This is a genomic window from Streptomyces sp. GD-15H (assembly GCF_045291515.1).
In the GTDB taxonomy this organism is placed as follows: Bacteria; Actinomycetota; Actinomycetes; order Streptomycetales; family Streptomycetaceae; genus Streptomyces.
Window position 1 is genome coordinate 3,040,123 of record NZ_CP149447.1, and the last position, 56,330, is coordinate 3,096,452.

The window sequence follows — 56,330 nt, forward strand, 5'->3', positions numbered from 1 at the left end:
CAGCGCGATCTGCGCCGACTCCTTCATCACGTCGCCCAGCTGTCCGGTCAGGGTCAGTCCGGCGGCGCCCGTCTCCGGGTCGGCCAGGGACGCCTCCACATAGAGGACGTCACCGCCGGCGCCGGTCACCGCGAGCCCGGTGGCGACACCGGGGACGGAGGTACGGCGTTCGGCCGGGTCCTGGGCGGACTCGGGCACGTGGTGCGGCCGGCCGATCAGTCCTCGCAGATCCCCTTCCGTGACGGTGAACGGCAGCTCCCGCTCGCCCCGTTCGTGCTGGGCCGCGACCTTGCGCAGCAGCCGCGCGATGGACCGCTCCAGGGTGCGTACGCCCGCCTCTCGGGTGTACTCGCCGGCCAGCCTGCGCAGCGCGCCGTCGCCGAGGTCGACCTCGTCCGCGGCGAGCCCGGCCCGCTCCAGCTGACGCGGGAGCAGGTGGTCGCGCGCGATGACGACCTTCTCGTCCTCCGTGTAGCCGTCCAGGCGGACGATCTCCATCCGGTCCGCCAGCGCCTCCGGAATGGCCTCCAGGACGTTGGCGGTGGCGAGGAAGACGACGTCCGAGAGGTCCAGCTCGACCTCCAGGTAGTGGTCCCGGAAGGTGTGGTTCTGCGCCGGGTCCAGCACTTCGAGGAGGGCGGCGGACGGGTCCCCCCGGAAGTCCGACCCCACCTTGTCGATCTCGTCGAGCAGCACCACCGGGTTCATCGACCCGGCCTCCTTGACGGCCCGCACGATCCGGCCGGGCAGCGCGCCGACGTACGTACGCCGGTGGCCGCGGATCTCGGCCTCGTCGCGGACACCGCCGAGGGCGACCCGGACGAACTTCCGGCCCATCGCGTGGGCGACGGACTCGCCGAGGCTCGTCTTGCCGACACCGGGCGGCCCCACCAGGGCGAGCACGGCACCGCCGCGGCGGCCCCCGACCACACCGAGCCCGCGCTCGGCGCGCCGCTTGCGCACCGCCAGGTACTCGGTGATGCGTTCCTTCACGTCCTCCAGGCCCGCGTGCTCGGCGTCGAGCACGGCCTGGGCGCCCTGGATGTCGTACGAATCCTCGGTGCGCTCGTTCCACGGCATCTCCAGGACCGTGTCGAGCCAGGTGCGGATCCACGATCCCTCGGGCGACTGGTCGGAGGAGCGCTCCAGCTTGTCGACCTCCTTGAGCGCGGCCTCGCGCACCTTCTCCGGCAGGTCGGCGGCCTCGACGCGGGTCCGGTAGTCGTCGGACTCCTCGGCGGAGTCCTTGCCGTGCTCTCCGTTCAGCTCGCGCAGTTCCTTGCGTACGGCCTCCAGCTGGCGCCGCAGCAGGAACTCGCGCTGCTGCTTGTCGACGCCGTCCTGGACGTCCTTGGCGATGGACTCGGCGACTTCCTGCTCGGCGAGGTGGTCGCGGAGCTGCTGGGTGGCGAGCTTCAGCCGGGCCACCGGGTCGACGGTCTCCAGCAGCGCCACCTTCTGTTCGGTGGTCAGGAAGGGCGAGTAACCGGAGTTGTCGGCGAGGGCGGCGACGTCGTCGATGGCCTGGACCCGGTCGACGACCTGCCAGGCACCGCGCTTGCGCAGCCAGGCGGTGGCGAGCGCCTTGTACTCCGTGACCAGTTCGCTCACCTGTCCGGGCAGGGGCTCCGGCACGGCCTCGTCGATCCGGGTGCCCTCCACCCACAGCGCCGCACCCGGCCCCGTGGTCCCGGCGCCGATCCGTACGCGGCTCCGACCGCGGATCAGGGCGCCCGGGTCGCCGTCGGCCAGCCTGCCGACCTGCTCGATCGTGCCCAGGACACCGGTACCGGCGTAGGTCCCGTCGACACGGGGCACCAGCAGGACCCGGGGCTTCCCCGGCGCGGACGCGGCGGCGGCCTGGGCGGCCTCCACCGCGGCGCGCACCTCGGAGTCGCTCAGGTCCAGCGGAACCACCATCCCGGGCAGCACGACCTCGTCGTCGAGCGGCAGTACAGGCAGGGCGAGCGGTGCGGACTCATCAGCCATGATCTCCCCTTCGGCAGTCAAGTTGAGCTATGCCGACTCAATGTTCGGGAGTCACGGAATGTTCCCCGGGTCGCGTTCGCTCTCAGCGATCACTCGCGAGGGCGGCGGAAGGAACTCCCGCACGGCACCGGTCCGCCGAGCAGGAAGTGCTGCCAGGATGAACGCATGACCACCCCGTACGACATTCCCGAAGTCCTGGACCGCCGCGAGGGCCCGTACGGGGAGGTGGCGCTCCGCCGGCACGGCAGCCTGCTGCAGATCATCGCGAACGGCTGCTTCCTGATGGACACCTCCGACGGCCGTTCGGAGCGGCGGCTGATCGACGCCGCCCTGGCCGCACTCGACGCCGCCGACGCCCGCGCGGGACGCGGCCCGCGGCCGGGCCCGCACGTCCTCATCGGCGGGCTCGGCGTCGGTTTCTCGCTCGCTCACGCCGCCGCCCAGCCCCGCTGGGGGCGCATCACCGTGGTGGAGCGCGAACCCGCCGTCATCGACTGGCACCGCGCGGGCCCGCTGTCCGAGTTCTCCGCACGCGCCCTCGACGATCCCCGCGCGGCGATCGTCGAGACCGACCTGGTGGCGTACGTCAATGAGACTTCCGACACGTTCGACGCGCTCTGCCTCGACATCGACAACGGGCCCGACTGGACCGTCACCGAGGGCAATGAAGGGCTCTACTCCCCCACCGGACTCCTGGACTGCGCGAGGGTGTTGAGACCTGGCGGGGTGCTCGCGGTGTGGTCCGCCAAGCCATCTCCGGATTTCGAGGGAACCTTGCGGAATGCCGGGTTCCAACAGGTGCGTACCGAAGAGGTCCCGGTTGCCCGGGGCGTTCCGGACGTCGTACACCTCGGCGTCCGCCCTGGATAGCAAAGGCGTGGTGACTCCCCGTACGCTGCTGCCCTGACGCCGATCATTCAAGCGTCAACCGCAGTCATGCGCAGAGACGGATCACCCCACGGATTCCGGAAAGCACACTTCAGGGGCGGGCGATGGAGCAGACACACACCTCCCACAACGGCACGGCGGCGACCACCCCGGGCGCACAGCGCCGGGTCCTGGTGGTCGAGGACGATGCGACGATCGTGGACGCCGTCGCGACCCGCCTCCGTGCCGAGGGATTCCTGGTGCAGACGGCGGGCGACGGTCCGTCCGCCGTCGACACGGCGGAGGCATGGCAGCCCGACCTGCTGATCCTCGACATCATGCTGCCGGGCTTCGACGGCCTGGAGGTCTGCCGGCGCGTGCAGGCCCAGCGGCCGGTGCCGGTCATGATGCTGACCGCGCGCGACGACGAGACCGACATGCTGGTCGGACTGGGCGTCGGCGCCGACGACTACATGACCAAGCCGTTCTCCATGCGGGAACTGGCGGCACGCGTGCACGTACTGCTGCGCCGCATGGAGCGGGCGGCCCTGGCGGCCACCACACCGCGCAGCGGCATCCTGCGCCTGGGCGAGCTGGAGATCGACCACGCACAGCGCAGGGTGCGGGTGCGCGGTGAGGACGTCCACCTGACACCCACCGAGTTCGACCTCCTGGTGTGCCTGGCGAACACGCCCCGCGCGGTGCTCTCCCGGGAACAGCTGCTGGCCGAGGTGTGGGACTGGGCGGACGCCTCCGGCACCCGGACCGTCGACAGCCACATCAAGGCGCTGCGCCGGAAGATCGGCGCCGAGCGCATCCGCACCGTGCACGGCGTGGGCTACGCCCTGGAGACGCCGACGCCATGAGCGACGGGCCGGCCGCACGGAGAGGCCCCGGGGGCCCCGGCCCCCGGGGCGGTGTCCGCCCGTTCTCGATCAAGACCAAGCTGGGTGCGCTGGTCGTCATCTCGGTGCTGATCACCACCGGTCTTTCGGTGGTCGCGGTGCACACCAAGACCGAGCTGCGCTTCATCACGGTCTTCTCGATGATCGCCACGCTGCTCATCACGCAGTTCGTGGCGCACTCGCTCACCGCTCCACTGGACGACATGAACGCCGTGGCCCGGTCCATCTCGCACGGCGACTACACCCGCCGGGTGCGGGAGAACCGCCGGGACGAGCTGGGCGACCTGGCCCAGACCATCAATGTCATGGCCGACGAGCTGGAGGCCCAGGACCATCAGCGCAAGGAGCTGGTGGCCAACGTCTCGCACGAGCTGCGCACCCCGATCGCGGGGCTGCGCGCGGTGCTGGAGAACATCGTCGACGGTGTCACCGAGGCCGACCCCGAGACGATGCGCACCGCGCTGAAGCAGACCGAGCGGCTCGGCCGGCTGGTGGAGACGCTGCTCGACCTGTCCCGCCTGGACAACGGTGTCGTCCCGCTGAAGCGGCAGCGGTTCGAGGTGTGGCCGTACCTGTCCGGCGTGCTCAAGGAGGCCAACATGGTCGCCTCGGCGCGCGCGGGCATGGCCACCGGCTCCGGCAGCCACACCCGTACGGACGTCTATCTGCGCCTCGACGTCTCGCCGCCGGAGCTGACCGCGCACGTCGACCCGGAGCGCATCCACCAGGTGGTCGCCAACCTCATCGACAACGCGGTCAAGCACAGTCCGCCGCACGGCCACGTGACGGTCAGGGCGCGGCCCGGAACGCAGCCGGATTCACTGCGGCTGGAAATTCTGGACGAGGGGCCCGGCATTCCGCGGACCGAATGGCACCGCGTCTTCGAGCGGTTCAACCGCGGCAGCGTCAATCTGCCGCACGGACCGGGCAGCGACGGCGGCACCGGTCTCGGTCTGGCGATTGCCCGCTGGGCCGTCGATCTCCACGGCGGACGGATCGGGGTGGCCGAATCCGAGCGGGGTTGCCGGATTCTTATCACTCTTCCGGGAGCGTCTCCCTCGTCAGGTTGACGTAGGGTGCGAAGCGGAGTCACAAGATCCACCTGTGTTCGTCCTGACGGACACGTGTGATCAGGCAAAGGCCCGTGTCGCGAGTGCGCCGGGTCGTGGCCGCTCCATGCCCGACGCGGCCCGAAGAAGCGGAACCACGTTTGTTTCCCGCCATTTCCCGCGCCGAAACGCCCTCTGAGATGTGACTTACGCGACGTTGAACGGGCCCGGCCTGACCTTCTCGGTCTTGGAGGCGTAGCCTTAATTTCCGCTGTCCATCATCTTGTGAAGCGGAAGAGGGCGGTTGACGCCGTGTCGCCACAGTCCCCCAGTAACTCGAGCATCTCGACCGACACCGACCAAGCGGGCAAGAACCCCGCTGCGGTCTTCGGTGCCAACGAATGGCTCGTCGACGAGATCTACCAGCAGTACCTCCAGGACCCGAACTCGGTCGACCGGGCCTGGTGGGACTTTTTCGCCGACTACAAGCCGGGGGCGCCCCAGTCCTCTGCTCCGGTGAGCAACGCGGCGACGGGGACCGCGGGCACGACGACGGCTCCGCCGGCCACTCCGGCCCAGCCCGCCGCCACACCCGCGCCCGCCCCCGCGCCGCCCGCTGCCCCGCCGCCCGCCGCCGCGGCACCGGCAGCCCAGCCGGCCGCCAAGGCCCCGGCGCAGGCGCCCGCTCCGGCGAAGGCCGCCCCGGCCCCCGCCAAGCCCGCCGCCGCGAAGGCCCCGGCAGCCAAGGCCCCGGCAGCCAAGGCGCAGCCCGCCGACGAGGCCAAGCAGGGCCCCGAGCAGGTGACGCTGCGCGGCCCGTCCGCGGCCGTCGCGAAGAACATGGACGCCTCGCTGGAGCTGCCCACGGCCACGTCCGTGCGCGCGCTCCCGGTGAAGCTCCTGTTCGACAACCGCATCGTCATCAACAACCACCTCAAGCGTGCCCGCGGCGGGAAGATCTCCTTCACGCACCTCATCGGCTACGCGATGGTCCAGGCCATCAAGGCGATGCCGGCGATGAACTGGCACTACGCGAAGGTGGACGGCAAGCCCACTCTCGTCAAGCCGGAGCACGTCAACCTCGGTCTCGCCATCGACCTGGTCAAGCCGAACGGCGACCGCCAGCTGGTCGTCGCGGCGATCAAGAAGGCCGAGACGCTGAACTTCTTCGAGTTCTGGCAGGCCTACGAGGACATCGTCCGTCGCGCCCGCGACAACAAGCTGACGATGGACGACTTCACCGGCGTCACCGCCTCCCTGACCAACCCCGGCGGCCTCGGCACCGTCCACTCCGTGCCGCGCCTGATGCCCAACCAGTTGGTCATCCTGGGCGTCGGCTCCATGGACTACCCGGCCGAGTTCCAGGGCACCAGCCAGGACACCCTCAACAAGCTCGGCATCTCGAAGGTCATGACGCTCACGTCGACCTACGACCACCGGGTGATCCAGGGTGCCGCCTCCGGTGAGTTCCTGCGTGCCGTGGCGAACCTGCTGCTCGGCGAGAACGGCTTCTACGACGACATCTTCGAGGCGCTGCGCATCCCCTACGAGCCGGTCCGCTGGCTCAAGGACATCGACGCGTCCCACGACGACGACGTCACGAAGGCCGCCCGCGTCTTCGAGCTGATCCACTCCTACCGGGTCCGCGGCCACGTCATGGCCGACACCGACCCGCTGGAGTACCGCCAGCGCAAGCACCCCGACCTGGACATCACCGAGCACGGGCTCACCCTCTGGGACCTGGAGCGCGAGTTCGCGGTCGGCGGTTTCTCGGGCAAGACCCTGATGAAGCTGCGCGACATCCTGGGTGTGCTGCGCGACTCGTACTGCCGCACCACCGGCATCGAGTTCATGCACATCCAGGACCCGAAGCAGCGCAAGTGGATCCAGGACCGCGTGGAGCGCACGCACTCCAACCTGGAGCGCGAGGAGCAGCTGCGCATCCTGCGCCGGCTGAACGCCGCGGAAGCGTTCGAGACCTTCCTGCAGACCAAGTACGTCGGCCAGAAGCGCTTCTCCCTGGAGGGCGGCGAGTCCGTCATCCCGCTGCTGGACGCCGTCCTGGACTCGGCCGCCGAGTCCCGTCTCGACGAGGTCGTCATCGGCATGGCCCACCGCGGCCGGCTGAACGTGCTGGCCAACGTCGTGGGCAAGTCGTACGCGCAGATCTTCCGCGAGTTCGAGGGCAACCTCGACCCGAAGTCGATGCACGGCTCCGGTGACGTGAAGTACCACCTGGGCGCCGAGGGCACCTTCACCGGTCTCGACGGCGATCAGATCAGGGTCTCCCTGGTCGCCAACCCGTCCCACCTGGAGGCGGTGGACCCGGTCCTGGAGGGCGTCGCGCGCGCCAAGCAGGACATCATCGGCAAGGGCGGCACGGACTTCACCGTCCTGCCGGTGGCGATCCACGGCGACGCGGCCTTCGCGGGCCAGGGCGTGGTGGCCGAGACCCTGAACATGTCGCAGCTGCGCGGCTACCGCACCGGCGGCACGGTCCACGTCGTCATCAACAACCAGGTCGGCTTCACCGCCGCGCCCGAGTCCTCCCGCTCGTCCATGTACGCGACGGACGTGGCCCGCATGATCGAGGCCCCGATCTTCCACGTGAACGGCGACGACCCGGAGGCCGTGGTCCGCGTCGCGCGGCTGGCCTTCGAGTTCCGTCAGGCGTTCAACAAGGACGTGGTGATCGACCTCATCTGCTACCGCCGCCGCGGTCACAACGAGTCGGACAACCCGGCCTTCACGCAGCCGCTGATGTACGACCTGATCGACAAGAAGCGCTCGGTGCGCAAGCTGTACACCGAGTCCCTCATCGGTCGCGGCGACATCACCCTGGAAGAGGCCGAGCAGGCACTGCAGGACTACCAGGGCCAGCTGGAGAAGGTCTTCACCGAGGTCCGCGAGGCGGCGTCCCAGCCGACGGCCGCCGCGCCCTCGGAGCCGCAGGCCCAGTTCCCGGTGGCGGTGAACACGGCGGTCACCTCCGAGGTCGTCAAGCGGATCGCCGAGTCGCAGGTCAACATCCCCGACCACGTCACCATCCACCCGCGCCTGCTGCCGCAGCTGCAGCGACGGGCGGCGATGGTCGAGGACGGCACGATCGACTGGGGCATGGGCGAGACCCTCGCGGTCGGCTCGCTGCTCCTGGAGGGCGTCCCGGTCCGGCTCTCCGGCCAGGACTCGCAGCGCGGCACCTTCGGCCAGCGCCATGCGGTCGTCATCGACCGCGAGACGGGTGCCGAGTTCACGCCGCTGCTGTACCTGTCCGAGGACCAGGCCCGGTACAACGTCTACAACTCCCTGCTCTCCGAGTACGCGGTGATGGGCTTCGAGTACGGCTACTCGCTGGCCCGCCCCGACGCACTCGTGATGTGGGAGGCGCAGTTCGGCGACTTCGCCAACGGCGCGCAGACGGTCGTGGACGAGTTCATCTCGTCGGCCGAGCAGAAGTGGAACCAGACCTCCGGCGTGACCCTGCTCCTGCCGCACGGCTACGAGGGTCAGGGCCCGGACCACTCCTCGGCCCGCCCGGAGCGGTTCCTGCAGCTCTGCGCGCAGAACAACATGACGGTCGCGATGCCGACGGTCCCGTCGAACTACTTCCACCTCCTGCGGTGGCAGGTGCACAACCCGCACCACAAGCCGCTGGTCGTCTTCACCCCGAAGTCGATGCTGCGCCTGAAGGCGGCGGCCTCGAAGGCGGAGGAGTTCACCACGGGCCAGTTCCGCCCGGTCATCGGCGACAACTCGGTCGACCCGGCCGCGGTCAGGAAGGTCGTCTTCACCGCCGGCAAGGTCTACTACGACCTGGACGCCGAGCGGCAGAAGCGCGGCATCACGGATACGGCGATCATCCGCATCGAGCGCCTGTACCCGCTGCCGGGTGCCGAGCTCCAGGCGGAAATCAAGAAGTACCCGAACGCCGAGAAGTACCTGTGGGCCCAGGAGGAGCCGGCGAACCAGGGTGCCTGGCCGTTCATCGCGCTCAACCTGATCGACCACCTCGACCTGGCCGTCGGCGCCGACGTCCCGCACGACGAGCGTCTGCGCCGCATCTCGCGTCCGCACGGCTCGTCCCCGGCCGTCGGTTCCGCGAAGCGGCACCAGGCCGAGCAGGAGCAGCTGGTGCGTGAGGTGTTCGACGCCTGACCGACGCCGTCACGGGTCGTTCCTGGCCGGGCCGCATCCCCGCTTCGGGGGGTGCGGCCCGGCTCTTTCCACGCACATATCCTTGTCCTCATGTACTTCACGGACCGTGGCATCGAGGAACTGGAGAAGCGGCGCGGCGAGGAGGAGGTCACCTTCGAGTGGCTCGCCGAGCATCTGCGGACGTTCGTCGACCTCAACCCCGACTTCGAGGTGCCGGTGGAGCGCCTGGCGACGTGGCTGGCCCGGCTGGACGACGAGGACGACGACGAGTAACGACGAGTAGTGGGCGTTCAGTCGCGCAGTGGGGCTTCAACCGCGTAGGAGGGCTTTCAGTCACGCGGGCGGGTGAGGGCGTGGGCGGCCAGGCGCAGGGCACCGTGGGCCAGCAGGACCGCCCCCGCCGCGATCCGGCCTCCGCTGCGGTGCCGCACGCCCAGACCGCCGGCGGCAGGCCCGCGGCCATCTGGGCGAGCGCCAGGACGGCGGGCCCGGTGGGCATGCCCGCCCGGTCCGCCGTCTCCCGGCCCTGCTCCCGCTCCGTCCCGTACGCCTCGATCAGGCGGGTGCCCGGCTGGAGCCGGGCCGCTTCGAGCAGCCGATCGGCGCTCTCGCCGGGGACGAGTCCCGGGGGCAGGGACACGCCCGTCCGAATGAGGACGGCGAGTAGGCCGCTCAGCCGCGCGGAGGCGTCGGCAGCGGAATCGGGCCTGGTCAGTTCCTCCAGGGCCTGGAGGCCCGGGACCGGGTCGAGGCCGAGCCGGTCCGCGAAGGTGCGCATCGCCTCCTCCACCCCTGCCGGTGTGCCGTCGGCCAGCCACACATAGCCGACCGGACGGCGGAGACCGGCGGCGAGCGTGACCCCGGCCCGGTCCTCGTCCCACCACAGCGCCAGTACCGGCCAGGAGACGCCGACGGTGAGCGCGACGGCCCAGCCGCCGACGACGCGTTCCACGGGGTCCGTACCGGACCGCCGGGGCCCGCCCTCGGGGACGAGCACGCTCCAGTCGTCGCCGGCCCCGGCGAGCAGCATGCGTTCGCGCAGCAGCTGGGCTGCGGGGACGACGAACCCGGCCACCGGCCTGGGATCGTTCCGTCGACATGGTCACACGTCAGGGCAATTCACCCCTTCGGCATGACGACCGATCGCCAGAACGCGTGTCTTGACTTTCCCCGGCCGCGATATATCGTGAATTACGTGAGACGCGATATGGCGTGTCGGGGTTCTTGTGTGTGCCGGGTGCGCGTCGCCGGCACCACCCCCGTTCGGCCATCCCGTCGCCTCACCGTCCGGCAGTCAGGCAGCCCGGCCCAGGAGGTTCCATCATGTCCGAAAGGTCCGTCTCGGAGCCCGCGAAGCTCACGTTCGACGAGCCAGTGAGCGAGCTCCACGTACGCATCGTCAACGGGACGGTGAACGTGGTGGGCACGGACGAGGGTTCCGCCCGCCTGGAGGTCTCCGAGATCGAGGGGTCGCCCCTGGTGGTCACCCAGCGGGGCGGCACCCTCACGGTGGCCTATGAGGACCTGCCCTGGAAGGGCTTCCTCAAGTGGCTGGACCGCAAGGGCTGGCACCGCAGCGCGGTGGTCTCGCTGGCCGTTCCGGCGCAGACGCGGGTCGAGGTGGGCGTGGTCGGTGCCGGGGCCGTGATCTCCGGGGTCAAAGGGCCGTCGGTGGTGAAGGGAGTCACGGGCGACACGACGCTGGTCGCCCTCTCCGGCCCGGTCCGCGCGGACACGGTCTCCGGGAACGTCGAGGCTCAGTCCGTCACCGGCGACCTGCGGTTCAACTCGGTCTCCGGCGACCTCACCGTGGTCGACGGGTCCGGGTCCACGGTGCGGGCGGACTCGGTCAGCGGCTCCATGATCGTGGACCTGGCTCCCGACGGTCCCACCGACATCCGGCTGACCAGCGTCTCCGGCGAGATCGCGATCCGGCTGCCCGATCCGGCGGACGCGGAGGTCGAGGCCAACACGGCGAGCGGCGCCGTCTCCAACGCCTTCGACGGCCTGCGGGTACACGGCCAGTGGGGCGCTCACAAGATCACCGGCCGGCTGGGCGCGGGCAACGGCAAGCTGCGGGCCACCACCGTCTCCGGTTCCATCGCCCTGCTGCGCCGCCCGCCCCGCGAGGAGAGCGAGCCGTGGGACGCACCGGCCGACGCCACGAGCGGACCGAACCCCGGCGACGGCACTGCCGACGGCACGACTGACAAGAAGGTGCTCTGACATGGCCCCCGTCTTCGCTCACGGACGTCTCCGCCTCTACCTGCTGAAGCTGCTGGACGAAGCCCCGCGCCACGGCTACGAGGTGATCCGCCTCCTCGAGGAGCGCTTCCAGGGGCTGTACGCACCGTCGGCGGGCACGGTCTACCCGCGCCTGGCCAAGCTGGAGGCGGAGGGCCTGGTCACCCACGCCACCGAGGGGGGCCGCAAGGTGTACTCCATCACGGACGCCGGCCGCGCCGAACTGGCCGACCGCAGTGGCGAGCTGGCCGACCTGGAGCTGGAGATCCGGGAATCGGTCGCCGAACTCGCCGCCGAGATCCAGGCCGATGTCCGCGGTGCGGCCGGCGACCTGCGCCGCGAGATGCGGGCCGCCGCCGGCCAGGCCCGCCAGGGCCGGGACGCGGGGACGGAGACCGAAACCGGCCCCGGCAACTTCACGGGCCTCGGCGAGAAGGAGGCCTGGCGGGCCGCCAAGGAGGAGATGCGGCGCGCCAAGCAGGAGTGGAAGGAGCAGGCCCGGCGCGCCAAGGACGAGAGCCGCCGCGCCCGCGACGAGGCGCAGCGCGCCCGCCACCAGGCCAAGGAGGCCCAGGACCGGGCCACCGCCCAGGCCCAGGAGGAGGTGCAGCGCATCGCCCGGCGGGTGCAGGAGCAGATGCAGGACCACTTCTCACGCGGCGACTGGCCGACCGGCCTGCGCGAGGGACTGGGTGAACTGGTCAAGGAGGTGGGCGAGTTCGGCAAGGACTTCGGCTTCGGCCGCACCGGTACGGAGAGCGGCGCCCCGGCCCCCGGACCGTCGTACTCCCAGACCCCGGAGGACTTCCCGGCCGACTACACCCCGGCCTGGGCGCACGAGGGCGCCACGGACTCCACCGGCGACCCCGCGCGGGACCTGGACCGGCTACTGGACCGGTTCCGGGACGACATCCGCGACGCGACCCGCGACCACGGGATCACTCCGGACCAGCTCCGCGACGCCCGTCGCCATCTGTCCACGGCGGCGGCCCACATCGGAGCCCTTCTGCGCGCCCCGAAGCCCTGACCCGCCCCCGTACAGGGCCCTCGTCAGGGACTCGTGGGTGACCGCGTGATCGGTTCCGACGGCCGGTCCGCACCCCGGACCGGCCGTGAGGACGAACCGCACCCTGTGAGCCGCGAACCTACGGACCCGTGAGCACGATCTTCCCGAACTGCCCACCCGCCTCCATCCGCGCGAAACCTTCCCGCGCCCGGTCCATGGGCAGCACCTCGTCGATGACGGGCCGCACCCCGGCGGCGGCGCAGAAGGCGAGCAGGTCTTCCAGTTCGTCCCTGGTGCCCATCGTCGACCCGACGATCTTGAGTTCCAGGAAGAAGATCCGAGTGAGCTCGGCGTGCGACGGCCGGTCGCCACTGGTGGCGCCGGAGATCACCAGCGTCCCGCCGGGCCGCAGCGACTTCACCGAGTGGGACCAGGTCGCGGCCCCCACCGTCTCGATGACCGCGTCGACCCGCTGCGGCAGCCGGGCCCCGGGCTCCAGCGCCTCCACCGCCCCCAGTTCCACGGCCCGCTTCCGCTTCGCCTCGTCCCGGCTGGTGGCGAACACCCGCAGCCCCGCGGCCCTGCCCAGTACGATCGCGGCGGTGGCGACGCCTCCGCCGGCCCTTGCACCAGGACGGAGTCACCGGGCCGCACCCCGGCGTTGGTGAACAGCATCCGGTACGCGGTCAGCCAGGCCGTGGGCAGGCAGGCCGCCTCCTCGAAGGACAGCTCCCTCGGCTTGGGCAGGACGTTCCAGGTGGGCACGGCGACCTGCTCGGCGAACGTGCCGGGATAGCGCTCCGTCAGAATCGACCGGGGCTCGTTCGGACCCACCCCATGGCCGGTCTGTCCGATCACGGAGTGCAGGACGACCTCATTGCCGTCCTCGTCGATCCCGGCGGCGTCGCAGCCGAGGATCATGGGCAACTTGTCCTCCGCGAGGCCCACGCCCCGCAGGGACCACAGGTCGTGATGGTTGAGGGAGGCGGCCTTCACGGTCACGGTGCTCCAGCCGGGACGGGCCTCGGGAGCCGGACGCTCTCCCAGCTCCAGACCGGAAAGCGGCTGGTCACGGTCGATTCGGGCGGCGTAGACAGCGAACATGACCTTGACGATAGGCCGCCCGTCCCCCCGACGGAACAACGCGGCGCTGTGAGACACACCTTCTTGCCACCACGCCGCACCGCACCCCGGCGCCCCTCCCCACCCCGGCGCCCGCCCGCGCTGCGCCCGGCCGCCGGGAAAAGCAATCGGCCCCGTCCACCCGAGGACGAGGCCGACGCGGCTCCGCGCGCCTCAGCGGCGGGCGACGCCCTCCGCGCGGGCGGCCGCGGCCACCGCCGCGGTCACCGCCGGAGCGACCCGCTCGTCGAACGGAGACGGAATGACGTAGTCGGCGGAGAGGTCGTCCCCCACCACCGACGCCAGCGCCTCGGCCGCCGCCAGCTTCATCCCCTCGGTGATCCGCGAGGCACGCACCTGCAGCGCCCCCGCGAAGATCCCCGGGAACGCCAGCACGTTGTTGATCTGGTTCGGGAAGTCCGACCGCCCGGTGGCCACGACCGCCGCGTACTTGTGCGCGATCTCCGGGTGCACCTCGGGGTCGGGGTTGGCCATGGCGAAGACGAAGGCGCCCTTCGCCATCGACGCCACCGCCGACTCCGGCACCGTACCGCCGGAGACGCCGATGAAGACGTCGGCCCCGGCCAGCGCGGTCTCCAGCGAACCGGAGATACCGGCCTTGTTCGTGAACGCCGCCACTTCCCGCTTGATCGGCGTGAGGTCGTCACGCTCGCGCGAGACGACGCCCTTGCGGTCGGTCACCGCGACATCGCCGATCCCGGCCTCGACCAGCATCTTGGCGATCGCGACACCGGCCGCGCCGGCGCCCGAGATCACGGCCCGCAGATCACCCAGCGCCCGCCCGCTCAGCCGCGCCGCGTTCCGCAGCGCCGCCAGCGACACGACCGCCGTGCCGTGCTGGTCGTCGTGGAAGACCGGGATGTCCAGTCGCTCCTGCAGCCGCCGCTCGATCTCGAAGCACCGGGGCGCCGAGATGTCCTCCAGGTTCACTCCGCCGAAGGACGGAGCGAGCCGGACCACGGTCTCGACGATCTCGTCCACGTCGGTGGTGTTCAGCGCGAGCGGAACCGCGTCCACGCCGCCGAACTGCTTGAAGAGGATCGCCTTGCCCTCCATCACGGGGAGGGAGGCCTCGGGGCCGATGTCACCGAGTCCCAGCACGGCCGTTCCATCGGTGACGACGGCGACGACCGAGGACTTCCAGGTGTAGTCGTGGACGAGTTCCGGCTGCTCGGCGATCGCGCTGCACACTTTCGCGACGCCGGGCGTGTACGCCAGGGACAGATCGTCCCTGTCACGGAGCGGCACGGTGGCCTGCACAGCCATCTTGCCGCCGCGGTGCAGCGCGAATGCCGGGTCGAAGGACTCGAGGGGCTCGGCCCCGCCGTCCTGTTCCGTATGACCGTTCTGGCTTTCGCTGTCGCTGCGAGGATTGACAATCTCCGCTGCCACTTGGTTGTACCCCTTAATCGTTCTTGGTTTGAGGGTTGCCGCTCCGGGTGAGGAGCGGGCGGGACCGCGCAGGGCCCGGTGGGTTGATGCGTCGGGCACAGACGCGACGGGCGCGCCGCACACGCGCCCTGGATCCCCGGATGAGGGGTGTAAGGCACCTTCTTACCGGACGGACGCCTTCGGCGACGAGTCCATAACGCAAAGGTCACATGCGGGCGCCGGAACTCATCGACCAATTTCAGGACAATCCACCGACTAGACCTGGGCAAACGCTTGACAAACGCTCGAGACCGGCAAAAATCATGGCCGGGCGGCCGATACCACGCCCTGAACCGAAGATCTTCCAGCCAGAACGGAGTGTCCCCGCAGACTGTTCGGCCATGGTGGAACGAATCAGTGCGGTTCGAGCGTCGCCCGTTATCCGATTTTGACATGGCGAGCCCACTGGATGGCGCAGTCCGAATGGCAAGATGCGGTAATCACACGAGGTCGCGACACTCAAAGACGTGTGCCCTCGTCGCCCCACGGCGCTGCCGGTCCCCATCGGCAGTGGCCGAACCCATCGGCATTCCACTCATCCGCCGGAGGAACCACCATGGCCGCACGCACCACCCGTCGTACCCCCGCCGCGCGCTCCCGGCTAGCAGCGGTCGGCGCGATCGCGGTCGCGGGCACCCTGCTCATCACCGGCTGCGGTGACCAGACCAAGGACAACGGCGCGGACGGCGGCGACACCAAGGCCGGCAGCGCCGCCCCGCTGGCCGACAAGCTGCCCCAGGCGCTCCGCGACAAGGGCGTCATCAAGGTCGGTTCGGACATCGCCTACGCCCCGGTCGAGTTCAAGGACGATTCCGGCAAGACGGTCGGTATCGACCCGGACCTCGCGGCCGCCATGGGCAAGCAGCTCGGCGTGACGTTCGAGTTCGAGAACGGCACCTTCGACACCCTGATCACGGGTCTGCGCTCCAAGCGGTACGACATCGCCATGTCCGCGATGACCGACACCAAGGACCGCCAGGAAGGCATCGACGCCGAGACCGGCAAGAAGGTCGGTGAGGGTGTCGACTTCGTGGACTACTTCACGGCCGGCGTGTCGATCTACACCAGGAAGGGTGACGACCAGGGCATCAAGACCTGGTCCGACCTGTGCGGCAAGAAGCTCGTGCTGCAGCGGGGCACCGTCTCGGAGGATCTCGCCAAGGCCGAGAACGAGAAGTGCCCGGCCGGAAAGAAGATCGCCATCGAGGCCTTCGACAACGACCAGCAGGCCCAGACCCGCCTGCGCGCGGGCGGCGCCAACGCCGGTTCCTCCGACTTCCCGGTCGCCGCGTACGCCGTGAAGACCTCCGGCGGAGGCAAGGACTTCGAGCTGGTCGGCGAACAGGTCGAGGCCGCCCCGTACGGCATCGCGGTCGCCAAGAACAACCCCGAGCTGCGGGACGCGCTCAAGGCCGCGCTGGACGCACTGATCGAGAACGGCGAGTACAAGAAGATCATGGACAAGTGGGGCGTCGCGGAGGGCTCCATCGACGAAGCCACCATCAACGGCGGCAAGTGACCGCGGGCTCGCGGCGCTGAAAGGCAACACCCGTGACTGTTGACATCGACAAGACGACGGGGCCGCGGCACCCACCGGCCTGCCCGGAGGCCATCAAGGCCATCCCGGTCCGGCACTACGGGCGGTACGTCTCCGCCGTCGTCGCGCTCGCCCTGCTGGGCACCATCGTCTACGCGTTCTCCCAGGGCAAGATCAACTGGGGCACGATCCCGGACTACTTCTTCGACGACCGCGTCCTCGGCGGTGTGGGCAAGACGCTCCTGATGACCGTCCTGGCCATGACCATGGGCATCGTCGGCGGCATCGTGCTGGCCGTCATGCGGCTGTCGAAGAACCCGGTGACCTCGGCGATCGCGTGGTTCTACATCTGGTTCTTCCGTGGCACCCCCGTCCTGGTGCAGCTGGTGGTCTGGTTCAACCTGGGCCTGGTCTTCGAGTACATCAACCTCGGGCCGTTCTACCGGGACGAGTGGTCGGACTTCATGACCCCGTTCCTGACGGCACTGCTCGGCCTCGGCCTCAACGAGGCCGCCTACATGGCGGAGATCTGCCGGGCCGGTCTGCTCTCGGTCGACGAGGGCCAGACGGAGGCGTCGCACGCGCTGGGCATGAGCCACACGAAGACGCTGCGCCGCATCGTCATCCCGCAGGCGATGCGCGTCATCGTGCCGCCGACGGGCAACGAGGTCATCAACATGCTGAAGACGACCTCGCTGGTGTCCATCGTCCAGTACTCCGAGTTGTTCCGCGTGGCCCAGGACATCGGTCAGACCTCCGGCGCCCCGGCCGAGATGCTGTTCCTGGCCGCGGCCTGGTACCTGCTGCTGACCTCGGTCTTCAGCGTCGGCCAGTACTACCTGGAGCGTTACTACGCCCGCGGCTCCACCCGTCAGCTGCCGGCGACACCGTGGCAGAAGGTGAAGGCCAACATGCTGGCTCTCGGCCGCCCGAAGGGAGGCGCGGCATGACCGACAAGCTGAGCAAGGCCGGCAGGCCGAGCGTGACGGACGCACCCGTGAGGGATTCCTCCGTTCCCATGGTCAAGGCGGAGGGCGTGCACAAGTCCTTCGGCCTGCTGGACGTCCTCAAGGGCATCGACCTGGAGGTGAGGTCCGGTGAGGTGTTCTGCCTCATCGGCCCCTCCGGCTCCGGCAAGTCCACCTTCCTGAGGTGTATCAACCACCTCGAGAAGATCAACGCCGGGCGTCTGTACGTCGACGGGGAGCTGGTCGGCTACCGCCAGAAGGGCGACAAGCTGTACGAGCTCAAGGACAGCGAGGTCGCGCTGAAGCGCCGGGACATCGGCATGGTCTTCCAGCGCTTCAACCTGTTCCCGCACATGACGGCGCTGGAGAACGTCATCGAGGCGCCGGTACAGGTGAAGGGCGTGGGCAGGGGGCAGGCCAGAGAGCGTGCGCAGCAGCTCCTGGAGCGGGTCGGCCTGGCCGACAAGGCCGGGAGCTACCCCTCCCAGCTCTCCGGTGGCCAGCAGCAGCGCGTGGCGATCGCGCGGGCGCTCGCCATGGACCCCAAGCTGATGCTGTTCGACGAGCCGACCTCGGCGCTCGACCCGGAGCTGGTCGGTGACGTCCTCGACGTCATGCGCGACCTGGCCGAGTCGGGCATGACCATGATCGTCGTCACCCACGAGATGGGCTTCGCCCGCGAGGTGGGCGACAGCCTGGTCTTCATGGACGGCGGCGTGGTGGTCGAGTCCGGCCACCCGCGCGACGTCCTGACCGACCCGCAGCACGAGCGGACGAAGTCGTTCCTCTCCAAGGTGCTCTGACACCGCGCACGGGTACGCACGTGGCAGCGGTCCACGGCGAAGGGTCGGTACGGATCTCCGTACCGACCCTTCGCCGTGGACCCGCGTGACTCACCTGAGCGCCAGCAGCAAGGTGTCCGAGGGGGAGCACCACACCGGGCGGGCCTCGGCGAACCCCTTCTCGCGCAGCACGCGCGCGTGCCACGCCGGGGACGGCATGTCGCCGTCGGCGTGCTCGCCGTAGAGCTCGAAGCGGCGGGCGGTGGGCTCGGCGAGGACGGGGTCCTCGGCGGCGAGCTGCCACCAATCGGCCCAGTCGAGGGCACCATTCCGTTTGGCCTGATCCATACGCGCGTGGCGCAGGGCGCGCTCGGCCGCGTTGATCCCGGGGGTCGTCTCGTCGATCATGTGGTCCGCGTTCATGAAGACACCGCCGTCGCGGACGAGGCCGGCGACCCGTCCGTAGAGGTCCGCGAGGGGTTCGCTGTGCAGCCAGTGGAGGGCGGTCGCGGTCAGCACGGCGTCGTAAGTGTCGTGGGGAAGTCGTGCCGGCCACTCCGGGTCCTTGAGGTCGGCCGTCACGAAGGCGGCCCGCGCGTCGCCCGCGAAGGTGCCCTCGGCGATGGCGAGCAGCGCCGGGTCCAGGTCGACGCCGGTGCTGGTGGCGTCCGGGAACCGGGCGAGCAGGCGGGCCGTGATGGTCCCCGTGCCGCATGCGAGGTCCAGCACGCGCGGGGAGGTGCCGACGACGGCCTCCACCATGTCGAGCATGACCCGCAGCCGCTCCTCGCGGTCGGGCATGTACCACTCCTGCTGCCGGTCCCAGCTCTCCTGCCAGGCAGGCCAGTCGGCGGGGGTGGTACCGGTGTCCGCGTCTGTCATGAAGCCTCTCCTTCACTCACGTCACGTAATACCCTGTAAGCACGATCATCTGTTACTCGATCCGACACGACCATAAAGCCACCACGTAAGGACTACAAGTGGAACTGGCCTATTACTCGGACTACGCCGTGCGTCTCGTCAACACCGAGGAACCGGCCCGGGGCAAGGACACCCTGACCTCGGTGGAGGCCGTGCGCGCCCTGTTCGGCGCCAACCAGTCAGCGGCGCGGCGCACGACCGATGCGGACGTGACCCGGTTCCGCTCGGTCCGGGCCCGGCTGCGCGCGGTCTTCGAGGCGGCGGACGGCGGCGACGAGACACTCTCCATCGACCTGCTGAACTCGCTGCTGCTGGAGTTCCCGGTGAGCCCGCAGATCTCCGGGCACGACTTCCGTGACGACGACGGCCGTCCGCTGTGGCACATGCACCTGGCCGACCATCCGTCCAACGCGACCGCCGGCTACGCCGCCATCGCCGCGATGGGCCTCGCCTTCCACCTCACCGAGTACGGCGTGGACCGCCTCGGCCTGTGCGAGGCCCCGCCCTGCCGCAACGCCTACCTCGACACCTCGACCAACCGCTCCCGGCGCTACTGCTCCGACCGTTGCGCCACCCGCGCCAACGTGGCCGCCTACCGGGCCCGCAAACGCCTGGAGGCCGAGCGGGTGGAGAGCACCGGCCGGGCCGCCGACAGCACCCAGCCCACCAGCGCCAGCGGCGACCGCTGACCCGGTTTGCGCGGCCGGTAGCGCAGGCGGACCCGGCCGAGCACCAGGTCGTCGGGCACCACCCCGTAGTCGGTGCTGTCACCGCCGGCGTGCGTGTTGTCCCCCAGCACCCACCAGCCGCCCTCGCGCCGCTCGGCGGCCCGCTTCACGACGAGCAGATCCTGCTGGAACGGGTGCCGCAGCACCAACACGTCGCCCGGCTTGATCCGGGCCCCGTAATGCACCAGGAGCCGGTCCCCGTGGTACAGCGTGGGCACCATGGACGGCCCCGTCACCTCGGCCACCCCGAAGGGCAGCGGCGCCCCCGCCCGCTCGGCATCCTGCGACAGCTCCGGCATCACCCGGCACCTCCCCGGTTCTTCCTCCACCAGTCTCAGTCTGTCCCCCGACTTTTGTCCTGGGCCCTTGGGGGCACTCGCCAAATCCACTCCTCCACGGAGTAATGTCCCCTGTGAGAAGACGATCACGAGGAAGGATTGCTCCATGCTTTCCCGCCTGTTTGCCCCCAAGGTCAAGGTCAGCGCCCACTGCGACCTGCCCTGCGGCGTGTACGACCCTGCCCAGGCCCGCATCGAGGCCGAGTCGGTGAAGGCCATCCAGGAAAAGATGGCCGGCAACGACGACCCGCACTTCCAGGCCCGCGCCACCGTCATCAAGGAGCAGCGCGCCGAGCTGGCGAAGCACCACGTCTCCGTGCTGTGGAGCGACTACTTCAAGCCCCCGCACTTCGAGAAGTACCCGGAGCTGCACCAGCTGGTCAACGACACCCTGAAGGCCCTGTCGGCCGCCAAGGGCTCGACCGACCCGGCCACCGGCCAGAAGGCGCTGGACCACATCGCCCAGATCGACAAGATCTTCTGGGAGACCAAGAAGGCTTGATCATTTCGATCACGCCGCTTGACCTGCGATTATTCGATCGTCTGGTCTACCTGTCCGCACCCGGTCCGCAGGCCGCCGAGAACGGCGTCCATGACGGTCCGGGTGCGGTCTTCTTCGCCCGGCCACAGGTGGGCGAAGATCCGCAGCGTGATGACGGCGGACGTGTGGCCGAGAACGAGCGTGCACTCCTGCACTGAAATATGATGCACAACACATCATGTGTGAGGGGTGTGCTGGCCCGCATGTCCACCCTTTCGACGGGCGCCACCTCGGTGTCCGACCGACCGATCGAGGTGACCGCCATGACGGACAACATCACCAGCGTCGGCGGGGGCAGCCGGCCCGATGCGGACGCGAGCACGCTGAAGGGCCGTACCGGGGCCGGGGCTCCGGCCGAGACACGGGGGAAGACCACCATCGCGGACGGCGTGGTGGCCAAGATCGCGGGCATGGCCGCCCGCGAGGTACCTGGCATCCACAACCTCGGGGCGGGCATGGCCCGTGCCTTGGGCGCCATGCGGGAACGCGTCCCCGGCGGAGGCGGAACCGTCACGCGAGGAGTGAAGGTCGAGGTCGGCGAGCGGCAGGCCGCCGTGGACCTGGACGTCGTCGTCGAGTACGGCGTCTCCATCGTCGACGTCGCCGGTGACGTACGCACCCACGTGATCAGCGCCGTGGAGCGGATGACGGGCCTGGAGGTCGTCGAGGTGAACATCGCCGTCGACGACGTCCACCTTCCCGACGAGGAGGAAGAGGCCGAACCGGACGAGGGCCGCGTGAGGTGATCCACCGCCTCGCCCTGGATGGGCGCGGGCGATCGCGCGAACGGTGACGTACGTGCGCGAAACGGGTGAGTGCATGATGAACGCAGCGACGATGGGCCTCGCGGCCGGCATGGCCCTGGGCTTCGCCGGTTACTTCGGCGGCTTCTGGGCGTTCCTACTGGTCCTGGTCCTGGGTACGGCGGGGCTGATCGTCGGCCTCGTCGTGCAGGGCGACCTCGACCTCCGTGGCCGAGGGCAGCGGTGAGGACCCGGCCCGGCGCGCCGCCATACCTCCCGACCCGGGCGGACCGGCGGCACCCGGCGCCTCCGCCACCATCCGTACCGGATCGGTGCGCCACGCTGCTCCGGCCGGCCAGGCTGCGTCGGGAGTTCGTGTGCACAGTTTCTTCGTGAGGAGCCATCGGAGCGTCCACCGTGGCCACGGCGATGACGGGCGGTGAGCGGCAGGGCAGTGGAGGAGACACCGACCGGCCGGAGGGGTTCGGGGAGGAGCTTCTGGGGGCTCTGCTGGACCAGGAGCACGAGTTGCCGGCACATCTGCTCGGTCCGCTCGTCGCGCGGCAGGTAGGCAGGCTCGGTGGCCGCGAGACCTCGATCTTCTTGCAGGACTACGGTCAGGTGTGGCTTGTGCCCCTGCCGGGCGACGGGCTGACGGCCGGGGATCCGCAGCCGATCGACGGCTCCGGTGCCGGTCGTGCCTTTCAGGAGGCGCGTCGTGTCGAGGTTCCACAGGCCGACGGTGTGCGGGTCTACCTGCCTCTGCTGGACGGCGGCGACCAGATGGGTGTCCTGGCCGTCACTCTGAACGGCATCCACGACGACGACCGGCGGCTGCTGCGCAGGATCGCCGCTCTGGTGGCCGACATGTTGGTGACCAAGCACGGGTACACCGATCTGTTCTTCCAGGTCCGGCGCAGAGAACCGATGAGTGTGGCGGCGGAGATCCAGTGGTCACTGCTGCCGCCGCTGGCTATGTCCACGCCTCGGGTCATGTTGGCCGGAATGCTGGAGCCCGCCTACGGCGTGGCCGGCGACAGCTTCGACTACGCCCTCAACGGTGACGTGCTGCATGTGGCCATGGTCGACGCAATGGGGCACGGCCTGGATGCCGCCACGATGGCCACGGTGGCCATCGGTGCCTACCGGCATGCCCGGCGGATCAGCGTCGGCCTGTCGGAGATCTATGCGTTCATGGACCGGGCCATCGCCGAGCAGTTCGGCCCCGACCACTTCGTGACCGCTCAGATGATGCGGCTCGACACGAGGACGGGCCGTGTCCAGTGGGTCAACGCGGGACATCCCGCCCCCTTGCTGATCCGCGGACACCGTGTTGTCCGGCGGCTCCGCGGCCCGACGACGCTCCCTGTCGGCTTCGGCGGTCACGAGCCCCGGATCAGTGAACTGGCCCTCGACCCCGGCGACCGGATCATGTGCTTCACCGACGGGTTGATCGAGGAACACCATGTCGGTGGTGAGGAATTCGGTGAGGAACAGCTCATCGGCTGGGTGGACCGCACCGAACGTACGGCGTATGGGATCCGGGCCGTGGCCCGCACCCTCTCCCACACGCTCAAACGGGCACGGGGCGGGATCACGACGGACGACGCGACGCTCCTGCTCATCGAGTGGCGCGGCGCCGACTGACAACGTGACCACCCTTGACCCGGCCTGCCTGCGGCACGGTCGCTTCGACCACGTGCTGCCCCTCGGCCCTCCCGACCACAGCGCCAGGACCGCACTGTGGAGGAGCTACCTGGCCCGAGCGGGCGCCCAGGCCGACAGCGCGGCACTCTCGTCCGCCGACGAGGGGTTCGCCCCCGCCGACATCGCCCACATGGCACGTACTGTCTCCCAGGCCCAGTTCGAGCGCACCTTCGACACCGGCACCCAGGCTCCGCCCAACACGGACGACTACCTGGCCACGATCCGCGACACCCAGCCCACGGTCAGCAGCGCCACGGCCCAGGAGTTCACCGAGCAGACCGAGAAGCTCACCCCTGTCCAGCGTCCTGGCTTCCGGAGATCCGGTCTGCGACGGAGGTGTCAGTTCGGTGGAGACGGCGTGTCGCTGCCAGTGCCGACGTCGATGAGGATCTGTTCGGCCCCGGTGACGTTGTCGGCCCGGACGGCCCTGGCCATCGCGGCGCGTGCCGCGTCAGGCATCGTGTCCGGCGGGACTACCAGCAAGGAGAAATGATCCCGGTCGCCTCGGGTGATGAGGACGGTGTCGTCACCGACCGGGAAGGAGTCGATGTGCACGACTCGGCCGTCGATCACCAGCCGTGTCGGCGGTTCGTCCCAGGCGCTGGCGTCCAGACCGACGCGGGTGACGGGTCCGAGATGCTCGGTCAACGCGGTGATCAGCGAGGGAAGCTCGGCGCCGACGTCCCGGGACCGCGGCCACCAGGCACCGTCCAGGATTCCCTCGCGTGCGTGTGTCGTCTCCAGTCTCAGCAGGGCCGTCCCGGGTCTCACCGGCTGGTGGACGGCGTCCGGCAGCAACCTGGGAGTGTCGGGGGTGCCGGAGTCGGTCATGGGGTCCGCCCGTCCTTCGTATGCCGGTCGCACGCCCTGCGGCCGCACGGTCTCTGTGGACGCGGCTCAGTCACGCTCTTCCTCTTCTGTCTCCAGCTGCCGGATCCCCTGGTGCGTCAGCGTGATCATCGCGGGCGTGTTACCCCTCCCCCAGTCGACGACGACCCAGCCTTCGCCCGCCAGATACGTACAGGCGGCAGCCAGCTCCTGCTCAGGGATGCCGAGGTCGTTGCGGAGCTTCGCCCCGTCGACGCCCAGGAGGCGATTGCCCTCGGCGGCTTGGTACAGAGCCCGCATGATCTTCTCGCGGTACATCTTCCGCTCGCGCAGTATGGCCATGACGTGCCGTCCTCTACGGCCCCCGGCCGGGCCGAAGTCGATGTCATCCGCGGTCGCTGTCGCGGTGGGGCGTGCCGGGGCGGTCGCGTCCACCGTCGGCCGGCGGTGCCTCCGGGTCCGGCGGCCGATCCCCGGCAGAGCCTCGCTGTAGTGGAAGGCGGCGATCCGTTCGTCGTGCTGAGCGTTGAGCCGGTGGAGCAGAGCGACTCCGACAGCGATCAGGACGAGCAGCGCGGCCACGGCGATGACAGTCATGGTCCTCTCACCTCCGTTGGCCGGCGGGCGAACGCCCTGTCGAGCCGATGGGCCGGGGCAGGGACGACGGCGGACCTACCCCGCCGTCGGTTTCCCACGCTTCCTCCCCGCTTCGGGCATCGATCCTGTCTGCTGCTTCCTCCCGGCCCGGAGCTTCGACACCGTCACCCGCCATCAGCCGTGCGGCGGCATCCACACCGGTTTCCGGCGGAATCACCAGCACGTCCCGGCGGCCACCAGTGGAGAAAAGGGTCATCCGGTGCGGATCCTGCTCCTCGGTGCACCAGTCCACATGCACGGTGCGCCCGGCGACGGACACCCAACGCGGGATGACGGGCCAGTGGTCCGGGTTCACCGTGACACCTGTGATGCGGCCCCAGAGGTTGCCCAGTGCGGCGGTCAAGGCCGGCAGCTCACGGGTGAGGGCACGGGACCGAGGCCACCACATGCCGTCCAGCCCGCCCGGCGCGGGCGTCAGGCACAGGCGAGCTGGCAGCGACGGCGCGCGCCCGCTCGATGTCGTACGGTCGATGGTCACAGTCATGGCGCAGACCTGCCCCGGGCTCGTGGGGCGGCCCGGCCTTGTCGATCACCGGAAACGGCACCCACGGCGGAGCCGGTACGCGAAGAACTCCCGGTGTCTTCACACTGCTCCGCCCGCTGGCCCGAAAGGCCGCGGATGACCAGGTACTTCCCTGCCTCGGGACCTGGCTTCCGGCGCCCGGTGGCGAGCCGGGACAGAGCCGGTCCTTGCGCTCAGCATGCCCTTGAGAGCGGTTGACCAGGGTCCACGAAGGTGCGCTCCGCCCCTCGGCGATCCGGCATCAGCCACGTCTGCCCCCGGACGGGACAGCAGTCCGCACATGGTCCGCGAGACGCCCGGTCAAGACCGTCGCGCCCCCTCGTCAGCGATCACAAAAAGGCCAGGCCAACGGCCCGCGAGGAAGATCCCCACAGGTCACCGGGCAACCGCGGGTGCGCGTCAGGGCGCGGAACGCGGGCCTGTTTCCTCCGTGGGGGCCGCGTTCTCGGCGGGCTCGGTTCGGAGGGACTCGGTGGGAGTGCCGGCGTCGGCCTCTCGGCCCGGGTACCGCTCGCACTCACGGTTGCCGCATGGTCCGGGGACCCAGGTCGGGACCCATGCGCCCAGCGTCTTGTGACGCCGGACGACCATCTCCACTGGCTGTCCGCAGGCGGGACAGACCGGTTCATCGCTGCCCATGCACCCCAGGGTAGGCCCGACGGCGGGTCAGCGCTTCCTGCTGTACGTCCGAACCAGCACACCGTTTTTGAACGTACGCACCGACTCGAGCGCGAACTCCGTCACCGCGAAGTCCGCGCCGAACATCGGCATGCCGGCGCCCTGCACGATCGGGTACGTCTTGACGACCAACTCGTCGATCTCGTCGAGCAGCTCACCGGCGAGCGCGGAGCCGCCGCACAGGTAGATGCCGAACGCGCTGTCCTCGGCCTTCAGTTCCCGGACCCGGCCGACCAGGTCCTCGGCGATGATCTCGACGTTCGGGTCGGGCGACTCGCCCAGCGTGCGGGAGGCGACGTACTCGCGCAGGTGGGCGTACGGGCTGGTGAGGCCCTCCTTCAGGACTATGTCGTAGCTGCTCCGGCCCTGGATGACGGTGTCGAACCGCTTGTTCGGCAGATCGTCGATGCCGAGGGAGCGGCGCCCGTGGGTGGGCAGGGTCTCCGGGTACTCCGTCTTGAGGAACGCGAAGAACTCCTCGTCGACGAAGCGCATCATGGCCGACGCGTCGCCCTCCAGGTCTCCGATGAAGCCGTCGATCGAGCAGGCGATGAAGTAGGTGAGCTTTCGCAACGCGGTCTCTTTCCGTAGGTTGTCCTTGTTCGCGAACAACTCCAGTTGTAGTACTTCGCCTGTAGTGGTTGCAAGGGGATTACGGGCAGGGTGAAAGGGAGGAGGGGGATTCCGTATGGCCGCCAACCCCGAGCGCCGCACGGCCCTGATCGACGCCGGGATCGCGGTGCTCGCCCGCGAGGGGGCCAGGGGGCTGACGTTCCGCGCGGTGGACGCGCAGGCCGGGGTGCCGGTGGGCACCGCCTCCAACTACTTCGGCGGACGGGACGACCTGCTGCGCCAGATCGACGCGCGACTGCACGTACGGCTCGCCCCGGACCCCGCGGTCGTCGCCGAGCTGCTGGCCCGGCCGCGGGACCGCTCGCTCGTCACCGCGTTCATGCACGACCTGATGGCGCGTGCGACCGGCGACCGCACGGGCTACCTGGCCCTGCTGGAGATGCGGCTGGAGGCCACCCGCCGCCCCGAACTGCTCGCCTCCTACACCGCGTCGGTCCGTGGCGACCTGGTGGAGGGCATGGAGTTCCAGCGGGCCGCGGGACTGCCTGGCGGCGACGAGACGGTGGCGGTGCTGTACCTGGCCATGCTCGGCCTGATCCTGGAGCACCTGACCCTGCCGGGCGTCCTGGACGGCGTACTGCCCGGGGTGAGCGTGCCGGACGGGCTCGTGGAGCGGATCGTGGCCACGATCGTGCCGGAGAAGGCCGAACAGGTCGAGGGGGCGGAGACGGCACAGGCGGCGGAGGGGTAGAACGGAGTGGTCGTCATCGCCGGGTCCCGTGGCGGCCGGTGGCGGGTACGGCCCGCTCCCTGATGGCCGGTACGACCGGTACGGCAGGCACAGCCTCGCGTTCGGCGCCCGCGGGCCAGACGATCTCGACGGGGATGCCCCGGGCGCGGGCGTACGTCACCAGATGGGCGGTGGCGTCGCGGCCGTTGGACGGGGAACCGTCCCAGACCGCCAGGAGGAGGCCGCTGGAGGCGACCATCCGCTCGTCCGCGCCGACACAGGAATCGCGGTGATTCGGGTCGTACGCCAGCAGCCGCGCCTGGTCGGCGAGGTTCAGCAGCTCGCCGGTGGCCATCCGGTCGCGCCGGGGTGGCATGGCGGGAACCCCGTTGAACGCGGGGATGACGACGATCAGGCGGCGGCCCGACGCACACACCGCGCGGCCGAACGCCAGCGGCGCTCCCGCACCGCACCGCACCATGGCCGCTCCCCGCGCGAAGCGTTCCTCCAGACGCTCCCGCAGCTCGCACTCCACCAGCTCGAGCGCGCGCGGGGTGAGATCGGCGTGCCCGACCAGCGCGATCTCCCCGACTGCCACTCCCTTGTGTCCCACCCCGTTGTCACGCGCCGTTGTACTCATCTCGCCCCTGACAGTCCTCGGTGTCCGGTCCCGGGCCTCGTCTCCGGCCTGGCCCCAGGCCAGTGAAGCGGGGGCACGGGCCGGTGACCAGGGCCGAACGTCCCTGACTCGGGAGGGAAGAGAGGGAACAGAAGGGAGGAAGGGGAAGAGGGGAAAGAAGAGGGGAAAGGAGGGAAGCGGTGTGGTCAGGCGTGGTCGGAGGGCCGGCCGGTCGCACGGGTGCGGGGTTCGCGCCACATCGGCCACATGTGGGGGCCGTCCGGGAGGGGCAGGGGCTCGCCGGTCGGGGCGAAGCCGAGGCGTTCGTACAGCACGCGGCTGCGGACGCTGCTCGCCTCCAGATAGGCCGGCAGCCCCTCCCGGTCACAGCGGTCGAGGACCGAGCCGATGAGCGCGGTGCCGAGTCCCTCGCCCTGCCGGGCGGGCGTCACGCCGATCATCCACAGGTACTCGTGGGCCCGCCCGGAGGGGTGGATGCCCGCCGTCAGCCGACCGATCATCTCCACCCGCTCGTTCTCCGGGTCGACGGCCTGGCGCATCTGTGCCGGCCCCTCGTCGTCCTCGGGTGTCCCGGCACCGTGCTCCTCCGCCGGCACCGACAGCCACAGCGCGCACGCCGAGCCGTCCTCCGTGACGTCGACGCGTCCCTCGGCGAGCACGATGTCGGTGAAGGCGGCCATCAGCCTGTGGTGCGTCGTACGGCGGTGTTCCTCGCCGGGGAAGACCCACCTGCTCACCGGGTCGTCCTGGAACGCCTCGTCCAGGAGCCGGACCAGCAGTTCCCGGTCCTCGTCCCCAGCCGTCCGGATCGCCACGCCCATGCCCACCCCTTCGTCCCAACCCTCGCCGAATGTAAGAGAGTTGAGCCTAACGGGAGGGCGGCAGCCGACGCTTGCCGACGTCTCGTCCGGCCGCGCCACATGCGCGGTGGGTCCCGTACACCGTGGGGAAGTGCGGGACCCACCGGGCGGTCTACGCGGTGCGCCGTGTCACGAACTCGGCGAGGGCCAGCAGGCCGCCCGCCGCCTCCGGGTCGGGCACCGCGCGAGCGAGTTCCTGCATCACCCGGGCCATGCGGTCGGCCGCCTGGGCCTGCGCCCAGTCGCGGCCACCCGCCCGTTCCACGGTCAGGGCGATGTACTCCAAGTCCTCCTCGTCCGCGTGCGGAGCCCCGTACAGTCCGGCGAGTTCGGACGCCGCCGGGGTGCCCGAGGTGAGCGCGGCGACCACCGGCAGGGACTTCTTGCGGGCTGCCAGGTCCGCGCCGGCGGGCTTGCCGGTGTGCCGGGGATCGCCCCATATGCCGATCACGTCGTCGATGAGCTGGAAGGCCAGCCCCGACTCACGGCCGAACGCGTCCAGTGCCGCCACGTCCGCCGCCCCGGCACCCGCGTACAGCGCGCCGAGCGCGCAGGCGCAGCCGAGCAACGCGCCCGTCTTGGCCTCGGCCATGGCGAGGGTCTCCTCGAGGGTGACCTCGCCGGGGTCGCGCCCCTCCATGGCCGTGTCCGCCTGCTGTCCGGCGCACAGCTCCACGACGCAGTCCGCCAGCCGGGCCCCCGCGGCCCGGGCCGCGGGGTGCGGGTCCTCGGCGAGCAGCCGCAGGGCGAGCGCGTGGAGGGCGTCTCCGGTGAGGATCGCGCCGGCGTCGCCGAACACCGTCCACGCGGTGGGCCGGTGGCGCCGGGTGGCGTCCCGGTCCATCACGTCGTCGTGCAGCAACGTGAAGTTGTGGACCAGTTCCACCGCGGCGGCTGCCCGTACCGCCGCCGCCCGGGCCACGGGCCCACCGAGGGCGGAGGCAGCGGCGAGCACCAGTGCGGGGCGGATGGCCTTGCCGGACCCACCCGCGGCCGGGGTGCCGTCCGCGTGTTCCCAGCCGAAATGGTAGAGGCCGATCCGGCGCAGCGGGCCGGGCATCGAGCCGATGGCGGCCCGCAGCACGGGGGCGACCTCGGCCCGCGCCCGCTCCAGCAGGACCGTCGCCTCGGGGCACTCGGCGGGTCGGTACTCGCTCTCCGTCTTCGGCTCGGTCATCGATTCCGTCATGGACTCACCTCTGGACCCGTCTCGGAGGATGAGCGGAGGTGGTACTTCCGCCGGCGTCACGCGCGTACCCCAGGGTGTACCCGCCCGGGTGGGCGGGGACACGGCGTACGAGCCGAAAGATCGCGAAAGGTCACCTCCAGCGACCGATTTCGACGTTCTCCAGGACGCCGAGCGCGTCCGGCACCAGGACGGCGGCCGAGTAGTAGGCCGTGACCAGGTATTTGATGATGGCCTGTTCGTTGACGCCCATGAAACGCACGGAAAGGCTCGGCTCGATCTCGTCGGGGATGCCGGACGCCCGCAGGCCGATGACGCCCTGCTCCTCCTCGCCCGTACGCAGCGCGATGATGGAGGTCGTACGCTCCTCGGTCACCGGGATCTTGTTGCACGGGAAGAGGGGCACACCCCGCCAGGTGGGGATGCGGTTGCCGGCCACGTCGATGGTCTCGGGGACGAGCCCCCGTTTGTTGAGCTCGCGGCCGAACGCGGAGATCGCGCGCGGGTGGGCGAGAAGCAGCTTGGTCCCGCGCCGCCTGCTGAGCAGTTCGTCCAGGTCGTCGGGGGCGGGTACGCCGTCGTGCGGCTGGATCCGCTGGTCGTACTCGCAGTTGTGCAGCAGGCCGAAGCCCCGGTTGTTGATGAGTTCGTGCTCCTGACGTTCCTTCAACGCCTCGACGGTCAGCCTGATCTGCTGCTCCGTCTGGTTCATGGGCTGGTTGTAGAGGTCGGCCACGCGCGTGTGGATGCGCAGCACGGTCTGGGCGACGCTCAGTTCGTACTCGCGGGGCCTGGCCTCGTAGTCCACGAAGGTGTGCGGGATGTCCGGTTCCCCGCTGTGGCCGGCCGCGAGATCGATCTCCCGCTCGCCGTACTTGTTGGTGCGCTGGCTCGGAATGGAGCGCTGCTCCCGGAGGTGCCCGCGCAGCGTCTCGGACCGCTCGGCGACCTGCTCGACGGCGTCACGCGGCAGGGCGAGCACGGTGCAGGCGGTCAGGGTGCGGGTGGTGTACTCCCAGATGGCGCCCTCGTCCAGGAGCGACTGGTCGCCGAAGTAGGCACCGTCGGCGAGGACTCCGAGGGACTCGTCGTCGCCGTAGGGGCCGGTGCCGACCTTCTCGACCCTGCCGTGGGCCAGCAGGAACACCTCGTCGGCCGGGCTGCCGAACGAGGCGATCACCTGGCCGGCCCCGATCTCCCGCTGCCGGCAGCGGGTGGCCAGCTCCGCGAGCACTTCCTCGTCCTCGTACGACCGCAGGGCCGGCAGTTCGCCCAGCTCCGCCGGGATCACCTCGACGCGGTCACCGGTCTTCACGAAGGTCACCCGTCCGTCGCCGACGGCGTACGTCAACCGCCGGTTCACCCGGTACGTACCGCCCTGCACGTCCGTCCAGGGCAGCATGCGCAGCAGCCAGCGCGAGCTGATCCCCTGCATCTGCGGTACGGACTTGGTGGTGGTGGCCAGGTTCCGCGCCGCCGCCGTACCGAGGCTCTGCTGCTGCCGGGTCCGCTCCGTGCGGACCTCTTCGCCTACCGACATAAGGAATTGCCCTCCCGGTTGTGACCGGCGCCCATCCATGCCGGGCGTCGGTCTCCGCGACAGAGCCTTCCTCACGGAGCGTGTCCGCGGTATTACCCGAATGAGCGGGAATGGATCTTCAACTCCATGGGCACTCATGGGGATTCCGTTCAGCGGCGGCCCGGCGACCGGACATTGTCCGGATCGGCTCGTACGGGCACCGGACGAGTGGTTGCGCTCGCTCTGTCTAGGTAAAGCACCGGTACGAGGCGGCCGCGACCGGCGGCCGTCGCGGTGCGAGAAGGAGGCGCGGCCATGGCCCCACCCATGTCCGCGAGCGCGTTCCTGAGCGCTCTGAAGGCGGAGGGTCTCACGGTCGTCGAGGTCGGCGACTGGCGCGATCACCACCGCAATCACAAAGGCCCCTGGGGCCCGGTCCACGGCGTGATGATCCATCACACGGTCACCCGGGGCAGTGCCCGGACCGTCGACCTGTGCCGCAAGGGCTACGCGGGCCTGCCGGGGCCGCTGTGCCACGGCGTCATCACCAAGGACGGCCGGGTCCACCTCGTCGGCTACGGCAGGGCCAACCACGCGGGCCTGGGCGACGACGACGTGCTGCGCGCGGTGATCGCGGAGAAGTCGCTCCCCGCGGACAACGAACGGAACACCGACGGCAACCGGTACTTCTACGGCTTCGAGTGCGAGAACCTGGGCGACGGGGACGATCCCTGGCCCGCGGCGCAGCTGGAGGCCATCGAGAGAGCCGCCGCCGCGGTCTGCCGCCGCCACGGATGGAACGAACGGTCGGTGATCGGGCATCTGGAGTGGCAGCCCGGGAAGGTGGATCCGCGCGGGTTCACGATGGCGTCGATGCGGGCGCGCATCCGTGACCGGCTGAAGTGACGCGGCGCGGGACGCGGGCGTACGGGGTGCCCGACCCGGCCTGGCGGCAATCCGCCGGAAGCTGTCGTCCGGCCCCCCCGGGAGCGCGGGAAATCCGCTTCCGGCATGGTGGCCGTCCCAGGTCGTCCCAGGAAAAGGCCCCGCATGCAGTACGTCGCCCCGATCGGCATCGGTGTCCTCTACGCCCTGCTCATGCCCCTCGTCCGCGAGCCGCACCGGCGGCGTCTGAACGCCGTCATGATCGCCGGTGCGGGCGCCGCCTACCTCAGTGGGGGCGGCCTGGGCGGCCGGGAGTTCGCCTTCACGGCGCTGATCACCTATGTCGCGTTCCGCGGCCTCGACTCGTGGACGCTCATCGGTGTCGGCCGGCTGCCGCACACCGCGTGGGACGTCGTCCACCACCTCAAGGGCAACCCCCTCATCCCGTTCGCCCCCACCTTGTCGCCGGGCTGCGCGATCTGCGACCCGGTGATCGCCCTGTGGTGCCTGTGGGGAGGCCCGTCCCTGATCGACCTCGTCCGCCACCGGGGTCGCGGCCACCGCCACGACACCACGGAATCCACCTCCGTCGGAGTCGCCGGGCGGCCCTGTACCGGGAACCGGCCCCGAGCGGTAGTTCGACCTGACGGAGAGCACCGGCCATGCGTTCGCCCGTAGCGCGGCCGACGGCGGCGGAATTCAGCCATGCTCGCCCCACCCGGCCGGCGCCCGCCCCGCCCGGTGCCCCGCCCCCCTGCCGGGTGACAATGACCCGGTGACCAGCCCGGACACCCCCGACCCCGCATCCGCCGCCCCCTCCGCCGACCGGGCGGGCCTCGCGGATCTGCGCCCCCGCCTGCCCTCGCCGGTGCAGGACATCGTGGACGAACGGTTCGAGCGGCACGGGGTCCGGCTGGTGCTGAAGCGGGACGACCTGATCCACCCGGAATTGATCGGGAACAAGTGGCGCAAACTCGCGCCGAACCTCGCGGCGGCGGCCGGTCGGACAGTGCTCACCTTCGGCGGCGCGTACTCCAACCATCTGCGGGCCACCGCCGCCGCCGGACGGCTGCTCGGTCTGCGCACGGTCGGCGTGGTGCGCGGCCAGGAGCTCGCCGACCGCCCTCTCAACCCCTCGCTGGCCCGGTGCGCGGCCGACGGCATGCGGCTGTGCTTCGTCGACCGGGCGACGTACCGCCGCAAGACCGTCCCGGAGACGCTGGCCGCCGTCCTGCGCACGGTGGGTGCCGAGGACGCGTATGTGGTTCCCGAGGGCGGCAGCAACTCCCTCGCCGTACACGGCTGCCGGGCGCTCGGCGAGGAACTGGCCGAGCGGGCCGACGTGGTCGCGGTGGCCTGCGGCACCGGCGGCACGCTCGCCGGGCTCGCCGCCGGACTCGGCTCCCGGGGGCGCGCGCTGGGCGTTCCGGTCCTCAAGGGTGGCTTCCTGGCCACGGACATACGGGCGCTGCAGACCGGGGCTTTCGGCGGTCCACGCGGCGAATGGCGTCTCGACGACCGCTTCCACTTCGGCGGTTACGCCCGTACCGCCCCGGAGCTCGAGGCGTTCGCCCTGGACTTCGAACACCACCACGGCATACCCGTCGAACGTCTCTATGTCGCCAAACTGCTCTATGCCCTTGTCGTCCTGGCTGAAGAGAACGCGTTCCCGCGCGGGAGCACGGTCGCCGCCGTCCTCACCGGGCGCCCCTTCCCGTGAGCACGGGTTCCCGCGAGCACGGCAGTCGCTCTACGCCGTCTCCCGGTACGCCGCCGCCTCCTCCAGGTCCAGTCGGCGCAGCAGGGTCCGCAGCATCTCGTCGTCGAGGTAGCGAGCGTCGCGGAGTCTGACGAACACGTCACGCTCCGCGCTGATCATCTCCCGTGACAGCCGCCGGTAGGTGTCGTCGACGGACTCCCCGGTGACCGGGTTGGTACGCCCCAGACGTTCCCAGACGGCGTTGCGGCGGCGCTCCAGGACGATGCGCAGACGGTCGGCGAGCGGGGCCGGAAGAGCATTGCGCTCGTCGGACAGGAGCTCGTCCAGCCGCTGCTCGGCCGCCCGCGAGGCCTGTGCCTGGGCGTTGGCCTCCGCGAGGGTTTCCGCCTGGAGGTCGCGCCCGGGGAACTTCAGCAGATGGATCAGCGGCGGCAGCGTGAGCCCCTGCACCACCAGCGTGCCGATGACCGTGGTGAAGGTCAGGAAGAGCAGCAGGTTGCGCTGCGGGAAGTCCGCGCCGTCGACGGTGAGCGGGATCGAGAAGGCGATGGCCAGCGAGACCACGCCCCGCATCCCCGCCCACGCGATGACGAACGGCGTCTTCCAGCCGGGTCTGCCCTCGCGTTCCCGGATCCGCGCCGACAGCAGGATCGGCAGAAAGGTCGCCGGGTACACCCAGACGAACCGCGCGACGACGACCACCGCGAAGACGGCCAGCGCGTACCGGGCGGCCTCGGCGCCCGCGTACGCTCCGAGCCCTCCGACGACGATCGGCAGTTGCAGCCCGATGAGAGCGAACACCGCGGACTCCAGGACGAACGCGACCATCTTCCACACCGCCTGCTCCTGGAGCCGGGTGGCGAAATCGACCTCCCACGCGCGGTGTCCCAGATAGAGCGCGACGACCACGACGGCGATGACCCCGGAGGCGTGCACCTGCTCGGCGGCCGCGTAGGCGACGAACGGGATCAGCAGGGAGAGGGTGTTCTGCAGCAGCGTCTCTTTCAGGTGGGTGCGCAGCCAGTGCAGGGGCGCCATGAGGGCCAGGCCGACCACGAGGCCGCCGAACGCCGCGAGCAGGAAATCGCCGACTCCCCCGACCCAGGTCGTGCCCTCCCCGACCGCCGCCGCGACGGCCACCCGGAACGCGGTGATCGCGGTGGCGTCGTTCAGCAGGGACTCGCCCTGGAGAATCGTGGTGACCCGGGACGGCAGCCCGACCCGGCGCGCCACCGCCGTCGCCGCGACCGCGTCCGGCGGGGCCACCACGGCGCCGAACACCAGAGCCGCGGTGAGCGACAGACCCGGCACGAACAGATACAGGGCCCAGCCGACGGCGACGGTCGCGAACAGCACGTAGCCCACCGACAGCAGCGCCACCGGACGCAGCTGTGCCCGCAGATCGAGATAGGAGCTGTCGATGGCCGCCGTGTGCAGCAGCGGGGGCAGGAGGAGCGGAAGGACGATGTGCGGGTCGAGCGTGTAGTCGGGCACGCCGGGGACGTAGCTGACCGCGAGTCCGGCCGCGACCACCAGCAGCGGGGCCGGCACCGGGGTGCGCCTGGCCGCCGCGGAGATCGCGGCACTGCCCGCCACCAGCAACAGCAGCGGCATCACGTCCATGTCGTGCCCACCCTCGAATCTCCGCGCAGCAATCCGTGCAGCCGTCGTAATCTGGCCATCATGAAACAGTGCACGCACCTCGACGCGTTGCCGCTCCCGGAACCCGTCCCCCTCACCAAGACGTGTCCGGAGTGCCTGCGGGACGGCACGGACCCGGTGCAGCTGCGCCTGTGTCTCAGCTGCGGTCACATCGGCTGCTGCGACTCCTCGCTCGGACGGCACGCGACGCGGCACCACCGGGAATCGGGCCACCCCGTGATACGGACCCATGAGCCCGGTGAGGACTGGCGTTGGTGCTTCGTCGATCACGTACTCGTGTGACCGGAAGGGACCTGGGTGCCGTACGGTTCGACCGTCTGACGCCTGGGTACGTCAATGCGGCGCGCGCTCTTCCCATTTGGGCCCGCAGACCTCTAGCCACGGAGTGTGTCCGTGGCTTTACTATGAGTGACAGCATGAGGTCGGGGTCCCGGGGACAGGACCCTCGGGAGCGCGGTAGCGTCACCGCTGAACCACGTATCGCGTTGTCCGGGGGCGGCCCCGGTCCTGAAACGCTTGTACCACCTTGGAGGTGAGGGTGTCCCAGATCGCAGGCGAGCCCGCGACCCAGGACTTCGTGGAAGTCCGGCTGCCGGCCGCGGGTGCCTACCTGTCGGTGCTGCGTACGGCCACGGCCGGTCTCGCGGCCCGGTTGGACTTCACCCTCGACGAGATCGAGGACCTGCGCATCGCGGTCGACGAGGCCTGCGCGATCCTGCTTCAGCAGGCCGTGCCGGGTTCGGTGCTCAGTTGTGTCTTTCGCCTCGTCGACGACTCGCTCGAGGTCACGGTCTCGGCGCCGACCACGGACGGTCACGCTCCCTCGCGTGACACCTTCGCGTGGACCGTCCTGTCCGCTCTCGCGGGCAAGGTCTCCTCCGCCGTGGACGACGACAAAACCGTTTCGATCAGCCTCTACAAACAGCGCGGCGCGGGACCCGGGCCGGCGTGAGGAACGAGGACGGGCCGGTGCGGGACGAAGAACACGGCACACGGGGGCTGCCGACCGAGCGGATGCCGGGCGGTATCGACGGCATCGACGCCATCCCGGAACAGGCCCGGCCCCATCCGGAGGACGCCTCCGCTCAGGCCGGTCCGCCGGGCGGCGGACAGCCCGGCGGTGCCGCACGGAGTACGCCCGAGGCCGGGCGGCTGCCCGGGGCCTCCCCCGGACACCAGGAAGCCCCGGCGCGCGCAAGGCCGACGGCGGGGGACGAGGCGAGCGCTCGGGGAAGGGCGACGGGCGGGACGATGAACGAGCACGAGCGACACGCCGAGAGCGAGGTGCCGCGGACGCCGGGCGCACAGCGCGCCCCGGAGGCCCCGGGAGCGCACGGCGCACAGCGCCACCCGCAGGACCGCAGCGGGGCACGCGCCTTGTTCCTCGAGCTGCGCACCCTGCAGGACGGCAGTCCGGAGTACGCGGAGCTGCGCAACCGGCTGGTCCGCATGCATCTGCCGCTCGTCGAGCATCTCGCGCGCCGTTTCCGCAACCGCGGGGAGCCGCTGGACGATCTGACCCAGGTCGCCACCATCGGTCTGATCAAGTCGGTCGACCGCTTCGACCCGGACCGCGGCGTGGAGTTCTCGACGTACGCGACCCCGACGGTCGTCGGCGAGATCAAGCGGCACTTCCGCGACAAGGGCTGGGCGGTGCGCGTGCCGCGCCGGCTGCAGGAGCTGCGGCTGGCGCTGACCACGGCCACGGCCGAGCTCTCGCAGCTGCACGGCCGTTCCCCCACGGTGCACGAGCTCGCCGAGAAGCTGGCGATCTCGGAGGAGGAGGTCCTGGAGGGCCTGGAGTCCGCCAACGCGTACTCCACGCTGTCCCTGGACGTCCCCGACACCGACGACGAGTCCCCGGCGGTCGCGGACACCCTGGGCGCCGAGGACGAGGCGTTGGAGGGGGTGGAGTACCGCGAGTCGCTCAAGCCGCTGCTGGAGGATCTCCCGCCGCGCGAGAAGCGGATTCTGCTGCTGCGCTTCTTCGGCAACATGACCCAGTCGCAGATCGCGCAGGAGGTCGGCATCTCGCAGATGCACGTCTCCCGGCTGCTGGCCCGCACGCTGGCGCAGCTGCGCGAGAAGCTGCTCGTGGAGGAGTGAGCCGCCGCGCGGTGGGAGTGAACGGCAGCGGCGGGCCCGGGAGGTGGGGAGCTACTTCTCGGCGTTCCCGGGCCCCCGGATGCCGAGGGCCCGGGTCGTCTCGGGGTTGAGCAGCAGCACCAGTGCCGTCACGGCCACCACCGCGAGCACGATTCCCGCCGGGATGGCCACGCTGTCGGACTTCAGCAGGTTGTAGGCCACCGGCAGCGCCAGGAGCTGGGTGATGACGGCCGGGCCGCGGCTCCAGCTGCGGCGGCCGAGCAGCCCGCGCGCGGCGAGCAGCGGCAGCAGTGCGAGCGCCATCAGCGTGAGTCCGCCGGTGACGGCCTGCTGCCGGTCGTCCGGTTGACCGGTGAGCCCGCGGACCAGCATCCAGACCCCGCCGGCCAGCAGGCCCAGCCCCTCCAGGGCGGCGAGCCCCGCGGCGTACGTCAGACGGCGCGGGCGGGGCCGGCGACGTCCGGAGGGGTGGTGGGGGTCTGCTCGCTGCTCACCCTTGAAGGGTAGCCCTCGCCGTACGCGTCCCCGTGCCGAGGCGCGCACCCCTGGTCTCCCCCTATACCCGTTTCCGATCGCCCCTCGGCCTGGGCTCCGGTACCGCCCAGTAGGTACCCTGCAACGCATGCGTGCACTTCTCGTGGTCAATCCGGCGGCAACCACCACGAGTGCGCGTACGCGCGATGTGCTGATCCACGCGCTCGCCAGTGAGATGAAACTGGAAGCGGTGACCACGGAATACCGGGGTCACGCGCGGGACCTGGGCCGGCAGGCGGCGGAGAGCGATGACATCGATCTGGTGGTGGCCCTCGGCGGCGACGGCACGGTCAACGAGGTCGTCAACGGCCTGCTGCACGCCGGCCCCGACCCGGAGCGTCTGCCCGGCCTCGCCGTGGTCCCCGGCGGCTCCACCAATGTCTTCGCCCGCGCCCTGGGCCTGCCCAACCAGCCCGTGGAGGCCACCGGCGTCCTGCTGGACGCGCTGCGCGAGGGCCGCGAGCGCACCGTCGGTCTGGGCCTGACGTCGGGCACGCCGGGGACGGACGACGAGGCCGTGCCGCCCCGCTGGTTCACGTTCAACGCGGGGCTGGGTTTCGACGCCGGTGTGGTCGGCCGGGTGGAACAACACCGTGAGCGTGGCAAGAAGTCCACCCACGCGCTGTACATGCGTCAGGTGGTGCGCCAGCTGATCGGTGAGCCGCGCCGGCGGCACGGGGTGATAACGCTGGAGCAGCCGGGCGAGGACCCGGTCGCCGATCTGCTGCTCTCCATAGTGTCGAACGCCTCCCCGTGGACGTTTCTCGGCAATCGCCCGATCTACGCGTCGCCTAAGGCCTCGTTCGATACCGGCCTCGACATCTTCGGTCTGAAGCGGCTGTCCACCGCCGCCGTTGCCCGGTATGGCACCCAGTTGCTCACTTCGTCCCCCGAGCGCGGACCCCGGGGCAGGCATGTGGTCGCCGGACACGATCTGACCCAGTTCACCTTGCATTCGAAGGTGCCACTACCCCTCCAGATGGACGGTGACCACCTCGGACTGCGCACCAGCGTGACGTTCACAGGCGTTCGCCGTGCACTGCGTGTGATTGTGTGAGCGGAAAAGGCTAAAGTCCTTTCACTCGAACGTTTAGGCCAGGATCCACCCCATAGAAGTACGGCTGTGACCTAGTCGACACCGATGATTCAAAAAAAACTTTCCGGAAGGGGTTGTATCCGCCGCCGAGGTTTGCGAGTCTCTACATGGCGATCGGGACGGCCCGCCACATCGGCCTCCACAGATCACCGGAACCCCCCTTCACACCCAAGGACCACGCCAGGGAACCTGGCGTTCGTCCCTTCACTTGTTGGGGGATTCGTGAAAGCGTTCACATTCACAAGCCATCGTGTAGTTCATACCAAGGAGAGGTAGCAGCCATGGACTGGCGTCACAACGCCGTTTGCCGCGAGGAAGACCCCGAGCTGTTCTTCCCCATCGGCAACACCGGTCCTGCGCTGCTGCAGATCGAGGAAGCCAAGGCCGTCTGCCGTCGCTGCCCGGTGATCGAGAGCTGCCTGCAGTGGGCACTCGAGTCCGGTCAGGACAGTGGCGTCTGGGGTGGTCTCAGCGAGGACGAGCGCCGTGCGATGAAGCGCCGCGCCGCGCGCAACCGGGCCCGTCAGGCATCCGCCTGACAACCCACCCCTGCTGACAGCCTGAGCTTGACGGCGCGTACAGCGCGTACGCATCTCCCGCCTCCGAGCCGCAGCACGCAGTTCCCCCGATGCTCCCCCGAGTTCTCGACTCACCTCGAGCCGGAGGGGAACGCCATCGAACACGCGAAGAGCCCCGGACCGGGAAACCGTCCGGGGCTCTTCGCTGCTTGCTTCACCTCACTTGTTCATGTCCACCGGGATGTCCAGGATCACCCGCGTGCCCCCGTCCGGGGCCGGGACCATGTCGAAGGTGCCGCTCAACTCGCCCTCGACCAGGGTCCGCACGATGTGCAGGCCCAGGTTGCCGGCGGTGTGCGGGTCGAAGTCCTCGGGCAGGCCGACGCCGTCGTCCTGGACGGTGACCAGCAGGCGGGTCTCCTTCGTGGTGCCACCGCGGACCGCGGTCACCTCGACCGTGCCGGTCTCCCCCTCACGGAAGCCGTGCTCCAGGGCGTTCTGCAGCACCTCCGTCAGCACCATCGACAGCGGGGTGGCGACCTCGGCGTCGAGTACGCCGAAGCGGCCGGTGCGCCGGCCGGTGACCTTGCCCGGGGAGATCTCGGCGACCATCGCCAGGACCCGGTCGGCAATCTCGTCGAACTCCACGCGCTCGTCCAGGTTCTGAGACAGCGTTTCGTGCACGATCGCGATGGACCCGACCCGGCGCACCGCTTCCTCCAGCGCCGCGCGGCCGCGCTCGGAACCGATCCGCCGGGCCTGGAGACGCAGCAGCGCCGCCACCGTCTGGAGGTTGTTCTTCACCCGGTGGTGGATCTCCCGGATGGTCGCGTCCTTGGTGATCAACTCTCGTTCGCGGCGGCGAAGTTCGGTGACGTCCCGGAGCAGGACCAGTGAACCGATGCGGGTTCCCTTCGGCTTGAGCGGGATCGCCCGGAACTGGATCACCCCGCCGGGCCCCTCGATCTCGAACTCGCGCGGCGCCCAGCCACTGGCGACCTTGGCGAGCGCCTCGTCGACCGGCCCGCGGGAAGGGGCCAGTTCGGCGGTGGTCCGGCCGAGATGGTGACCGACGAGGTCGGCCGCGAGGCCCATGCGATGGTAGGCGGACAGGGCGTTCGGGGAGGCGTACTGGACGATGCCCTCGGCGTTGAGCCGGATCAGCCCGTCGCCCACCCGGGGCAGGGCGTCCATGTCGAGCTGCCGGTCCGCGAATGGGAAGGCTCCGGTAGCGATCATCTGCGCGAGGTCGGAGGCGCTCTGCAGGTAGGTGAGCTCCAGCCGGCTGGGGGTGCGCACCGTGAGGAGGTTGGTGTTGCGTGCGATGACGCCGAGAACGCGGCCTTCACGCCGTACGGGGATGGACTCGACGCGGACCGGGACCTCCTCGCGCCACTCCGGGTCACCCTCCCGCACGATCCGGCCCTCGTCCAGGGCCACGTCCAGCATGGGCCGGCGACCGCGCGGGACGAGATGGCCGACCATGTCGTCCTGGTACGAGGTCGGGCCGGTGTTGGGCCGCATCTGGGCGACGGAGACATAACGGGTGCCGTCCCGGGTGGGGACCCACAGGACCAGGTCGGCGAAGGACAGGTCGGAGAGCAGCTGCCACTCCGAAACCAGCAGATGCAGCCACTCGAGGTCGGTGTCGTCGAGAGTCGTGTGCTGGAGTACGAGTTCGTTCATGGAGGGCACGTCAGCGAGCGTACCGGGGCGTCGCACCCTCCCCCGAAAACACCCGCGGGCCGCGGCGCCTGAGAGGGACCCTCAGCCCTCCCGGCACCGCAGCCCGGAGCGACATCGGCCGCGGGGTGTGCGGTCCCGGTCGGCCGAGGGATGAGGAACCGGGGCAGTCAGGGCAGAGAGCTCCGGGTCCTCGGTCCGCCTTCCTGTGCGGGGAAGGCAGGCTTGTGTGCACTGTTATGCATTGTGGACTAGACCACTACTCGTGTCCATGCGTCGGAGACTGTTCGTTGGTGCCTTTTCCCCGTTGTCTTTTCCGCGTCGACTTTCCGCGTTGACTTTCCGCGTCGTCTTTTCCGTGATCACGCGGAGAGCGGGCCCGCGGTCGTCCACCGTGCAGCCTATCCCGCGGGAACGAGGTACGGGGCCGGAAGACCATGGTGATTTCGGCGAGCGGGCCACGACCGCCCCGTCCTGGGATGCTGAGGTAGGACCGGGAGCCCGGCGCCCGCGACCTTCGCCCGGAAGCGGAGCTCCCCATCTCTGTTAGATTGATATTGGTCTAAACCATATGACCCGCCCCGGCCGGGGCGGGTCACCAGTCGAGTCCCCTCTCAGATCGGCAGGCTCAGCGTGGAAGTTGTCATCGTTCCGGACGCCAAGGCCGGCGGCGAACTCATCGCCGGGGCCATGGTGCAACTCCTGCGGCGCAGGCCCGACGCCCTGCTCGGCGTGGCCACCGGCTCGACACCGCTGCCCGTCTACCAGGCGCTGGCCGCCCAGGTGCGCTCCGGTGCCGTGGACACCTCCCGGGCGAGGATCGCCCAGCTCGACGAGTACGTGGGGCTGCCCGCCGATCACCCCGAGTCCTACCGTTCGGTGGTCCGGCGCGAGGTGCTGGAGCCGCTCGGGATCGGGACGGACGCCTTCATGGGCCCCGACGGCTCGGCCGAGGACGTGCAGGCCGCGTGTGAGGCGTACGACAAGGCACTGGGCGATGCCGGCGGCGTCGACCTGCAGCTGCTCGGCATCGGGACGGACGGGCACATCGGGTTCAACGAGCCGTGCTCCTCACTCGTCTCGCGCACCCGGATCAAGACGCTGACCGAGCAGACCCGGGTGGACAACGCGCGCTTCTTCGAGGGCGACATCGACCAGGTCCCGCACCACGTCATCACCCAGGGCGTCGGCACCATCCTGGAGGCCCGCCACCTGGTGCTGCTCGCCACCGGCGAGGGCAAGGCGGACGCGATCGCCGCGACCGTCGAGGGGCCGCTGGCCGCGGTGTGCCCGGCGTCCGCGCTGCAGCTGCACCCGCACGCCACGGTCGTCGTCGACGAGGCCGCGGCCGGCAAGCTCAAGTTCGCCGACTACTTCCGGCACGCCTACGACAACAAGCCGGACTGGCAGGGAATATGACCGAGGGCGCCATGGGCCCCGTGGGCATCGGGTGCCCACGGGCCGTCCCGGTGGACTAGACCAGCCTCCGCCTCGGCGGTATACAGAGGGGATCACGGAGCGTGCGGGGAACATCTCCGCCCACAGCCGTGCCACGATGTGAGCCGGGGCCGATGGGGTGCCGGTCGTTCGGCACTCGGAGCCGGGAAGGCAGAGCATGAGCACCGACGTCAACAGTACGGAGAACGAGGGTGGGACTACGGTCCGTACGGCTCGCGTGCCCAAGTACTACCGGTTGAAGAAGCACCTGCTGGACATGACCGAGACGGCTCCGCCCGGCACGCCGGTCCCGCCCGAGCGCACCCTGGCGGCGGAGTTCGACACCTCGCGCACCACCGTGCGCCAGGCGCTCCAGGAGCTGGTGGTCGAGGGCCGCCTGGAGCGCATCCAGGGCAAGGGCACCTTCGTCGCCAAGCCCAAGGTCTCGCAGGCGCTGCAGCTCACCTCGTACACCGAGGACATGCGTGCCCAGGGCCTGGAGCCCACCTCTCAGCTGCTGGACGTCGGCTACATCACCGCCGACGACGGGCTCGCCGAACTGCTCGACATCACCCCCGGCGGACGGGTGCTGCGCATCGAGCGGCTGCGCATGGCCAACGGCGAGCCGATGGCCATCGAGACCACCCACCTGAGCGCGAAGCGTTTCCCGGCGCTGCGCCGCAGCCTCGTCAAGTACACCTCGCTCTACACCGCCCTCGCCGAGGTGTACGACGTCCACCTGGCGGAGGCCGAGGAGACCATCGAAACCTCGCTGGCCACGCCGCGCGAGGCGGGTCTGCTCGGCACCGATGTGGGGCTGCCGATGCTGATGCTCTCCCGGCACTCCCGGGACCGGGACGGGCAGCCGGTGGAGTGGGTGCGGTCGGTGTACCGGGGCGACCGGTACAAGTTCGTCGCCCGCCTGAAGCGCCCGCAGGACTGAGTCCGGAGGGTGCGGCGGGGGTTTCGCCGAGATTCCGCCGCTGTCCGGACGATGTTCCGTGGAGTTTGAGTACGCAATTCCCGCGAGGGGTTCCGTCCCGGTCCGCCGCGACCTAGTGCCGCATCAGGCAACGTTTGCCCTGTCGACGACGGCGCGTAGGCGCTGGTCGTCGGCGTGGCGGTTTCGCCAGATGATGTAGCGGCGGATCATGCTGCCCTGCTCGGTGTGGCTGGCGTGGTCGGTGCCATCGAGGGTGAAGTAGCGCAGGGCGGTGAACTGGGCCTCGATCCGGTTCAACCAGGAGCTGTTGGTCGGGGTGTAGGCGATCTCCACGTTGTTCGCCTCGGCCCAGTCCGCCACGCGGCGGCACCGCCTGGTGGTCAGGTGCGGGGAGAAGTTGTCACAGACGATCGCGATGCGGATCTCGGCCGGGTAGAGGGTACGCAGGTAGCGGCAGAACTCCAGGAACTGGGTGCGCTTCTTGGTGGGCTTGATGTGGCCGTAGAGCTTGTCCTTGCCCAGGTCGTAGGCGGCGAACAGGTGCCGGACCCCGTGCGGGCGGGTGTAGGTGGCCCGGCGCCTGCGGCGGGGTCCGCGGTCGGGGTCCTTGTGCCGGCCACCGACCTCGGCCCACTGCCGGCCCGGGTGCGGCTGGAGGTTGAGCGGGCCGAACTCGTCCAGACAGAAGACGACGTCGGGCTCGCCGTCCTCGGGTATGACCTCGCCGTCGGCGATCGCGTAGAGGTGCTCCACGCGGGCCTTCCTGGCCGCGTAGTCGGGGTCGCGGGAGGTCTTCCAGGTCTTCATGCGTTGAAACGACACGCCCTCCTCGCGGAGCAGGACCCGCAGGCCCTCGTGGCTGATGTCGTCGACCACCCCCTCGGCGACCAGGAAGTCGGCCAGCTTGGCCAGGCTCCAGGTCGAGAACGGCAGGCCGTGCTCGGCCGGCCTGGACTTGGCGATCTTCTTGATCTCCCGGCGTTCCGGGAGGGTGAAGGTTCTGGGCCGGCCGCCCCTGTACTTGGGGTAGAGCGCCTCGAAGCCGTCGGCGTTGAAGTTGTGGATCACGTCCCGGACCCGGTCCGCGCTGGTGAACGTCACCTCGGCGATCTTCGCCACCGGCATGCCCTGCGCGGACAGCAGCACCATCTGCGCCCGCCGCCAGGTCACCACCGATCCCGTGCCCCTGCGGATGATCCGTAGCAGTCTTCGGCCCTCATCGTCGTCGATCTCGCGGACGCGTACCCGTTCTGCCACCCGCACAGCCTGACGGCCACGCAGGCCCAGGGGCAAAACCGGCTTCGTTCCCGTCCGGGGACAGCGTCTGCCCGTGCCGTTCGGCAGCGGCGGTGTCCGACGGCTCCGGGGATGTCCCCGCACCCACGGCATCTTGGTGTCACAGCGCCCGGCGCATGCAGGCCCGCGGCCACCGGCCCAGGCCATGTGCCGCTTCGTGCTCGCGGATGTTCCGCAGACCGGGAGTGAGCCTGCCGTCGTCCATGAGCTGGAAACCACAGCGTGCGTAGTAGGGGGCGTTCCACGGGACCTGGGTGAACGTGGTGAGGGTCAGGGCGGGTGCCCCCGCGCTCCTGGCGTGGGCCGCCAGGTGGTCCAGCAGCAACCGGCCGACACCGCGACGCGCGCTGTCCGGGTGCACCGAGACCTGCTCGACGTGGAGGTTGCCGTCGACGCGGTCGGCGATCAAGTAGGCGACCGGGGCGTCGGCGTCGTTGGCCACGACCCAGGCCAGCCCGGCGTGGTGGTAGCGGGCGAGCTCGCCGAGCAGGAGCGGCTCATCCTCGGCGATCTCCGGCATGCCGATGTCCCGGAAGCACTGCCCGGCGGCCCTCTCGATGTCCTGAAGGACGGACAGTTCGTTCAGGCGCACGGCTCGGATATGCATGGACGCATTCTCCACAGCACGCCGGATGGCACCACCGATTAGGGCCTGTGTGATGTTGTGATCAATCGGCCGCTTGCAGGAGATCTCCGATCCAGATCATCGAGGCGCGGAGTTCGAGGCCGGCGAGGTAGCTCTCGGGCGTCTTGTCGAAGCGTGTGGCGATGCCGCGCCAGTCCTTCAGCCGGTTGATCAGTCGCTCGACGGTGTTGCGGTCACGGTAACGATCGGCGTCGTACGTGACGGGACGGCCGCCCCTGCTGCCCTTCCTCTTGCGGTTGGCGGCCTGGTCCTTCTTCTCCGGGATGACCGCCCTGATGTGCCGTTTGCGCAGGTAGGCGCGGTTGGCGCGGGACGAGTAGGCCTTGTCCGCGGCGACCGCGCCGGGCCGGGTGCGGGGCCGGCCGACCGGCCCGCGGACCCGGACCTTGTTCAGCACGGGGATGAACTGCGGGCTGTCCGCGGCCTGCCCGGCGGTCAGCACGAACGACAGCGGCCGGCGCTTTTGGTCGGCGGCGAGGTGAATCTTGCTGGTCAGTCCGCCGCGGGACCGGCCGAGCAGGGCTTCCTTCAGGCGGAGCCTGCGTCGGCGGCGGACGCGCCGGCGTTCTTCCCGCTCGGGCCCGTTTCCGCCGTCCCGCCCGTTCTGTTCCGCCTTGTCGCCCCCTTTTGCCGGGCCTGTTCCTGCTCGGCGGCGGCCTCCTCGAGCGCCTCCATGACCTCCTGGCCGACGAGCATCCCGGCGGCGTCGTGGTGGGCGCGGACGGTCGTGGAGTCCACGCTGACCAGGGACAGGTCCGTTTTGCCCCGGCAGGCGGCCTCGGCGATCAGGCCCTCCAGCAGGGCGGTGAAGACACCGGCGTTCCGCCAGAGCCGGAAGCGTCCGTAGACGGTCGGCCAGGGGCCGAACTCGCCCGGCATCTCCCGCCACTGCGCGCCCGTCCTGAACCGCCAGATCACCCCCTCGAACTGATCCCGCAGCCGCTCGGGGTACGGGCCGTACTCGCCTATCGGCAGGAACGGCTCGATCAACTTCCACTGTTCTTCGGTGAGTTGTCTGCGCGTCACGATTGTCTTCCTACCGGATCCGCCTTCCAGGCGGATCCGGACCGGCAAGACTGATCACAACATCACACAGGCCCTAGGGGTCTCGTAACGGCGGTCCACCGGCGCAGGCTCGCATCGACAAGCCCGCGCGGTGCTCACGCCGGATGCCCGCGCTTCTCGCATCACAACAGGGCGAACGTTGCCTGATGCGGCACTAGATTTCCTGCGCGTCAAGCAGGTGATCAGCGAGGGGACGGAGCCGTTCTATGTCGCAAGCCCCGGAAACCAGCAGATGGCCGGTGGTGACGCCGACGCGCGTCGTCATCGCCGTCTGCCTCTTGGCACCGTTCGTGGCCATGATGTGGGTCGGCTCGTACGCGAAGACCGACCCCGTCTTCATCGGCATCCCGTTCTTCTACTGGTACCAGATGCTGTGGGTGCTGATCTCCGCCTCGCTGACGGTGATCGCGTACAAGCTGTGGCAGCGTGACCAGCGTGACCAGCGTGCCCGCACGACCGCGAAGGACGGTGCGGGGCGGTGAGCGACGGCGTGAACGGCGTGGCACTCGCCGTCTTCGCCTTCTTCTTCGTCCTCGTCACGGCGATGGGCTTCACGGCCGCCCGCTGGCGCAAGGCCGCGAACGAGCACAGCCTCGACGAATGGGGCTTGGGCGGACGGTCGTTCGGCACCTGGGTCACCTGGTTCCTGCTCGGCGGCGACCTTTACACGGCGTACACCTTCGTGGCCGTGCCGGCGGCGATCTACGCGGCCGGCGCGGCGGGCTTCTTCGCCGTGCCGTACACGATCCTCGTGTACCCGCTGATCTTCACCTTCCTGCCCCGGCTGTGGTCGGTTTCGCACAGGCACGGCTATGTCACGACGTCCGACTTCGTGCGCGGCCGTTTCGGCTCGAAGGGGCTGTCGCTGGCGGTGGCGGTCACCGGCATCCTGGCGACGATGCCGTACATCGCGCTCCAACTGGTCGGTATCCAGGCCGTGCTGGACGTGATGGGCATCGGCGGCGGCGAGAACACCAACTGGTTCGTCAAGGACCTCCCGCTGCTGATCGCCTTCGGTGTGCTGGCGGCGTACACGTACTCCTCGGGTCTGCGGGCCCCGCGCTGATCGCGTTCGTGAAGGACACGCTGATCTACCTCGTGATCGCGGTGGCGATCATCTACATCCCGATCAAGCTGGGTGGCTTCGACGAGATCTTCGCCAAGGCGAGTGAGGCGTACAGCGAGACCAACCCGGCCACGGGCGCGCCGCGCGGTTCGCTGGTGCCCGGCGAGGCGGGGCAGTGGACTTACGCCACGCTGGCGTTGGGCTCGGCGCTCGCGCTGTTCATGTACCCGCACTCGATCACCGCGACGCTGTCCTCGCGCAGCCGTGAGGTGATCCGCCGCAACACCACGATCCTGCCGCTGTACTCGCTGATGCTGGGCCTGCTGGCGTTGCTCGGTTTCATGGCGATCGCGGCCGGGGTCGATGTCAGCAACGGGCAGCTGGCGGTCCCGCAGTTGTTCGAGGACATGTTCCCGGACTGGTTCGCCGGTGTGGCCTTCGCGGCGATCGGCATCGGTGCGCTGGTGCCGGCGGCGATCATGTCGATCGCCGCCGCGAACCTGTTCACCCGCAACATCTACAAGGACTTCTTCAAGCCCGACGCGACACCGGCGCAGGAGACCAAGGTCTCCAAGGTGGTCTCACTGCTGGTGAAGGTGGGTGCGCTGGCCTTCGTCCTCACCATGGACAAGACGGTCGCCATCAACTTCCAGCTGCTGGGCGGCATCTGGATCCTGCAGACCTTCCCCGCCCTGGTGGGCGGCCTGTTCACCCGCTGGTTCCACCGCTGGGCACTGCTCGGCGGCTGGGCGGTCGGCATGATCTACGGCACGGTCGCGGCGTACGGGGTGGCCTCGCCGACGCAGAAGCACTTCGGCGGTTCGTCGGACGAGATCCCGGGCATCGGCGAGATCGGCTACATCGGCCTCACCGCGTTCGTGCTCAACGCGCTGGTGACGATCGCCCTGACCTCCGTCCTGAGGGCGGTCAAGGCGCCCGAGGGCATCGACGAGACCCGGCCCCAGGACTACACGGCGGACGCGGGCGACCCGGGTGTCAGCACCGAGCTGGCCCTGGACACGGCGGACGCGGCCGCCGACGGCAAGCACTGACGGGGTACGCGGGTACGGCAGGGGGCCGCCGGATGTCTCCGGCGGCCCCCTGCCGTACCCGTCGGGCACACTCACCCCATGGACATCGTCACCCGGCCGGTGGAGCCGCACGAGTACGAGGAACTCGGTGAGATCACCGCGCAGGCCCACCTCCGCGACGGGCTGCCCGACTTCGGGTGGAGCGGCGTGTACCTCGTTGAACCCTCCCCAGCTCAAGCAGGGGGATTCCTGGCTCAGGAAGCCTCACAGGTCAGCGACCTGCAAGGTCCTACTCCCTCCGCGCCGGCCGGGACGGGGGCTGCCCGGTTCGTTCGAGCAGAGCTCGGGTGTGCCGGCTTGGTTCTCGCAAAGCACGGCAGCCATCCTGCCCGGCCGGACGGGCGACCGTTCGCCCTGGAGGCGAAACCCCGTTCTCGTCCTGCTCCGCAGGCGTTCGCGTGCGGGTCGTGCTGTCGACCCAGCGGTCGATGCACTCGGCCCACCGCCTCCATGAGCGGCTCGGCTTCGTCCGCTCCCGGAGCGGGACCGGAACCCGGTACCGGACCTGGACGACATCATGCCGCTCGCCCACGAGCGGACGCTCTGACACCCCTCCTGTTCTGACGTCACCCCCCGGCACGACACAAGATATGGGATCGTCAGCAGCACACGACACAAGATGTATGCTCATGCTTGCTGTCGTCGCAGGGGAATCCGGTGCGAATCCGGAACTGTCCCGCAACGGTGTACTTGTGCGTGTCCGCGTTTCCCGCGTGCCCGCACGGGCTTCAGTCCGAGGACCTGCCGACAGCGCGCCCGGCCGTCCGGTCCGGGTGCCTGCCGTCCGGGCCTCGTGGAATGGGCCGGTGGACGCGAGACGCGTGCGCGCGCCCGTGTGCTGCCCCCTGCCCTCGACGAGGCCCCGTGCCGAGCGAGGGAGAGCCCCACGTGACCACCGCGCCAGCCGATCCTGCTTCAGCGGTCGACGTGACCGACATGAGCGACGCGAGCGACGGCCCCGGTGCCGCGCTGCTGCGGACCCTGACCGAGCTGACCGCCGACCTCCCCGACGCCGAGCCCGGCCGGGTCGCCGCCGCCGCGCTGCGCGGCCGGTCCGCCCATGCGGACGAAGCCGAGCTGCGGGAGCTGGCCACCGAGGCGGCGGCCGGGCTCATCCCCGAGGACCCCGTCTACTCCCGGCTCGCCGCACGACTGCTGATCCTCGGCATCCGTGCCGAGGCCGTCTCGCAGGGTGTCACGTCGTTCACCTCATCGATCTCGACGGGCCACCGTGAGGGCCTCGTCGCGGACCGGACCGCCGAGTTCGTCCTGCTGCACGCGGCCCGACTCGACGCGCTGATCGACCCCCGCGCGGACGACCGTTTCGGCTACTTCGGCCTGCGCACCCTGCACAGCCGCTATCTGCTGCGGCATCCGGTCACCCGCAAGGTCGTCGAGACACCGCAGCACTTCCTGCTGCGGGTCGCCGCCGGTCTCGCCGCGAACGACACCCCCCGCTCGGTGGACGAAGTCGCCACGCTGTACGGCCTGATGAGCCGCCTGGAGTACCTTCCCTCCTCCCCCACCCTGTTCAACTCCGGTACGCGGCATCCCCAAATGTCGTCCTGCTACCTCCTCGACTCCCCCAAGGACGAACTGGACTCCCTCTACGACCGCTACCACCAGGTGGCCCGCCTCTCCAAGCACGCCGGCGGCATCGGCCTGCCCTACTCCCGCGTCCGCTCCCGCGGTTCGCTGATCCGCGGCACCAACGGGCACTCCGGCGGCATCGTCCCGTTCCTGAAGACCCTGGACGCCTCGGTCGCCGCCGTGAACCAGGGTGGTCGGCGCAAGGGCGCGGCGGCGGTCTACCTGGAGACCTGGCACTCCGACATCGAGGAGTTCCTGGAGCTGCGCGACAACACCGGTGAGGACGCGCGCCGTACGCACAACCTGAACCTCGCGCACTGGGTGCCGGACGAGTTCATGCGCCGGGTGAACGCCGACGCGCCGTGGTCGCTGTTCTCCCCGTCCGACGTCCCGGACCTGGTCGACCTGTGGGGCGAGGAGTTCGACGCGGCCTACCGGGCCGCCGAGGCAGCGGGTCTGGCCACGAAGACGCTCCCCGCGCGGGAGCTGTACGGGCGCATGATGCGCACCCTCGCCCAGACCGGCAACGGCTGGATGACCTTCAAGGACGCCGCCAACCGCACCGCCAACCAGACCGCCGAACCGGGCCACGTCGTCCACTCGTCCAACCTGTGCACGGAGATCCTCGAGGTCACCAGTGACGGGGAGACGGCGGTCTGCAACCTGGGGTCGGTCAACCTCGGCGCGTTCGTCGATCAGGTGAACGGCGACCTCGACTGGGAGCGGCTGGACACCACCGTCCGCACCGCCGTCACCTTCCTGGACCGGGTCGTCGACATCAACTTCTACCCGACCGAGCAGGCGCGCCGTTCCAACGCCCGCTGGCGCCCGGTGGGGCTGGGCGTGATGGGCCTCCAGGACGTCTTCTTCCAGTTCCGGCTGCCTTTCGACTCCCCCGGGCGAAGGCTCTCTCAGCCCGTATCGCCGAGCGGATCATGCTCGCCGCGTACGAGACGTCCGCCGACCTCGCCGAGTCCCACGGCCCCCTGCCGGCCTGGGAGAAGACGCGTACGGCACGGGGCGTCCTGCACCCCGACCACTACGGCGTGGAGACGACCTGGCCCAAGCGGTGGGCCGCGCTGCGCGAGCGCACGGCCACGACCGGCATGCGCAACTCGCTGCTCCTGGCGATCGCGCCGACCGCCACCATCGCGTCGATCGCGGGCGTGTACGAGTGCATCGAGCCGCAGGTGTCCAACCTGTTCAAGCGCGAGACGCTGTCCGGCGAGTTCCTCCAGGTCAACTCGTACCTGGTGAACGACCTGAAGCGGCTCGGCGTGTGGGACGCGCGGAGCCGTGAGGCGCTGCGCGAGGCGGGTGGCTCGGTGCAGGACTTCACCTGGATCCCCGAAGAGGTGCGCGGGCTGTACCGCACCGCGTGGGAGATCCCGCAGCGCTCTCTGATCGACATGGCCGCCGACCGCACCCCGTTCCTGGACCAGTCGCAGTCGCTGAACCTGTTCATGGAGACGCCGACCATCGGCAAGCTCTCCTCGATGTACGCCTACGCCTGGAAGCGGGGCCTGAAGACCACGTACTACCTGCGCTCGCGCCCCGCGACTCGCATCGCCCGCGCGGCCCGGGGCCACGCACAAGCGCAAGCCCCCGTCCAGCAGTCGGCGCCCGACCCCGAGGCGGTCGCCTGCTCCCTTGAGAACCCCGAGTCCTGCGAGGCCTGCCAGTAATGTCCACCACCGCCCCCACCGCCCCCACCGCCCGAACCCAGAACCTTCTCGACCCGGGCTTCGAGCTCACCCTGCGCCCCATGCGCTACCCCGACTTCTACGAGCGCTACCGGGACGCCATCAAGAACACCTGGCACGTGGAGGAGGTCGACCTCCACTCGGACGTCGCCGACCTGGCGAAGCTCAGTCCCGAGGAGCAGCACCTGATCGGGCGGCTGGTGGCCTTCTTCGCCACCGGCGACTCGATCGTGGCCAACAACCTGGTGCTGACCCTCTACAAGCACATCAACTCCCCGGAAGCGCGGCTGTACCTGTCTCGGCAGCTCTTCGAGGAGGCGGTGCACGTCCAGTTCTACCTGACCCTGCTGGACACCTATCTGCCCGCCCCGGAGGACCGCGCCGCCGCCTTCGCCGCGGTGGAGAACATTCCCTCCATCCGCGAGAAGGCCGAGTTCTGCTTCAAGTGGATGGACTCGGTGGAGAAGCTCGACCGGCTGGAGACGCGGGCCGACCGCCGCCGTTTCCTGCTCAACCTGATCTGCTTCGCCGCGTGCATCGAGGGTCTGTTCTTCTACGGGGCGTTCGCCTATGTGTACTGGTTCCGCAGCCGGGGCCTGCTGCACGGTCTCGCGACGGGCACCAACTGGGTGTTCCGGGACGAGACGATGCACATGTCCTTCGCCTTCGACGTGGTCGACACCGTTCGCGAGGAGGAACCGGAGCTGTTCGACGACCGGCTTCAGCAGGAGGTGACGGACATGCTGCGCGAGGCGGTCGAGGCGGAACTGCAGTTCGGGCGCGACCTGTGCGGTGACGGACTGCCGGGCATGAACACCGAGTCGATGCGGCAGTACCTGGAGTGCGTCGCCGACCAGCGTCTCGTCCGCCTGGGCTTCGCGCCGGTGTACGGCTCGGACAACCCGTTCTCCTTCATGGAGTTGCAGGGCGTCCAGGAGCTGACGAACTTCTTCGAGCGGCGTCCGTCCGCGTACCAGGTCGCCGTGGAGGGCACGGTCGACCTGGACGAGGACTTCTAGGACGGTCCGCAGGCCCTGGCCCCGGAATCCGCCCGGGTGCCACCCGTCTCACGCCGCGCGTGCGGTGTGATGCGAGGTGGCACTCCGTGCGGGGCCGGGCGCGGTGCTCCCCGCCGGCCGGGACGGTCCGGCGGCAATGGGCCGCCACGCGACAGCCTCGTGTTCGGCTGCGTCCCGTTCGGCTGCGGCGCCGCCGGCCTCGGCCTGCTTCAGCTGCCGGCCGATCCTCCGGTCGCGCGCGATGCCGACGACGGCGGGGAGAACCATCAGGGCGAGCAGTCCGAGGACGAACAGCATTCCGACCAGTGCTTCCATGCGTGTCGTATCCATGTACATCAGTGTCGCGCCGGACACTCCTTACCAACCAGTGGCAGAGCTGCCTCACACCCTCGATTTACTGCCACCACCGAGGCACACTGGAGCCATGCTCCGCAATGTGGCCGCCGTCCTGCTCGACGGCGTGAACCCCTTCGAACTCGGCGTCGTCTGCGAGGTCTTCGGCGTCGACCGCAGCGATGACGGCCTACCCGTCTACGACTTCGCGGTCGCCTCGGCCGAAGGCCCCGCCCTGCGCAGCAACACGGGCTTCTCGCTCCAGGTCGAGCACGGCCTGGAGCGCCTGGAGACGGCGGACCTCATCACCGTACCCGCCGGGTCGTGCTACGAGACACGGGATTTCCCGCCCGACCTGCTGGACGCGCTGCGCCGGGGCGTGGACCGGGGCGCCCGGGTACTCAGCGTCTGCTCCGGCGTGTTCGTGCTCGCCGCCGCCGGCCTCCTCGACGGCCGGCGCGCCGCCGCCCACTGGCGTCATGCGGATGCGCTGACCAGGTTGTATCCCCACCTGACCGTCGAGCCGGATGTGCTCTACGTCGACGAGGATCCGGTGATCACCTCCGCGGGCACCGCCGCCGGTATCGACGCCTGTCTGCATCTCGTGCGCAAGGAACAGGGCTTCGCCGTCGCCAACCGGATCGCGCGGCGCATGGTGGTGCCCCCGCACCGCGACGGGGGCCAGGCCCAGTACATCGAGCGGCCATTGCCGCGGTCCGGGGGCGACACCGTCTCCGAGGTGCTGGTGTGGATGGAGCGCCATCTGAACGAGGAGGTCACGGTCGAGCAGCTCGCGGCCCGCGCCCACATGTCCCCGCGCACCTTCGCCCGCCGCTTCCAGCAGGAGACCGGCACCACGCCGTACCGCTGGATCCTGCGCCAGCGGGTCCTGCTCGCCCAGCAGCTGCTGGAAGGGACGGACGAGACGGTGGACGCGATCGCGGGCCGTACGGGCTTCGGCAACGCGGCCGCGCTGCGCCACCACTTCGTGCGCACCGTGGGCACGACCCCGAACGCCTACCGGCGGACGTTCCGCGGCCCCGAGGCCGCCTGAACGCCCGCCGGACGTGACGGCTCAGCGCGCGACCGGCCTCAGCAGCAGCCGGTTCGGGCGCAGTGTGATGCCGACGCGGGTGGCGTCGTCGGAGCCGGCCACGTGCTCGAATCGGTACTTCGTCGCCAGCGCGGCCGTGATCAGGGTCAGCTGGGCCATCGAGAAGTGATCGCTCGTACACTTTCGGTTGCCGACGCTGAACGGACTCATGGCGTACTTCGGAACGTCCTTCGCACGCTCCGGAAGCCAACGGTCCGGATCGAACTCCAGGTTGCGCTCGTACGACTTCGGATCGCGCTGGATCGCGTACGGGCTGTAGATGATGTCCGCCCCGGCCGGAATGCGATAGCCGCCGAGTTCCTTGTCGGCGACCGCCCGGCGCGTCAATATCCAGACGGCGGGCCGCAAACGCATGGCCTCGACGACGACATTGTTGGTGTGGGTGAGCTTGCGGACGTCCTCGAATGCCACCGGACGCCCACCGGTAACGCCGAGAACTTCGTTTCGCACCCTGTCCCCGTGTTCCGGATGCGCGGCGAGCGCCTGGAGCAGCCACATGATCGTGGAGGCGATCGTTTCACTGCCGGGGGTGAGTATCGCGACCACCTGGTCGTGGATCTCCTGCTCCCCGATCGGGTCGCCATTGTCGTCCTTCGCCGTCAGCAATGCCGTCAGCAAATCGTCCGGCTTTTGACCGGACGCGCGGCGCTCGGCGACGGTCTCGTCGACCACGCGGTGCAAATCGGCCAGAGCCCGGTTGAATTCGCGATTGGCCGGCAGCGGCAACTTGTACAGCGGGCCGAGCGGCACCACCATCCGCCGGTACATGCCGCGGAAGACGGTGGCGAGCGCGACACACAGCCGCTCCGCCCGCTCGTCCATGTACTCACCGCGCAGCAGGCAGCGAGCCGCGACGCGCACGGCGATCCGGAACGACTCGGAGGCGCAGTCGACCGTCTTCCCCGACGCCCAGCGTTCGGTCAGCGCGTGTGCCTCCTCCTCCATGATCGGGCCGTAGGCGGGGATGGCGTCGAGCTTGAAGGCGGGCTGGATGGTGCGCCGCTGGCGCCGGTGCAGCGGGCCGTTGGCCGTGGCCACGCCCTCCTCGCCGAGCAGGCCCTCCAGGGACTCCCACAGGGGGCCGGAGATGATGTAGTCGGGATCGAGCGCCAGCGCCCCGGTGAGGGCGGGCGTGGTGACGGCGTACACCGTCTTGGGACCGAGCCTCAGGCGCACGACGTCGCCGTGGTCGCGCAGCTGGGCCATGAAGGCCAGCGGATCGCGGACCAGTTTGAGGCCGTGGCCGAGGCCGGGGACTCCGCCGCCGGCCACCGGAGGCTCGCGCGGTTCGGTCGCCGCGGCCGCGTCGGGTTCCACCGACTCGACGGTCATTCCCCACCTACCGCTTCATTGTGGACGTACGGGGGCGTGGATCGGTCGTCCCAGCTGTCGACCATGTACCGGCCGGACTCGTGGTGGAACCAGTAGACGGAACTGAACCAGTTCCGCATGTTTCCGAGGCAGGCCCGCACGGCGGCGCCCAGTTCCTTTCCTCCTATCGTGCCGTCGTCGAGGCTGTCGGCGAACTTCAGGGCGTCCTGTTCGGCGTCGAGGAATTCCGTGATGCATTCCTCG

The 56,330-nt window shown here is 70.0% G+C and carries 49 protein-coding genes, 7 pseudogenes and 1 riboswitch (2 of these 57 only partly in view); of the genes and pseudogenes, 31 read left to right on the forward strand and 25 right to left on the reverse strand.

The window, feature by feature from the left end:
• Positions 1 to 1,989, reverse strand: the 5' portion of a protein-coding gene (lon, locus tag WJ438_RS14005) for an endopeptidase La (protein WP_406725538.1). 435 nt of this gene lie to the left of the window's left edge; only the first 1,989 of its 2,424 coding nucleotides appear in the window; the start codon lies at positions 1,987 to 1,989; its stop codon lies off the left edge, out of view.
• Between the two features lie 165 nt (positions 1,990 to 2,154).
• Here lon and WJ438_RS14010 point away from each other — a divergent pair, with 165 nt between their 5' ends.
• From WJ438_RS14010 to WJ438_RS14030, 5 genes are all read left to right on the forward strand, one after another.
• Positions 2,155 to 2,859 carry a spermidine synthase gene (locus WJ438_RS14010; protein WP_406725539.1) on the forward strand — a complete coding sequence of 235 codons (705 nt, stop codon included), beginning with the start codon at positions 2,155 to 2,157 and terminating at the stop codon, positions 2,857 to 2,859.
• Between the two features lie 122 nt (positions 2,860 to 2,981).
• A complete protein-coding gene (locus WJ438_RS14015; RefSeq protein WP_406725540.1) occupies positions 2,982 to 3,722 on the forward strand; it encodes a response regulator transcription factor in 741 nt (246 codons plus the stop codon).
• Entirely contained in the window at positions 3,719 to 4,831 is a 1,113-nt protein-coding gene (locus tag WJ438_RS14020) for an ATP-binding protein (RefSeq protein WP_406725541.1), read from the forward strand. The genes WJ438_RS14015 and WJ438_RS14020 overlap by 4 nt, the downstream gene beginning before the upstream one ends.
• A gap of 291 nt (positions 4,832 to 5,122) precedes the next feature.
• Positions 5,123 to 8,965 (forward strand): multifunctional oxoglutarate decarboxylase/oxoglutarate dehydrogenase thiamine pyrophosphate-binding subunit/dihydrolipoyllysine-residue succinyltransferase subunit, encoded by a 3,843-nt coding sequence (locus tag WJ438_RS14025; protein WP_406725542.1) that lies wholly within the window; start codon positions 5,123 to 5,125, stop codon positions 8,963 to 8,965.
• Positions 8,966 to 9,055: 90 nt separating this feature from the next.
• Entirely contained in the window at positions 9,056 to 9,238 is a 183-nt protein-coding gene (locus WJ438_RS14030) for a DUF6104 family protein (protein ID WP_279333903.1), read from the forward strand.
• A gap of 56 nt (positions 9,239 to 9,294) precedes the next feature.
• On the opposite strand, the pseudogene WJ438_RS14035 reads toward WJ438_RS14030, so the two are convergent.
• Positions 9,295 to 10,040 (reverse strand): annotated as a pseudogene (locus WJ438_RS14035) (hypothetical protein).
• Positions 10,041 to 10,288: 248 nt separating this feature from the next.
• On the opposite strand from WJ438_RS14035, the gene WJ438_RS14040 reads away from it, so the two are divergent.
• Positions 10,289 to 11,191 (forward strand): DUF4097 family beta strand repeat-containing protein, encoded by a 903-nt coding sequence (locus WJ438_RS14040; RefSeq protein ID WP_406725543.1) that lies wholly within the window; start codon positions 10,289 to 10,291, stop codon positions 11,189 to 11,191.
• A gap of 1 nt (position 11,192) precedes the next feature.
• Complete coding sequence (locus tag WJ438_RS14045) at positions 11,193 to 12,236, forward strand: helix-turn-helix transcriptional regulator (protein WP_406725544.1); 1,044 nt, start codon at positions 11,193 to 11,195, stop codon at positions 12,234 to 12,236.
• A 118-nt stretch (positions 12,237 to 12,354) separates the two neighbouring features.
• On the opposite strand, the pseudogene WJ438_RS14050 reads toward WJ438_RS14045, so the two are convergent.
• Together WJ438_RS14050 and WJ438_RS14055 are read right to left on the reverse strand one after the other, a co-directional pair.
• Positions 12,355 to 13,319, reverse strand: a pseudogene (locus WJ438_RS14050) (zinc-binding dehydrogenase).
• A 192-nt stretch (positions 13,320 to 13,511) separates the two neighbouring features.
• Positions 13,512 to 14,750: an NADP-dependent malic enzyme gene (locus WJ438_RS14055; protein WP_406725545.1), complete on the reverse strand. Its 1,239-nt coding sequence runs from the start codon at positions 14,748 to 14,750 to the stop codon at positions 13,512 to 13,514.
• Between the two features lie 595 nt (positions 14,751 to 15,345).
• Between WJ438_RS14055 and WJ438_RS14060 the strand changes: the two genes are divergently transcribed.
• The 3 genes from WJ438_RS14060 (at position 15,346) to WJ438_RS14070 (ending at position 18,097) form a co-directional block, all read left to right on the forward strand.
• A complete protein-coding gene (locus tag WJ438_RS14060) occupies positions 15,346 to 16,308 on the forward strand; it encodes an ABC transporter substrate-binding protein (protein ID WP_406725546.1) in 963 nt (320 codons plus the stop codon).
• Between the two features lie 32 nt (positions 16,309 to 16,340).
• The gene (locus tag WJ438_RS14065) at positions 16,341 to 17,276 is read left to right on the forward strand and encodes an amino acid ABC transporter permease (protein WP_406725547.1); all 936 of its coding nucleotides are present in this window, start codon (positions 16,341 to 16,343) and stop codon (positions 17,274 to 17,276) included.
• Positions 17,277 to 17,344: 68 nt separating this feature from the next.
• Positions 17,345 to 18,097 carry an amino acid ABC transporter ATP-binding protein gene (locus WJ438_RS14070; RefSeq protein ID WP_406729682.1) on the forward strand — a complete coding sequence of 251 codons (753 nt, stop codon included), beginning with the start codon at positions 17,345 to 17,347 and terminating at the stop codon, positions 18,095 to 18,097.
• A gap of 90 nt (positions 18,098 to 18,187) precedes the next feature.
• Here WJ438_RS14070 and WJ438_RS14075 read toward each other — a convergent pair whose 3' ends face one another.
• Positions 18,188 to 18,958 (reverse strand): class I SAM-dependent methyltransferase, encoded by a 771-nt coding sequence (locus WJ438_RS14075; protein ID WP_406725548.1) that lies wholly within the window; start codon positions 18,956 to 18,958, stop codon positions 18,188 to 18,190.
• Between the two features lie 98 nt (positions 18,959 to 19,056).
• Here WJ438_RS14075 and WJ438_RS14080 point away from each other — a divergent pair, with 98 nt between their 5' ends.
• A complete protein-coding gene (locus WJ438_RS14080; RefSeq protein WP_406725549.1) occupies positions 19,057 to 19,686 on the forward strand; it encodes a CGNR zinc finger domain-containing protein in 630 nt (209 codons plus the stop codon).
• Here the strand turns inward: WJ438_RS14080 and sodX are convergent.
• The gene (gene sodX / locus WJ438_RS14085; protein WP_406725550.1) at positions 19,590 to 20,024 is read right to left on the reverse strand and encodes a nickel-type superoxide dismutase maturation protease; all 435 of its coding nucleotides are present in this window, start codon (positions 20,022 to 20,024) and stop codon (positions 19,590 to 19,592) included. The two genes, WJ438_RS14080 and sodX, sit on opposite strands and share 97 nt — an antisense overlap.
• Positions 20,025 to 20,169: 145 nt before the next feature.
• Here sodX and sodN point away from each other — a divergent pair, with 145 nt between their 5' ends.
• Positions 20,170 to 20,565 (forward strand): superoxide dismutase, Ni, encoded by a 396-nt coding sequence (gene sodN, locus WJ438_RS14090; protein ID WP_363038154.1) that lies wholly within the window; start codon positions 20,170 to 20,172, stop codon positions 20,563 to 20,565.
• 9 nt (positions 20,566 to 20,574) lie between these two features.
• Here sodN and WJ438_RS14095 read toward each other — a convergent pair.
• Positions 20,575 to 20,762: pseudogene (locus tag WJ438_RS14095) on the reverse strand (site-specific integrase); the annotation flags it as partial.
• A gap of 105 nt (positions 20,763 to 20,867) precedes the next feature.
• Here WJ438_RS14095 and WJ438_RS14100 point away from each other — a divergent pair.
• The 3 genes from WJ438_RS14100 to WJ438_RS14110 all read left to right on the forward strand — a co-directional run bounded on the left by WJ438_RS14100 (position 20,868) and on the right by WJ438_RS14110 (position 22,994).
• Complete coding sequence (locus tag WJ438_RS14100; protein WP_406729683.1) at positions 20,868 to 21,350, forward strand: Asp23/Gls24 family envelope stress response protein; 483 nt, start codon at positions 20,868 to 20,870, stop codon at positions 21,348 to 21,350.
• 73 nt (positions 21,351 to 21,423) lie between these two features.
• Positions 21,424 to 21,594, forward strand: a complete 171-nt coding sequence (locus WJ438_RS14105) for a hypothetical protein (protein ID WP_406729972.1) — start codon at positions 21,424 to 21,426, stop codon at positions 21,592 to 21,594.
• Between the two features lie 182 nt (positions 21,595 to 21,776).
• A complete protein-coding gene (locus tag WJ438_RS14110; protein ID WP_406729684.1) occupies positions 21,777 to 22,994 on the forward strand; it encodes a PP2C family protein-serine/threonine phosphatase in 1,218 nt (405 codons plus the stop codon).
• Between the two features lie 399 nt (positions 22,995 to 23,393).
• Here WJ438_RS14110 and WJ438_RS14115 read toward each other — a convergent pair whose 3' ends face one another.
• The 5 genes from WJ438_RS14115 to WJ438_RS14135 all read right to left on the reverse strand — a co-directional run bounded on the left by WJ438_RS14115 (position 23,394) and on the right by WJ438_RS14135 (position 26,313).
• Complete coding sequence (locus WJ438_RS14115; protein ID WP_406725551.1) at positions 23,394 to 23,885, reverse strand: DUF5994 family protein; 492 nt, start codon at positions 23,883 to 23,885, stop codon at positions 23,394 to 23,396.
• A 66-nt stretch (positions 23,886 to 23,951) separates the two neighbouring features.
• Positions 23,952 to 24,224: a hypothetical protein gene (locus tag WJ438_RS14120; protein WP_406729685.1), complete on the reverse strand. Its 273-nt coding sequence runs from the start codon at positions 24,222 to 24,224 to the stop codon at positions 23,952 to 23,954.
• Positions 24,225 to 24,486: 262 nt separating this feature from the next.
• A complete protein-coding gene (locus WJ438_RS14125; RefSeq protein ID WP_406725552.1) occupies positions 24,487 to 25,023 on the reverse strand; it encodes a DUF5994 family protein in 537 nt (178 codons plus the stop codon).
• Positions 25,024 to 25,461: 438 nt separating this feature from the next.
• Positions 25,462 to 25,701 (reverse strand): hypothetical protein, encoded by a 240-nt coding sequence (locus WJ438_RS14130; RefSeq protein ID WP_406725553.1) that lies wholly within the window; start codon positions 25,699 to 25,701, stop codon positions 25,462 to 25,464.
• A gap of 27 nt (positions 25,702 to 25,728) precedes the next feature.
• Complete coding sequence (locus WJ438_RS14135; RefSeq protein WP_406725554.1) at positions 25,729 to 26,313, reverse strand: dihydrofolate reductase family protein; 585 nt, start codon at positions 26,311 to 26,313, stop codon at positions 25,729 to 25,731.
• A gap of 115 nt (positions 26,314 to 26,428) precedes the next feature.
• Here WJ438_RS14135 and WJ438_RS14140 point away from each other — a divergent pair, with 115 nt between their 5' ends.
• Positions 26,429 to 27,064 carry a TetR/AcrR family transcriptional regulator gene (locus tag WJ438_RS14140; protein ID WP_406725555.1) on the forward strand — a complete coding sequence of 212 codons (636 nt, stop codon included), beginning with the start codon at positions 26,429 to 26,431 and terminating at the stop codon, positions 27,062 to 27,064.
• A gap of 13 nt (positions 27,065 to 27,077) precedes the next feature.
• Here the strand turns inward: WJ438_RS14140 and WJ438_RS14145 are convergent, their stop codons facing one another.
• From WJ438_RS14145 to WJ438_RS14160, 4 genes are all read right to left on the reverse strand, one after another.
• Positions 27,078 to 27,683, reverse strand: a complete 606-nt coding sequence (locus tag WJ438_RS14145) for a hypothetical protein (RefSeq protein WP_406725556.1) — start codon at positions 27,681 to 27,683, stop codon at positions 27,078 to 27,080.
• Positions 27,684 to 27,868: 185 nt separating this feature from the next.
• Positions 27,869 to 28,504 carry a GNAT family N-acetyltransferase gene (locus WJ438_RS14150; protein ID WP_406725557.1) on the reverse strand — a complete coding sequence of 212 codons (636 nt, stop codon included), beginning with the start codon at positions 28,502 to 28,504 and terminating at the stop codon, positions 27,869 to 27,871.
• Between the two features lie 151 nt (positions 28,505 to 28,655).
• Entirely contained in the window at positions 28,656 to 29,732 is a 1,077-nt protein-coding gene (locus WJ438_RS14155) for a family 2 encapsulin nanocompartment cargo protein polyprenyl transferase (protein WP_406725558.1), read from the reverse strand.
• A 130-nt stretch (positions 29,733 to 29,862) separates the two neighbouring features.
• Complete coding sequence (locus tag WJ438_RS14160; protein ID WP_406725559.1) at positions 29,863 to 31,269, reverse strand: family 2B encapsulin nanocompartment shell protein; 1,407 nt, start codon at positions 31,267 to 31,269, stop codon at positions 29,863 to 29,865.
• 306 nt (positions 31,270 to 31,575) lie between these two features.
• On the opposite strand from WJ438_RS14160, the gene WJ438_RS14165 reads away from it, so the two are divergent.
• The 3 genes from WJ438_RS14165 to WJ438_RS14175 all read left to right on the forward strand — a co-directional run bounded on the left by WJ438_RS14165 (position 31,576) and on the right by WJ438_RS14175 (position 33,853).
• A complete protein-coding gene (locus WJ438_RS14165) occupies positions 31,576 to 32,154 on the forward strand; it encodes an N-acetylmuramoyl-L-alanine amidase (protein ID WP_406729686.1) in 579 nt (192 codons plus the stop codon).
• Between the two features lie 144 nt (positions 32,155 to 32,298).
• Positions 32,299 to 32,811 (forward strand): DUF6010 family protein, encoded by a 513-nt coding sequence (locus WJ438_RS14170; protein WP_406725560.1) that lies wholly within the window; start codon positions 32,299 to 32,301, stop codon positions 32,809 to 32,811.
• 97 nt (positions 32,812 to 32,908) lie between these two features.
• Complete coding sequence (locus WJ438_RS14175) at positions 32,909 to 33,853, forward strand: 1-aminocyclopropane-1-carboxylate deaminase/D-cysteine desulfhydrase (RefSeq protein WP_406725561.1); 945 nt, start codon at positions 32,909 to 32,911, stop codon at positions 33,851 to 33,853.
• Between the two features lie 30 nt (positions 33,854 to 33,883).
• Here WJ438_RS14175 and WJ438_RS14180 read toward each other — a convergent pair whose 3' ends face one another.
• Positions 33,884 to 35,476: a Na+/H+ antiporter gene (locus tag WJ438_RS14180; protein ID WP_406725562.1), complete on the reverse strand. Its 1,593-nt coding sequence runs from the start codon at positions 35,474 to 35,476 to the stop codon at positions 33,884 to 33,886.
• Between the two features lie 60 nt (positions 35,477 to 35,536).
• Between WJ438_RS14180 and WJ438_RS14185 the strand changes: the two genes are divergently transcribed.
• The 3 genes from WJ438_RS14185 (at position 35,537) to WJ438_RS14195 (ending at position 37,621) form a co-directional block, all read left to right on the forward strand.
• Positions 35,537 to 35,797 carry a UBP-type zinc finger domain-containing protein gene (locus WJ438_RS14185; RefSeq protein ID WP_406725563.1) on the forward strand — a complete coding sequence of 87 codons (261 nt, stop codon included), beginning with the start codon at positions 35,537 to 35,539 and terminating at the stop codon, positions 35,795 to 35,797.
• A gap of 256 nt (positions 35,798 to 36,053) precedes the next feature.
• A complete protein-coding gene (locus WJ438_RS14190; protein ID WP_015657891.1) occupies positions 36,054 to 36,467 on the forward strand; it encodes an anti-sigma factor in 414 nt (137 codons plus the stop codon).
• Positions 36,468 to 36,484: 17 nt separating this feature from the next.
• Positions 36,485 to 37,621 (forward strand): RNA polymerase sigma factor SigF, encoded by a 1,137-nt coding sequence (locus tag WJ438_RS14195; protein ID WP_406725564.1) that lies wholly within the window; start codon positions 36,485 to 36,487, stop codon positions 37,619 to 37,621.
• Between the two features lie 51 nt (positions 37,622 to 37,672).
• Here the strand turns inward: WJ438_RS14195 and WJ438_RS14200 are convergent.
• A pseudogene (locus tag WJ438_RS14200) lies at positions 37,673 to 38,115 on the reverse strand (hypothetical protein).
• Positions 38,116 to 38,243: 128 nt separating this feature from the next.
• Here WJ438_RS14200 and WJ438_RS14205 point away from each other — a divergent pair.
• Together WJ438_RS14205 and WJ438_RS14210 are read left to right on the forward strand one after the other, a co-directional pair.
• Complete coding sequence (locus WJ438_RS14205) at positions 38,244 to 39,212, forward strand: diacylglycerol/lipid kinase family protein (protein WP_406725565.1); 969 nt, start codon at positions 38,244 to 38,246, stop codon at positions 39,210 to 39,212.
• 320 nt (positions 39,213 to 39,532) lie between these two features.
• Positions 39,533 to 39,790 (forward strand): WhiB family transcriptional regulator, encoded by a 258-nt coding sequence (locus WJ438_RS14210; protein WP_030219886.1) that lies wholly within the window; start codon positions 39,533 to 39,535, stop codon positions 39,788 to 39,790.
• 198 nt (positions 39,791 to 39,988) lie between these two features.
• Here WJ438_RS14210 and WJ438_RS14215 read toward each other — a convergent pair whose 3' ends face one another.
• The gene (locus WJ438_RS14215) at positions 39,989 to 41,464 is read right to left on the reverse strand and encodes a sensor histidine kinase (protein ID WP_406725566.1); all 1,476 of its coding nucleotides are present in this window, start codon (positions 41,462 to 41,464) and stop codon (positions 39,989 to 39,991) included.
• Positions 41,465 to 42,085: 621 nt separating this feature from the next.
• On the opposite strand from WJ438_RS14215, the gene nagB reads away from it, so the two are divergent.
• Both nagB and WJ438_RS14225 read left to right on the forward strand, forming a co-directional pair.
• A complete protein-coding gene (nagB, locus tag WJ438_RS14220; protein WP_406725567.1) occupies positions 42,086 to 42,871 on the forward strand; it encodes a glucosamine-6-phosphate deaminase in 786 nt (261 codons plus the stop codon).
• Between the two features lie 196 nt (positions 42,872 to 43,067).
• A complete protein-coding gene (locus WJ438_RS14225; protein ID WP_406725568.1) occupies positions 43,068 to 43,832 on the forward strand; it encodes a GntR family transcriptional regulator in 765 nt (254 codons plus the stop codon).
• A 123-nt stretch (positions 43,833 to 43,955) separates the two neighbouring features.
• Here WJ438_RS14225 and WJ438_RS14230 read toward each other — a convergent pair whose 3' ends face one another.
• The 3 genes and pseudogenes from WJ438_RS14230 to WJ438_RS14240 form a co-directional block, all read right to left on the reverse strand.
• Positions 43,956 to 45,089, reverse strand: coding sequence for an IS630 family transposase (locus WJ438_RS14230; RefSeq protein WP_406725569.1), 1,134 nt, complete (start codon positions 45,087 to 45,089; stop codon positions 43,956 to 43,958).
• 139 nt (positions 45,090 to 45,228) lie between these two features.
• Positions 45,229 to 45,735: a GNAT family N-acetyltransferase gene (locus WJ438_RS14235; protein WP_406725570.1), complete on the reverse strand. Its 507-nt coding sequence runs from the start codon at positions 45,733 to 45,735 to the stop codon at positions 45,229 to 45,231.
• A 61-nt stretch (positions 45,736 to 45,796) separates the two neighbouring features.
• A pseudogene (locus WJ438_RS14240) lies at positions 45,797 to 46,800 on the reverse strand (IS5 family transposase).
• A gap of 245 nt (positions 46,801 to 47,045) precedes the next feature.
• Here WJ438_RS14240 and WJ438_RS14245 point away from each other — a divergent pair.
• From WJ438_RS14245 to WJ438_RS14260, 4 genes and pseudogenes are all read left to right on the forward strand, one after another.
• Positions 47,046 to 47,321 (forward strand): DUF3311 domain-containing protein, encoded by a 276-nt coding sequence (locus WJ438_RS14245; protein WP_406725571.1) that lies wholly within the window; start codon positions 47,046 to 47,048, stop codon positions 47,319 to 47,321.
• Positions 47,318 to 48,957, forward strand: a pseudogene (gene mctP / locus WJ438_RS14250) (monocarboxylate uptake permease MctP). Before WJ438_RS14245 ends, mctP begins: the two are co-directional and overlap by 4 nt.
• A 645-nt stretch (positions 48,958 to 49,602) precedes the next feature.
• Positions 49,603 to 49,760, forward strand: a riboswitch (cobalamin riboswitch).
• Positions 49,761 to 49,884: 124 nt separating this feature from the next.
• Positions 49,885 to 52,271, forward strand: a pseudogene (locus WJ438_RS14255) (ribonucleoside-diphosphate reductase subunit alpha).
• On the forward strand, positions 52,271 to 53,308 hold the full coding sequence (locus WJ438_RS14260) for a ribonucleotide-diphosphate reductase subunit beta (RefSeq protein ID WP_406725572.1): 1,038 nt from the start codon (positions 52,271 to 52,273) through the stop codon (positions 53,306 to 53,308). Before WJ438_RS14255 ends, WJ438_RS14260 begins: the two are co-directional and overlap by 1 nt.
• Before the next feature lie 48 nt (positions 53,309 to 53,356).
• Here WJ438_RS14260 and WJ438_RS14265 read toward each other — a convergent pair whose 3' ends face one another.
• The gene (locus WJ438_RS14265; protein ID WP_406725573.1) at positions 53,357 to 53,638 is read right to left on the reverse strand and encodes a hypothetical protein; all 282 of its coding nucleotides are present in this window, start codon (positions 53,636 to 53,638) and stop codon (positions 53,357 to 53,359) included.
• Positions 53,639 to 53,732: 94 nt separating this feature from the next.
• Between WJ438_RS14265 and WJ438_RS14270 the strand changes: the two genes are divergently transcribed.
• Positions 53,733 to 54,695 (forward strand): helix-turn-helix domain-containing protein, encoded by a 963-nt coding sequence (locus WJ438_RS14270; protein WP_406725574.1) that lies wholly within the window; start codon positions 53,733 to 53,735, stop codon positions 54,693 to 54,695.
• A 21-nt stretch (positions 54,696 to 54,716) separates the two neighbouring features.
• On the opposite strand, the gene WJ438_RS14275 is transcribed toward WJ438_RS14270, so the two are convergent.
• Entirely contained in the window at positions 54,717 to 56,087 is a 1,371-nt protein-coding gene (locus tag WJ438_RS14275; protein WP_406725575.1) for a cytochrome P450, read from the reverse strand.
• On the reverse strand, positions 56,084 to 56,330 hold the 3' end of the coding sequence (gene cyc1, locus WJ438_RS14280) for an epi-isozizaene synthase (protein ID WP_406725576.1). It continues 839 nt past the right edge of the window; 247 of the gene's 1,086 nt are visible here — the last part of the coding sequence; its start codon lies beyond the right edge, outside the window; its stop codon occupies positions 56,084 to 56,086. The genes WJ438_RS14275 and cyc1 overlap by 4 nt, the downstream gene beginning before the upstream one ends.

Coding starts and splice junctions, on each gene's coding strand:
- WJ438_RS14105 (WP_406729972.1), top strand. CDS start 21,424: ATGATGAACGCAGCGACGATGGGCCTCGCGGCCGGCATGGCCCTGGGC.
- sodN (WP_363038154.1), top strand. CDS start 20,170: ATGCTTTCCCGCCTGTTTGCCCCCAAGGTCAAGGTCAGCGCCCACTGC.
- WJ438_RS14235 (WP_406725570.1), bottom strand. CDS start 45,735: ATGCATATCCGAGCCGTGCGCCTGAACGAACTGTCCGTCCTTCAGGAC.
- WJ438_RS14260 (WP_406725572.1), top strand. CDS start 52,271: ATGTCCACCACCGCCCCCACCGCCCCCACCGCCCGAACCCAGAACCTT.
- WJ438_RS14270 (WP_406725574.1), top strand. CDS start 53,733: ATGCTCCGCAATGTGGCCGCCGTCCTGCTCGACGGCGTGAACCCCTTC.
- WJ438_RS14140 (WP_406725555.1), top strand. CDS start 26,429: ATGGCCGCCAACCCCGAGCGCCGCACGGCCCTGATCGACGCCGGGATC.
- WJ438_RS14020 (WP_406725541.1), top strand. CDS start 3,719: ATGAGCGACGGGCCGGCCGCACGGAGAGGCCCCGGGGGCCCCGGCCCC.
- WJ438_RS14245 (WP_406725571.1), top strand. CDS start 47,046: ATGTCGCAAGCCCCGGAAACCAGCAGATGGCCGGTGGTGACGCCGACG.
- WJ438_RS14110 (WP_406729684.1), top strand. CDS start 21,777: ATGACGGGCGGTGAGCGGCAGGGCAGTGGAGGAGACACCGACCGGCCG.
- WJ438_RS14040 (WP_406725543.1), top strand. CDS start 10,289: ATGTCCGAAAGGTCCGTCTCGGAGCCCGCGAAGCTCACGTTCGACGAG.
- WJ438_RS14145 (WP_406725556.1), bottom strand. CDS start 27,683: ATGAGTACAACGGCGCGTGACAACGGGGTGGGACACAAGGGAGTGGCA.
- WJ438_RS14155 (WP_406725558.1), bottom strand. CDS start 29,732: ATGACGGAATCGATGACCGAGCCGAAGACGGAGAGCGAGTACCGACCC.
- WJ438_RS14115 (WP_406725551.1), bottom strand. CDS start 23,885: ATGACCGACTCCGGCACCCCCGACACTCCCAGGTTGCTGCCGGACGCC.
- WJ438_RS14160 (WP_406725559.1), bottom strand. CDS start 31,269: ATGTCGGTAGGCGAAGAGGTCCGCACGGAGCGGACCCGGCAGCAGCAG.
- WJ438_RS14060 (WP_406725546.1), top strand. CDS start 15,346: ATGGCCGCACGCACCACCCGTCGTACCCCCGCCGCGCGCTCCCGGCTA.
- WJ438_RS14070 (WP_406729682.1), top strand. CDS start 17,345: ATGGTCAAGGCGGAGGGCGTGCACAAGTCCTTCGGCCTGCTGGACGTC.
- WJ438_RS14010 (WP_406725539.1), top strand. CDS start 2,155: ATGACCACCCCGTACGACATTCCCGAAGTCCTGGACCGCCGCGAGGGC.
- WJ438_RS14075 (WP_406725548.1), bottom strand. CDS start 18,958: ATGACAGACGCGGACACCGGTACCACCCCCGCCGACTGGCCTGCCTGG.
- WJ438_RS14275 (WP_406725575.1), bottom strand. CDS start 56,087: ATGACCGTCGAGTCGGTGGAACCCGACGCGGCCGCGGCGACCGAACCG.
- WJ438_RS14150 (WP_406725557.1), bottom strand. CDS start 28,504: ATGGGCGTGGCGATCCGGACGGCTGGGGACGAGGACCGGGAACTGCTG.
- WJ438_RS14170 (WP_406725560.1), top strand. CDS start 32,299: ATGCAGTACGTCGCCCCGATCGGCATCGGTGTCCTCTACGCCCTGCTC.
- WJ438_RS14100 (WP_406729683.1), top strand. CDS start 20,868: ATGACGGACAACATCACCAGCGTCGGCGGGGGCAGCCGGCCCGATGCG.
- WJ438_RS14225 (WP_406725568.1), top strand. CDS start 43,068: ATGAGCACCGACGTCAACAGTACGGAGAACGAGGGTGGGACTACGGTC.
- WJ438_RS14015 (WP_406725540.1), top strand. CDS start 2,982: ATGGAGCAGACACACACCTCCCACAACGGCACGGCGGCGACCACCCCG.
- sodX (WP_406725550.1), bottom strand. CDS start 20,024: ATGCCGGAGCTGTCGCAGGATGCCGAGCGGGCGGGGGCGCCGCTGCCC.
- WJ438_RS14205 (WP_406725565.1), top strand. CDS start 38,244: ATGCGTGCACTTCTCGTGGTCAATCCGGCGGCAACCACCACGAGTGCG.
- WJ438_RS14030 (WP_279333903.1), top strand. CDS start 9,056: ATGTACTTCACGGACCGTGGCATCGAGGAACTGGAGAAGCGGCGCGGC.
- WJ438_RS14130 (WP_406725553.1), bottom strand. CDS start 25,701: ATGGGCAGCGATGAACCGGTCTGTCCCGCCTGCGGACAGCCAGTGGAG.
- WJ438_RS14185 (WP_406725563.1), top strand. CDS start 35,537: ATGAAACAGTGCACGCACCTCGACGCGTTGCCGCTCCCGGAACCCGTC.
- WJ438_RS14165 (WP_406729686.1), top strand. CDS start 31,576: ATGTCCGCGAGCGCGTTCCTGAGCGCTCTGAAGGCGGAGGGTCTCACG.
- WJ438_RS14180 (WP_406725562.1), bottom strand. CDS start 35,476: ATGGACGTGATGCCGCTGCTGTTGCTGGTGGCGGGCAGTGCCGCGATC.
- WJ438_RS14120 (WP_406729685.1), bottom strand. CDS start 24,224: ATGGCCATACTGCGCGAGCGGAAGATGTACCGCGAGAAGATCATGCGG.
- WJ438_RS14210 (WP_030219886.1), top strand. CDS start 39,533: ATGGACTGGCGTCACAACGCCGTTTGCCGCGAGGAAGACCCCGAGCTG.
- WJ438_RS14265 (WP_406725573.1), bottom strand. CDS start 53,638: ATGGATACGACACGCATGGAAGCACTGGTCGGAATGCTGTTCGTCCTC.
- WJ438_RS14045 (WP_406725544.1), top strand. CDS start 11,193: ATGGCCCCCGTCTTCGCTCACGGACGTCTCCGCCTCTACCTGCTGAAG.
- WJ438_RS14125 (WP_406725552.1), bottom strand. CDS start 25,023: ATGACTGTGACCATCGACCGTACGACATCGAGCGGGCGCGCGCCGTCG.